The organism is Bacteroides sp. RTP21281st1_H5_RTP21281_210402, from assembly GCF_040918965.1.
Lineage (GTDB): Bacteria > Bacteroidota > Bacteroidia > Bacteroidales > Bacteroidaceae > Bacteroides > Bacteroides congonensis.
In genome coordinates this window covers 1-57,671 of record NZ_JBCOWR010000022.1, presented here as the reverse complement: position 1 = coordinate 57,671, position 57,671 = coordinate 1, and the positions used below count along the sequence as shown (strand labels likewise).

At 43.6% G+C, this 57,671-nt stretch carries 42 protein-coding genes and 2 pseudogenes (1 of these 44 running past the window's edge); 34 read left to right on the top strand and 10 right to left on the bottom strand.

What is annotated here, in order from left to right; all coding sequences use genetic code 11:
* The 10 genes from AB5443_RS22265 to AB5443_RS22220 all read left to right on the top strand — a co-directional run.
* Nucleotides 1-1,074, top strand: partial view of a FecR family protein gene (locus tag AB5443_RS22265; RefSeq protein WP_195405976.1) — the 3' portion only. Its footprint begins 84 nt before the window's first position; only the last 1,074 of its 1,158 coding nucleotides appear in the window; its start codon lies off the left edge, out of view; it ends in the stop codon at nt 1,072-1,074.
* A gap of 30 nt (nt 1,075-1,104) precedes the next feature.
* Nucleotides 1,105-4,683 carry a SusC/RagA family TonB-linked outer membrane protein gene (locus AB5443_RS22260; RefSeq protein ID WP_044655070.1) on the top strand — a complete coding sequence of 1,193 codons (3,579 nt, stop codon included), beginning with the start codon at nt 1,105-1,107 and terminating at the stop codon, nt 4,681-4,683.
* A gap of 21 nt (nt 4,684-4,704) precedes the next feature.
* On the top strand, nt 4,705-6,261 hold the full coding sequence (locus tag AB5443_RS22255) for a RagB/SusD family nutrient uptake outer membrane protein (RefSeq protein ID WP_368114496.1): 1,557 nt from the start codon (nt 4,705-4,707) through the stop codon (nt 6,259-6,261).
* A gap of 40 nt (nt 6,262-6,301) precedes the next feature.
* On the top strand, nt 6,302-7,333 hold the full coding sequence (locus AB5443_RS22250; RefSeq protein WP_368114495.1) for a hypothetical protein: 1,032 nt from the start codon (nt 6,302-6,304) through the stop codon (nt 7,331-7,333).
* Between the two features lie 19 nt (nt 7,334-7,352).
* Entirely contained in the window at nt 7,353-8,354 is a 1,002-nt protein-coding gene (locus tag AB5443_RS22245; RefSeq protein WP_368114494.1) for a peroxiredoxin family protein, read from the top strand.
* Nucleotides 8,355-8,384: 30 nt separating this feature from the next.
* Nucleotides 8,385-10,088, top strand: a complete 1,704-nt coding sequence (locus AB5443_RS22240; protein WP_368114493.1) for a S8 family serine peptidase — start codon at nt 8,385-8,387, stop codon at nt 10,086-10,088.
* A 12-nt stretch (nt 10,089-10,100) separates the two neighbouring features.
* On the top strand, nt 10,101-11,243 hold the full coding sequence (locus tag AB5443_RS22235) for a hypothetical protein (RefSeq protein WP_368114492.1): 1,143 nt from the start codon (nt 10,101-10,103) through the stop codon (nt 11,241-11,243).
* 1 nt (nt 11,244) lies between these two features.
* Nucleotides 11,245-12,411 carry a hypothetical protein gene (locus AB5443_RS22230; RefSeq protein ID WP_368114491.1) on the top strand — a complete coding sequence of 389 codons (1,167 nt, stop codon included), beginning with the start codon at nt 11,245-11,247 and terminating at the stop codon, nt 12,409-12,411.
* A gap of 54 nt (nt 12,412-12,465) precedes the next feature.
* Nucleotides 12,466-13,716, top strand: a complete 1,251-nt coding sequence (locus AB5443_RS22225; RefSeq protein WP_368114500.1) for a thioredoxin domain-containing protein — start codon at nt 12,466-12,468, stop codon at nt 13,714-13,716.
* 159 nt (nt 13,717-13,875) lie between these two features.
* A complete protein-coding gene (locus AB5443_RS22220) occupies nt 13,876-16,305 on the top strand; it encodes a beta-N-acetylhexosaminidase (RefSeq protein ID WP_368114490.1) in 2,430 nt (809 codons plus the stop codon).
* Between the two features lie 114 nt (nt 16,306-16,419).
* On the opposite strand, the gene AB5443_RS22215 is transcribed toward AB5443_RS22220, so the two are convergent.
* The 8 genes from AB5443_RS22215 to AB5443_RS22180 form a co-directional block, all read right to left on the bottom strand.
* A complete protein-coding gene (locus AB5443_RS22215) occupies nt 16,420-16,950 on the bottom strand; it encodes an RNA polymerase sigma-70 factor (protein ID WP_022139870.1) in 531 nt (176 codons plus the stop codon).
* 158 nt (nt 16,951-17,108) lie between these two features.
* Nucleotides 17,109-18,251: a DUF1735 and LamG domain-containing protein gene (locus tag AB5443_RS22210; protein ID WP_044654413.1), complete on the bottom strand. Its 1,143-nt coding sequence runs from the start codon at nt 18,249-18,251 to the stop codon at nt 17,109-17,111.
* 41 nt (nt 18,252-18,292) lie between these two features.
* On the bottom strand, nt 18,293-19,438 hold the full coding sequence (locus AB5443_RS22205; protein WP_022139872.1) for a glycoside hydrolase family 18: 1,146 nt from the start codon (nt 19,436-19,438) through the stop codon (nt 18,293-18,295).
* A gap of 21 nt (nt 19,439-19,459) precedes the next feature.
* A complete protein-coding gene (locus AB5443_RS22200; protein ID WP_368114489.1) occupies nt 19,460-21,031 on the bottom strand; it encodes a SusD/RagB family nutrient-binding outer membrane lipoprotein in 1,572 nt (523 codons plus the stop codon).
* 16 nt (nt 21,032-21,047) lie between these two features.
* Nucleotides 21,048-24,128, bottom strand: coding sequence for a SusC/RagA family TonB-linked outer membrane protein (locus tag AB5443_RS22195; protein ID WP_368114488.1), 3,081 nt, complete (start codon nt 24,126-24,128; stop codon nt 21,048-21,050).
* Between the two features lie 649 nt (nt 24,129-24,777).
* On the bottom strand, nt 24,778-25,728 hold the full coding sequence (gene trxB / locus AB5443_RS22190) for a thioredoxin-disulfide reductase (protein WP_368114487.1): 951 nt from the start codon (nt 25,726-25,728) through the stop codon (nt 24,778-24,780).
* Nucleotides 25,729-25,766: 38 nt separating this feature from the next.
* Entirely contained in the window at nt 25,767-26,414 is a 648-nt protein-coding gene (locus AB5443_RS22185; protein WP_044655195.1) for a LolA-like putative outer membrane lipoprotein chaperone, read from the bottom strand.
* A 19-nt stretch (nt 26,415-26,433) separates the two neighbouring features.
* Nucleotides 26,434-28,929 (bottom strand): DNA translocase FtsK, encoded by a 2,496-nt coding sequence (locus AB5443_RS22180; protein WP_368114486.1) that lies wholly within the window; start codon nt 28,927-28,929, stop codon nt 26,434-26,436.
* 123 nt (nt 28,930-29,052) lie between these two features.
* On the opposite strand from AB5443_RS22180, the gene AB5443_RS22175 reads away from it, so the two are divergent.
* The 22 genes from AB5443_RS22175 (at nt 29,053) to AB5443_RS22070 (ending at nt 53,563) form a co-directional block, all read left to right on the top strand.
* The gene (locus tag AB5443_RS22175) at nt 29,053-29,712 is read left to right on the top strand and encodes a DUF5063 domain-containing protein (RefSeq protein WP_044655196.1); all 660 of its coding nucleotides are present in this window, start codon (nt 29,053-29,055) and stop codon (nt 29,710-29,712) included.
* A gap of 6 nt (nt 29,713-29,718) precedes the next feature.
* On the top strand, nt 29,719-30,363 hold the full coding sequence (locus AB5443_RS22170) for a 3'-5' exonuclease (RefSeq protein ID WP_368114485.1): 645 nt from the start codon (nt 29,719-29,721) through the stop codon (nt 30,361-30,363).
* Between the two features lie 37 nt (nt 30,364-30,400).
* Nucleotides 30,401-31,579 carry a class I SAM-dependent rRNA methyltransferase gene (locus AB5443_RS22165; protein ID WP_368114484.1) on the top strand — a complete coding sequence of 393 codons (1,179 nt, stop codon included), beginning with the start codon at nt 30,401-30,403 and terminating at the stop codon, nt 31,577-31,579.
* Nucleotides 31,580-31,993: 414 nt separating this feature from the next.
* Nucleotides 31,994-33,244, top strand: a complete 1,251-nt coding sequence (locus AB5443_RS22160) for a nucleoside permease (RefSeq protein ID WP_368114483.1) — start codon at nt 31,994-31,996, stop codon at nt 33,242-33,244.
* 12 nt (nt 33,245-33,256) lie between these two features.
* Nucleotides 33,257-33,850: a bifunctional nuclease family protein gene (locus tag AB5443_RS22155; RefSeq protein ID WP_073347798.1), complete on the top strand. Its 594-nt coding sequence runs from the start codon at nt 33,257-33,259 to the stop codon at nt 33,848-33,850.
* An 8-nt stretch (nt 33,851-33,858) separates the two neighbouring features.
* Nucleotides 33,859-34,557 carry a 16S rRNA (uracil(1498)-N(3))-methyltransferase gene (locus AB5443_RS22150; RefSeq protein WP_022139883.1) on the top strand — a complete coding sequence of 233 codons (699 nt, stop codon included), beginning with the start codon at nt 33,859-33,861 and terminating at the stop codon, nt 34,555-34,557.
* Nucleotides 34,558-34,608: 51 nt separating this feature from the next.
* Entirely contained in the window at nt 34,609-36,156 is a 1,548-nt protein-coding gene (locus AB5443_RS22145) for a DUF4836 family protein (RefSeq protein ID WP_368114482.1), read from the top strand.
* Nucleotides 36,157-36,175: 19 nt separating this feature from the next.
* Entirely contained in the window at nt 36,176-36,820 is a 645-nt protein-coding gene (locus AB5443_RS22140; protein WP_368114481.1) for an ATP-binding cassette domain-containing protein, read from the top strand.
* 138 nt (nt 36,821-36,958) lie between these two features.
* Nucleotides 36,959-38,164 (top strand): ABC transporter permease, encoded by a 1,206-nt coding sequence (locus AB5443_RS22135; RefSeq protein ID WP_368114480.1) that lies wholly within the window; start codon nt 36,959-36,961, stop codon nt 38,162-38,164.
* 121 nt (nt 38,165-38,285) lie between these two features.
* The gene (locus tag AB5443_RS22130; RefSeq protein WP_368114479.1) at nt 38,286-40,940 is read left to right on the top strand and encodes a TonB-dependent receptor plug domain-containing protein; all 2,655 of its coding nucleotides are present in this window, start codon (nt 38,286-38,288) and stop codon (nt 40,938-40,940) included.
* A 121-nt stretch (nt 40,941-41,061) separates the two neighbouring features.
* Nucleotides 41,062-41,982, top strand: coding sequence for a tRNA (adenosine(37)-N6)-dimethylallyltransferase MiaA (gene miaA, locus AB5443_RS22125; RefSeq protein WP_368114478.1), 921 nt, complete (start codon nt 41,062-41,064; stop codon nt 41,980-41,982).
* Between the two features lie 57 nt (nt 41,983-42,039).
* The gene (locus AB5443_RS22120; protein WP_368114477.1) at nt 42,040-42,966 is read left to right on the top strand and encodes a diacylglycerol kinase family protein; all 927 of its coding nucleotides are present in this window, start codon (nt 42,040-42,042) and stop codon (nt 42,964-42,966) included.
* A 16-nt stretch (nt 42,967-42,982) separates the two neighbouring features.
* The gene (gene kdsA, locus AB5443_RS22115) at nt 42,983-43,783 is read left to right on the top strand and encodes a 3-deoxy-8-phosphooctulonate synthase (protein WP_368114476.1); all 801 of its coding nucleotides are present in this window, start codon (nt 42,983-42,985) and stop codon (nt 43,781-43,783) included.
* Between the two features lie 81 nt (nt 43,784-43,864).
* Nucleotides 43,865-46,702: a M16 family metallopeptidase gene (locus AB5443_RS22110; RefSeq protein ID WP_368114475.1), complete on the top strand. Its 2,838-nt coding sequence runs from the start codon at nt 43,865-43,867 to the stop codon at nt 46,700-46,702.
* A gap of 22 nt (nt 46,703-46,724) precedes the next feature.
* A complete protein-coding gene (locus AB5443_RS22105; RefSeq protein WP_277132543.1) occupies nt 46,725-48,218 on the top strand; it encodes a DUF5687 family protein in 1,494 nt (497 codons plus the stop codon).
* A 35-nt stretch (nt 48,219-48,253) separates the two neighbouring features.
* Nucleotides 48,254-48,958, top strand: coding sequence for an ABC transporter ATP-binding protein (locus tag AB5443_RS22100; RefSeq protein ID WP_022139893.1), 705 nt, complete (start codon nt 48,254-48,256; stop codon nt 48,956-48,958).
* 95 nt (nt 48,959-49,053) lie between these two features.
* On the top strand, nt 49,054-49,566 hold the full coding sequence (locus AB5443_RS22095) for a C40 family peptidase (protein WP_195406042.1): 513 nt from the start codon (nt 49,054-49,056) through the stop codon (nt 49,564-49,566).
* A 34-nt stretch (nt 49,567-49,600) separates the two neighbouring features.
* Nucleotides 49,601-50,485 (top strand): TraB/GumN family protein, encoded by an 885-nt coding sequence (locus AB5443_RS22090; protein ID WP_195405957.1) that lies wholly within the window; start codon nt 49,601-49,603, stop codon nt 50,483-50,485.
* Nucleotides 50,486-50,562: 77 nt separating this feature from the next.
* Complete coding sequence (locus AB5443_RS22085) at nt 50,563-51,198, top strand: HAD-IA family hydrolase (protein ID WP_368114474.1); 636 nt, start codon at nt 50,563-50,565, stop codon at nt 51,196-51,198.
* A 110-nt stretch (nt 51,199-51,308) separates the two neighbouring features.
* Nucleotides 51,309-51,890, top strand: coding sequence for a type IV toxin-antitoxin system AbiEi family antitoxin domain-containing protein (locus AB5443_RS22080; protein ID WP_277132551.1), 582 nt, complete (start codon nt 51,309-51,311; stop codon nt 51,888-51,890).
* On the top strand, nt 51,887-52,774 hold the full coding sequence (locus AB5443_RS22075) for a nucleotidyl transferase AbiEii/AbiGii toxin family protein (protein WP_277132553.1): 888 nt from the start codon (nt 51,887-51,889) through the stop codon (nt 52,772-52,774). The genes AB5443_RS22080 and AB5443_RS22075 overlap by 4 nt, the downstream gene beginning before the upstream one ends.
* A 6-nt stretch (nt 52,775-52,780) precedes the next feature.
* Nucleotides 52,781-53,563 (top strand): metallophosphoesterase, encoded by a 783-nt coding sequence (locus AB5443_RS22070; RefSeq protein WP_277132555.1) that lies wholly within the window; start codon nt 52,781-52,783, stop codon nt 53,561-53,563.
* A gap of 63 nt (nt 53,564-53,626) precedes the next feature.
* On the opposite strand, the gene AB5443_RS22065 is transcribed toward AB5443_RS22070, so the two are convergent.
* Together AB5443_RS22065 and AB5443_RS22060 are read right to left on the bottom strand one after the other, a co-directional pair.
* Nucleotides 53,627-54,991, bottom strand: coding sequence for an ATP-binding protein (locus tag AB5443_RS22065; RefSeq protein WP_277132557.1), 1,365 nt, complete (start codon nt 54,989-54,991; stop codon nt 53,627-53,629).
* A gap of 504 nt (nt 54,992-55,495) precedes the next feature.
* Complete coding sequence (locus AB5443_RS22060) at nt 55,496-55,966, bottom strand: hypothetical protein (RefSeq protein WP_073347787.1); 471 nt, start codon at nt 55,964-55,966, stop codon at nt 55,496-55,498.
* A 705-nt stretch (nt 55,967-56,671) separates the two neighbouring features.
* On the opposite strand from AB5443_RS22060, the pseudogene tnpB reads away from it, so the two are divergent.
* Nucleotides 56,672-56,965 (top strand): annotated as a pseudogene (gene tnpB, locus AB5443_RS22055) (IS66 family insertion sequence element accessory protein TnpB); the annotation flags it as partial.
* Nucleotides 56,966-57,034: 69 nt separating this feature from the next.
* Nucleotides 57,035-57,671 (top strand): annotated as a pseudogene (locus AB5443_RS22050) (IS66 family transposase); the annotation flags it as partial.

The following is a 57,671-nucleotide window of genomic DNA, read 5'->3' as shown; positions in this document are numbered from 1 at the left end:
TATCGTGAATGGATAGGCAAAAATCCGGAGGAAAACCAAAGAATAGCCGACCGGATATTGAACCGGGATAATTATGAAGAAAATATCCGCCTGCTGGAAAGCTTCTCTTCAAAAAAAGCATGGGAAAAACTCCATCCTTTATTGGAAGAGAACCCATCCGGTATCTCTTTCTGGAAAAAAAGTCTGAAATATGCAGCACTATTCCTGTTGTTGTCAGTACCTTCTTCCTACCTTATTTATAATTGGATGACAGAAGAACCTATCAGCGAAATCACCCCAGGAATAAGTGGCGGTGAAGTAACTTTAAGTAACGGAAGTACATTCAAGATACCTAGCGGTATCCTTCCCGAAAGTGCGAGTAGGTTTTTCAATATTGACTCCCAAGGAATCAATTACCACTCCCATACCAATAAACCTCAAGTGAAAGAAATTATGAATACCCTTCGCACCCTGCAGGGCATGGAATGTCACATCACCCTCTCAGATGGGACAAAAGTACACTTGAATGCGGAATCCGAATTAACCTATCCTGTTTGTTTCAGCGGACAGAAACGGCTCGTCCAAATAAAAGGAGAAGCTTACTTCGACGTAGCCCCCGATAAGGAACATCCCTTTATCGTACAAACACCGCACACTTCCATTCAAGTGACAGGCACTTCATTTAACGTAAGAGCGTATCCTGATGAAAAAACTGAAAGTACAACATTGGTAAGTGGTAGCGTAAAAATAAACAGCGGCGAAGAAGAGTATGAATTAACGCCGAAGCAACACCTTATGTATAACAAGGAGTCCGGACAAAAAACAATCGCTGAAGTAGATACGACACTATATACTTCCTGGCAATCCGGCTCTTTTATCTTTAAGAATATTCCACTGGAGGAAGTATTCTCATACTTATCCAAATGGTATGGATTCAATTATATATTCGAAGACGATGCGGCCAAAAGGGTAAGGATCGGAGCTAATCTTAACAGGTATGAGAACATGAATCCTATCCTCGACATGATAACAGGACTCAATCTGGTAAATATCAAGCAAAAAGAAAACATATTACACATATCTTATAAGCAATAAACCATTAATACATACTTATAGCTATACATTATGAGAAAACAGGCGCAGCCTTTATTAAAGGCGTTATCTTATCTGAGCAGGAATCTTATAAGAACCTGCCTTTTATACATGTTTGTCCTTTCTTCATTTGCAGTTCAGGCGCAGGAGGATCAGAGAATCTCCGTAGATCTAAGAGGAGAATCTCTGGAATCCGCTATCTGGCACTTACAAAACCAGACGAAATTCGTCTTTATGTATGCGACCGAGGACATTGAAAACATCAGCAACATCAATGTCAAAGCCAAAAACAAAACGATTGCCGAAATCATGGATGAATGTTTGAAAGGAACAAACCTTACTTACGAGATTTCCGGTAATGCCATTGTTATTAAAAAAAGACAAAACCAGCCAACAGCCACTATCACCGGATGGGTACGCGACACGAACGGTGAGCCTCTACCCGGAGCGTCAGTTGTAGCTTGGGGAGTGAGACGTGGAGCGATTGTAGATGCGGATGGAAAATACACATTGACCATTCCGGCACAAGAAGGTTTGACCCTGACTTATTCTTTTATCGGCATGGAAAAGAAAACGATAAAGTATACCGCCAACAAGAAAACAATCAATGTAACATTGAACAACTCCAATACAGAGATAGATGAAGTGGTAGTGACAGGATATCAGAATATACAACGCCGTGACCTGGTTGGTTCCATCACCACTATTAAGGCAAAGGATATCCTGATGCCTTCCTACAATACTATCGACCAAATGCTACAAGGACAAGTGGCCGGAATGATAGTCAACAATACCAGTAGCCGTGTAGGTACTACCCCGCAGATAAAAATCCGAGGTACCAGCACATTGCTAGGAAATAATGATCCGCTGTGGGTAGTAGACGGTATCATCCAAGAGGATTTTTCTGTGAATCTGGACAACGGTGACGTGATGACACAAGATCTGAAAAATATCATCGGTAACCAGATTTCATGGCTCAATCCCGCTGATATAGAAAACATATCTGTACTGAAAGATGCTTCCGCCACCGCTATCTACGGTTCAAAGGCATCCAACGGAGTTATTGAAATCACCACTAAAAAGAATACAACCGATCGCCTGACCGTGAATTACTCGTCCAGCTTCAATATCGGACAGCGTCCCAACTATGGCATGTTCAACTTCATGAATTCACAAGAACGGCTTCAGTTCTCTCAAGAAGCATTCGACTGGGGAGTGTCATATGAACGGCTTCCCTACAAAGAGCCATATACTTATGAAGGGTTATTACGCATGTATCTGGAACATGACATTTCGGAAGCGGAATACAGCGAGGCTTACCGGAACATGGAAACAAGAAATACAGACTGGTTCAAATTACTGACCCGTCGCTCGTTCAGCCATAACCATAATTTGAGCGCTATGGGAGGTACCAACAAGTTTAGTTATTCTGTCTCAGTGGGATATAACAACAGTGAAGGTCAGGAAATCGGCAATGACAACGAACGCATGACCGGACGTATCTCTTTGTTAATGCGCCCGACTCCGAAATTGTCTATCAGTACCACTTTGAATGGAAGTGTGTCAACCACTACAGGATTTGCCGGTGGAGTGAACCCGTTAAGTTACGCTACGACAACTAACCGTATCATCGACCCCGATGCTTATTATCAGCAGCGCACCAATTATGCATACAACAACACACATGAATCTCTTTCATACAATTTCATTAATGAAAGGGACAACAGTGGTTCGAAGTCACGTTCGACCCATATGTCCGCTTCTTTAGACTTGAAATGGAATATTCTTGACTGGCTGACCTACCAGTTCACAGGAGGCTATACGGAAAATAATAATAGCAATGAAAGTTGGATAACAGAACGCACATTCTATATAGCCGACAAATACCGCGGATACGATTACAACTCCGTAGCACCGACCAGTCCGGAATTCAAAGCTGCCCAACTTCCATTCGGCGGACAACTATTCACCAACAATACCAACCAACACTCCTACAACATTCAGAACAAGCTTCAGTTCAGCAAAACATTCAACGAAGATAATCGTCTGAATGCCTTGCTCGGTATGGAGCTCCGCTCTACTACCGGGAAGGGAGTAAGTAATACCGTGTGGGGATATGTGCCCGACAGAGGAGAACGTATCGTCCCTCCCACTTCGAAAGAAAATTTCCAACCCATAGGTAATCCCACTTTCAACAACTGGGGAATTTTAAGCCAACTTTACAGCGGACTATGGAAGAAAACCGACCTTACCAATAATTTCTTCTCCGTATTTGCCACATTCGCCTACTCGTTCAAAAACCGGTATGTAGTGAATGCCAATATCCGTAACGATGCCTCCAACCGCTTCGGTCAGGATATCAACCGACGCATCGACCCGACTTACTCTCTCGGTTTTTCATGGAGAGCTTCTGATGAAGCTTTTATGAAGAAACATATGAAATGGATCACAACTTTGAATTTCAGAGGAACATTTGGTATTCAGGGAAATGCGCTGACCAATTACGGCCCTGAGCTTATCCTGACCCAGAATAATGTGAAACAGGGATATAACCAATATTACTCTACAATCAATCAGATACCTAACCCCTACCTGACTTGGGAACGTACGAAATCATGGAATTTCGGCGTAGACTTGGAACTGTTTCATATGTTCTACATGAATCTGGAGTATTACACCCGTCGTTCGGATGCTCTTATCACCCTGGAACTGCCTTATGAATATGGTATTCCACAAATGAGACAGAATGGTGGTATCATCCATAACCGGGGAGTGGAATATACCTTATCATTCACCCCGCTCCAAAAACGTGACTACGCATTAAGTATCAGCCTGAATGCATCCAAGAACTGGAATAAGGGTGGTGAAACGAAAATAACAACAGACCATAATGGTTTCCTACAAGGATCGGGCTCTTTAATTATCAAAGAAGGATATCCGCTCAACTCTTTCTGGTCCTATTCTTTTGCCGGACTGGACGGAAACGGAAAACCGACATTCAACCTGCTGGACGTTCCTGAAGAACAAAAGAACAAGGATATCGACCCGACTACCTTCCTGGTATACTCCGGTCAGAGAGAACCGTTCTTCACGGGTGGATTGAGTCTGAGTTTCCGTTATAAGTCACTGACCCTGAACACAGGATTTTCATTGTTGCTTGGAAGCAAGAAACGCTTACCCTCTCCCTACAATGATTTCGGTGGTTCAAGGACAACTATGCCCGACCCAGTACTCAATGCGAACCGTGACCTGATAAACCGCTGGAAGAAACCGGGAGATGAAGCACATACCATCATACCAGCATTGCCTACCGGTACGGAAACATTGACTACATTGCCCAACGGAGAATATGCAGAAACTTCCATCCAAATGTGGGAAATGTCGGACGCGATGGTGGTTAACGGTTCTTTCCTCCGTTGCCGTAACCTTAGTCTCACTTGGAGAATGAATCCGGAATGGTGTAAAAAGATTCATGCCAAGAATTTGTCTCTGAACTTCCAGACAAACAATCTTTTTGTCATTGCAAGCAAGCGATTTAACGGATTCGACCCGGAACTGGAGAACAGCATCATGCCACGTAGTTATTCATTCGGTATAAACATCGGTTTTTAATTAATCAAAATAGAATCAGATATGAAACTAAGAAATATATTTTATGCAGCGTCTCTAGTCATCTTTTGTTCTTGCGGTGACTTTCTGGAGCCTAAATCACAAAGTGAATATGTGCCCAAAGACGCAAATGCCTTACAAGAAATGCTGATCGGAGAAGCATATCCTACACAAACTTCAACGGGAGTACTCTCCTTTTTGGAAATATTCAGTGATGACATACAAGAGCAGCAGTTGGAAGGATATACATTTTCTGACAACCACATCAATTCCATGGAAGGACTCGGCGCTATCTTCTGTTGGCAACCGGATATGTTCACTGTTGCCCGGCAAAGAGGTTATGGCTACAGCAATGTTTGGGCGGGACTCTACAAACTCCTGCTGGGTGCCAACGCTGCCATCGACTATATAGATGATGTGTCCGGCACTGAAGAGGAAAAAAACTATGTCGTTGCCCAAGCATTGGGACTGCGCGCTTTTTACTATTATCTGCTTGTCAATTACTTCGGAGCTCCCTACAATTATAATCCACAGGCCTTGGGTGTTCCCTTGAAACTGGACAGTGGGATGAGGGAAGCAGAGAATATTCTCATGACTCGCAATACAGTAGGGGAAATATATGATCAGATTGTAAAGGATCTCAATGAAGCCGAACGCCTGTTCCTCACATTACCGGAAAAGCAACAATACCAACCGGATTATATGGTGAGCCTGCCTATGATAGAATTGCTGAAATCACGCATATATCTATACATGAATAATTGGGCTGAAGCGAAGAAATATGCCGAAAAAGTTATCAAAGACTGGAATTTCACACTGATTGATCTCAATGGTATCTCCCTACCAGATCCCAAACAGACAAATGCCTACCGTGAGTTTACAAACTACCAGTCACCGGAAGTTATCTGGCTGTACGGAAACATCACCGACCTGGTGGCAGCACACACATCACCTTATTTGACAGGGACAGGCAGTAATAACCAAAGAAGAGCTTTCAAGGCTTCAGACAGATTACTTGAAAGTTTCCATGCTGACGACTTGCGTAAAGATCTATACATCGTCAGAGAACTGAAGCAGGATACCAAAAATCCCGATAATAATGAATATTATGATACTTATCTTGCTTTCGGAAAGTTTATGGTAACCAACTCTTCACCGTCAAGTGCGGGAGATTATTTCGCTCTCTCATTCCGAGTGTCCGAAGCTTACTTGAATTATGCCGAGGCATCTGCCATGAACAATGCTGAAGCTGATGCCATTAAAGCAATGAACAGTCTGCTGGAGAATCGCTATACCAATCCGGAATCTTATGCAGACCTCTCAACACTGACAGGAGATGCATTGATTGAACGGATTCGCGAAGAACGCAGAAAAGAACTTTGCTTCGAAGGACAGCGATGGTTTGACCTGCGCAGATACGGAATGCCTTCTTTCACTCGTAAATGGGGAGAGCTGACGTATAAACTGGAAGAAAAAGACCGTTCATACACCATGCCTATTCCAAACGAAGTTTTAGATAAAAACATGCGTCTTGAACAAAATCCGTTAGCCCCCAAGCGCTCCGGCAGTCTATCTAAGTAAACAAATAGCATATTGAACTATAAATAAACTATCAGAGATAATGAAGAAAATATATAATATATGGATGCTGATGTGTTTCCTGGCCTTGTCATCCTGCTACGAAGAAGAGACTATCATTCCGACACATTCAGGAAATACAGGACGTTTTGAATTTCCGCAAGGAAATAACAGTTGGGATAATGAAATCGTTGAAATTTATAAAAAGTTCGGTGTACGGCTTATCTATAAAGATATCATCGATAAAGACTTCACTAAGAGCTGGACGGGCGGTGATGGCAGATTGTATGCTACATTCTACGGCACCGGATGTATCAATGACGAAATGGTACAGTTTTATGTCCGGTTCATGCAAGAACATGTATTTCAATATATAAATCCGCAAATCACGGAAAAAGTGTTCCCAATGTACTGGTATCTTACTTATGACTTCTATTCCGTACTATCATTCATGCCTGTACCTACTGCACAGCTTAATCATTCAGCAGCCACTTTTCTGGATGCCTGGCTCACCTGTTTTTGGGGAACAGAACATACAGACCCAAAATACGGCGGCATATCCGACCCGGTTTCAGCATGGAAAAGTCCGGTCAGTGGGAATAAAGACAGTTATACCAAACGTCGATATGACATCCTTTCTTGCATATTGACAGGAGCTATTGACAGAGGAAATATCGTGATTCCGGAAGAGTTTGATACGGGATTCGATCATGGCACAAGGCTGGTTACCGGTGATACCGAGAAGGATAAAGCAAATCCGAACCACTATTTAAACAGAGGTTATCCCGGAGTCATAAATTCTACAAGTCTGGATTATGCCAAGCCAAGCTCACTCGCACCAAATGCAAAAACGACTTTTCTCAATTACATGGGGTTGTCATTACGCCTGACCTCTGCAGAACGAGAAGCACTGTTTCCTTCAGCAGACTATCCGTTTATCAAAGGAAAGTTCGATTATATACAACGATATATGAAGGAGCAATACAATATTGATTTGGAAAAGATTGCCAATGGACCGGAAAATTGGGAAATCACTCCTTATCCGGCATTCGCCTCTCCTACTCCTAATGAATAAAAACTGTCATATCAACAATATGAAAATAGTCAAAAACATACTATTTATCTTATTCCTCTTGTGCGTAACTAACGCATGGGGAGAAGACGGATTACAAATCAAAGGTAAAATAAGAGTTATCAAACCTGCCGCCTTACAAGTGAAAGATTTGAACGGAAACACTATATTAAGCTGTACAATCAATACTGACGGATTTTTTTCCACCGGAAAGAAAGACATAGTACCTGACGTGTATACGCTTTCTATCGGTGACATGACACAGAATATCTATCTGGAGAATAATCCGATTACCATCAACGGATATTTTGATGCTACAAAACCGGAAAATACTTCACTCTCTTTCACTGGCATCGATCCGTTTCTTACGCTTCAGAAATACATACCCGAAGATAACCAACGGCAGAAGAAAAAAATATCTCCTTCCGTTCAAGGTAAACTGACACCCGAAATGGCGGCAGCATTGGCGTATCTGGTCAACACGGAAGATTACTCCTCCAACAAAATGCTGTTGGACATGATACCGGAACAAGCAAGAAACTCTTTGTCCGCCCAATGGCTTGTAAAACGAATGAATACTCTTTCACGTTATATTCCGGGAGCACAATGCCCTGATTTTACTTTTGAAAACGCCAACGGGCAGAAAGTCAGCCTGAAAGATTTTCGCGGAAAAATCGTTGTGTTGGATTTCTGCGCTTCCTGGTGCGCTCCATGTCGCAAAGAAATGCGCAGCCTGCTAAAGATATACAATGAATTGAAAGGGGATGACCTCGAGTTTATCAGTATCTCTCTGGACAGCGAAGAAAAAAACTGGCGAAAAATGTTGGAAGAAGAAAAACTTCCCTGGATCATGCTTTGGGATAAGGAAGGATTTCCCAAGAATAACCAACCTAACCAAATTCAAGCAGCCTATGGTTTTTTCTCCATTCCTTTCCTTGTGGTCATCGACAAGGAAGGAAAACTTCTGGCACGGAAAATACGCGGAGAACAAGTACGCAAGGCTATCCTGGAAGCACGAAAATAAGTATGTATCATCAATTATAACTCATCAATAATGAAGAAATTTGTATATTTGGCCGCTTGCTGTTTAATCAGCATGACAGGCTCCGCCCAATTAGTAAAACAAAAAGCAGAAAAAATAAACAAACAATCAGAAATGGACTGGTTCAACTGCTCTTTCGACAAAGATAGTGTATACGGAGCAGAAGTAAACAAAGCCTATGAATATCTGACAGCCAACAAAAAGAAAGCTAAAAAAAGGCCGGTTGTTGCCATGATAGGCGGTGGAATGGATGTAGAGCATGAAGATTTGAAACATGCCATCTGGGTGAACCGCAAAGAAAAGCCCAATCAGAAAGATGATGACAAGAACGGACTGGTGGACGATATCAACGGTTGGAACTTTATCGGTGGAAAAGACAATCAGGTCATGGAATCTTTGATGCGTGAAGGTGACCGTGAATTTTTCCGATTGAAAGATAAATATACCGGTTATATTTTTGACGGAAAGAAATATTATAAGATCATAGACGGAAAGCGTCAAGAAGTTCCTGCTCCCGACGATCTGGAAATGTACAGATATTATCGCCATAAGATAACACCGGAATCCCCCATTGCAGAAGCTTATAACAGTTTGCAGTTTTCATATGTCATCCAAGAATACATGGATAAGTTTGAGCAACAAATGAAACAAAAATTCCCGAATCAGGAACTTACGATGAAAGAATTCCAGACTTGCTATGATCCTAAAGCCGAACGTGACAGTATCTCGGATGTGGTCTATGTATTTGCCGCTTACGCCTTCAGTATTTATAGGACAGACAAGTGGGAAATTGTCCGTGAGAAAATGAAAAAATCGGCAACGGATGCTGTCAACTCTTACAATTCCGCCATGAAAAGATATAGTGACGACCACCGTAAAGAAATCGTAGGAGATGATCCCATGGATATCAACGACACTCATTATGGCAACAATGTGCTGTTGACATCGGATGCCGCCTCCGAAATACTTAAGGCTGGGGTAATTGCCGCCAAACGCGACAACGGTATAGGCAGCAACGGAATTGCCGATAATGCCGAGATCATGACATTGCGTGTTCATCCGGGTAAAGGAGAACCTTACTTGAAAGATATAGCACTTGCCATCCGATATGCGGTAGCGCATGGAGCAGACATCATCACTCTTCCCGAACAAAATTCACTATATCCCGAGCCACAGAGACAATGGGTGGCAGACGCCCTGAAGGAAGCTGAAAAGAAAGGAGTATTGGTGATTGTTCCGGTATGGGATTTATCCAGAGACATGGACAAAGAGGAATTCTTCCCGAACCGTAAAATGACTAAAGACGGTGAACTGACTAATCTGATGGTAGTAGCTTCATCTGATGAAAAAGGAAATCCGGTAATGAATACCAATTATGGCGCAACTACCGTAGATCTCTATGCTCCGGGAACGAATATATTGTCTTCATACATGGGAGATACGTACCAAAAGGCAACAGGTGAAGGGCTTGCCACAGCCACAGTAGCAGGAGTGGCTGCTTTATTGAAAACCTATTTCCCGAAACTGACCGGTTCACAACTTCGTGACATTCTGCTGAAAAGCGTTACCTCACGCAAAGGTGTAGAGGTAGAGAAAGGAATCATTATCAAAAACAAGCCTTCACAAGACCTGTTCCTTTTCGATGACTTGTGTATCGCCGGTGGTATAGTGAATGCCTATCAGGCAATTCTTGAAGCTGAAAAAGTTGGTAAATAAGAAATTATAGAAATGAGACACATTTTCATAACAGGAATTATCATCGTTTTTGGGGCAATAGCTCCTTTATTCGCTCAACAATACAAAGCAGTCATTCCTTATCGGATAGTGGGTGGAAAGATGATTGTGGAAATGTCGGTAAATGGCAAGATGCGCTCGTTTGTCTTCGATACCGGGGGACGGACGGCGCTCACTGCCCCGGCATGCGAAGCCTTGCAACTGACGGTCACAGACTCAATAAAAGTGACTGACGTCAACAGTAAAGACAACTATTACCGGATGACACGCATCGAAAACCTGACAACGCCTGACAAGGGAATCAATTTCACCAATGTGCCTTCGCTCATTATCAATGAAGTAAAAGGCTGGAAATGTTTCGGCACAGAAGGAATCATAGGAAGTGATTTATTCGCACATATGATTATCACCATCGATTCAGAAAAGCAGAATATCACTGTTACATCAGCCGAGAAACCTTCCACAGTATCTCTGCGTAAAATGCAGGGATTTGTTAAAAATAGCAGCATGCCTATTGTTCAGATGCAGATCACGCCGGTCAGTAATCTGCCTGTTCTTTTCGATACCGGTAGCCCGAGCTTGTTATCATTGAAACAAAGTGATTTTGAACAGTTAAAACAGGAAGTATCTTTGGACGTACTTTCCGAAGGATATGGCGAAGGAAATGTCGGAGTAGGCGGGCAAGCGGCAAAAGCTTCTTCCTACCGCGTCAGAATCCCGTTAATTTCTCTGGGCCCCACTAAATTCCGTAATATAAAAACTACCACCAATACTCATCCTTATACTTTGCTGGGAGTCAAATTGCTGGAATATGGCAAAGTAACCATCGACTATCCACGCAAAAGATTCTACTTCGAATCCTTTCAACCGGAAAATGAGATAAATGACCAGTTCCATAACTTCAACCTGACAGTGAAGGAGGGCGATTTACTCGTATCCACTGTATGGAGTAGCGCTAAAGGGAAAGTAGAAGTAGGAGACAAAGTAATAAAGATTAATGGAAAACCAGTCAGAAAATATGACTTCTGTGAAAGCATCCTGACAGGGATACCGGAATTGAAAGTAAAAAAACAAAGTAAACTAACCCTTCGGACAGCTTCCGGAGAGGAAAAAGACATTGTGTATAAAAAAGAATGATATGAAAGACAAAGGGATATTAACCAACGTATACCTGATATTATTTTTATATTGCGTTGCTCCTGTAGCCAATGCACAAATCAGGAACAAGGTATGTGACACAATCCACTATGAGTTTATTAAAGATAAAATTATCATCCCCGTTACTGTCAACAATGTAAAAACCAAATACTTGGTCGATACTGGTGGAAGAACCGGAACTATGAGAAATGCCGCAGCAAAAATGAAAGCAGTCTCTGCGGGATATAAACAAATCGCAGATATAAACACTCAGTCAAACAGCTTCCAAGAAGCATATATTCAAGATATTACTATCGGAGAACAGTATAAGCTCAACCAATTGAAAACATTGGTATTTCCTCATAATCCTTTTCTTGAAGAACTAGGAGTAGCAGGTATTTTGGGAGGAGATGCTTTTGCACAATCAGTCATCACATTTGATTCGCGTTCACAAATTATGGTCATCAACTACCCTTATCGCCCCGAACGGTTGAAGGTGAACGATGGGACTCCATTAACCGATGATAATAATTATTCCAAATTCAAGATACGGATAGGAAGTGCTGAAAAAAACATTTTGTTTGATACAGGGGCACACGGCTTCCTGCTCTACTCTAATAATGACCTTGAAAAGTTACAGACCGTCTCCGGTTCAAAAACCGTTAATCATGGACATGGCATTATCGCTGCCGGTATTGCGGGATTGGGAACTCCTGTTGACATAAAGAAAGTGGTTGTACCTTCCATACACATATTAGGAAAGGATTTCACCAATGTAGGTAGTGTCACCACAGTGATGAGCGAAACAATTATTGGAGTGGACTTGTTGAAATATGGTAAAGTGATTATCGATTATATGCGAAAACTCATCTATTTTTTCCCTTACAATGAAGAAGCAACAGATATGAAAGGAGCAGTCCCACTGTGGAACGTAAATGTGCTGCCACGTAACAAACGATTTGAAGTCACTACTGTATGGGACAGCATAAAAGACAAAGTAAACATTGGAGACGAAGTTGTCAACATCAACGGAACTTCATTGGAAGGTTGTCCGATGACACAAGAAGCTGTAGAGAAAATCATGGATGCCATTCCCGGTGAAACCGGATACATTATAGTCAGAAAAGAGAATAAAGAAAAAAGAATTGAAATCAAAAAGGAGAAATAAATTCTAAAATCAAAGAATATGAAACAAATAATATACTCGTTTTGCCTGCTTTTCATGCTTGGTTTGACCGGAATTCTTCAGGCGCAGACACAAAATAGCATGACAGAAGTCATTCCATTCAAAACAATTGACGGCAAGATTATCGTCGAGGTCATTGTCAATGGTGAACCGGCCGATTTTGTACTGGATCTGGCAGGACATAACGCACTACTTCCCGAAGCTGTCAAGAGGTTACATATCAATACGGAAAAAAACGGTTCTTTCAAAAGTTATGATGATTTTGTATTCAAAAAAGTACCTGTAGAAAATGTATATGAGATTGAGACACTGGCTATCGGCAATAACACATTCAGCAATAATCTACCAGTGTTTATCCTAAAAGAAGAACCTTATTTGCGTAAACTTGGTGTAGAAGGAATTTTGAATTCTTCTCTCTTCCGTTCTTCTGTACTGACTATTGACCTGAAACGGAAAAAACTGACCATTACTCAGCCTTATCGTCCTTCATATATAAAACTGAATTATCGTTCGGACTTTGACATTGTCACGGGATTGGGAGCAGTATGTCCCATTTCAATTCAAGGTAAATCCGTCTCTTTCGTACTTGACACTTGGAACGAAAACATCATCAACCTAACTGAAAAAGATTTCAATGAATGGAGTACTTCACATACTAAAGGTACTCCTCAAAAAGTATCCGACGGTTATAAGGAAGCCAGCTATGAAGAAGAGAGTCTGCTCCTTCCGGAAACAATGTTTGTAAAAACTAAAATAGAGAATGCTCTCGCTGTTAGAAATCCTTTCTTAAAGCGTTCTGTATTAGGGAAGGGAATATTGGAACAGGGTATTATTTCCATTGACTATATTCACCAGAAAATATATTTCCAACCATTTGACTTCGCTCCTATCCCCGAATCGGAAGCAAAAGTAACGGAAGTCAAAATAGAAAACGGCAAGATGAACCCGATTACCCGCCAATTCTTTCTGGAACATATTTTTGATTACCGGACAGGCAATGATTTCGTTTATAATGGAGACAAGCCCGTGGTCATCGACTTTTGGGCAACTTGGTGCGGTCCTTGCATGAGACTGCTTCCGAAAATGGAAGAACTGGCTGAAAAGTATAAGGGCAAAGTCATGTTCTACAAAGTGAATGCGGATAAAGAGAAAGACTTGTGCAAACATTTCGGAATACAGGCATTGCCGACTCTTTTCTTTATTCCGGTGAGTGGCAAGCCTATCGTCGAGGTCGGAGCTACTCCGGAAAAGTATGTACAGATTATTGAAGAACAACTCTTGAAATAAAAAACTCTCTTAAATTACATAACTATGTTAATCTAAAACTTTAACTAAAAGCCGGAATCAATCCCGGCTTTTTTTATTTCCATATAATTGGAACTTATCATTTAAACAAGTACATTTGTCCTGTCAAATTTATTTATAACTTAACACACATTATTGACCATGAAGAAAAGTATTTCTCTTCTTCTTTTGTCTTTGCTGATGATTACCCCCAGTTGTCAAAAGCCAAAAGAGGCGGCGAACGAGTACAACATCGTTCCCAAACCCAATCAAATTATCCCGAGGGAAGGGCGTTTCGAGTTAAGCAACAAAGTCAGGCTGGTTGTTCCGCCCGATACTCCCGAAGTGAAAGACATTGCCGACAGTCTGGCCGGACGGTTGAAACTGACAGCAGGAATTACTTTAAAAGAAGCTGATAGCGCAGACGGCAAACAGGCTATCTGTTTCGTCATGGAGAAAGGTATGCCGAAAGAGGGGTATAAACTTTCCGTCACTTCCAACCTCATCACAGTGACTGCCTCTCAGCCGAATGGATTTTTCTATGGAGTGCAAACCCTTTTCCAACTTCTCCCTACTGCCATCTACGGAAAACAACTGGATAAAAAAGCGGACTGGTCAGTTCCTGCCGTAGAAATAGAAGATGCTCCCCGTTTTGTTTATCGCGGACTGATGCTGGACGTTTGCCGCCATTATGTACCGATAGACTATATTTATAAGTTCATCGACCAACTGGCCATGAATAAGATGAACACTTTCCACTGGCATCTGACAGACGATCAGGGTTGGAGAATCGAGATAAAGAAATATCCGAAACTAACGGAAATCGGTTCCAAGCGTGAAAAGACGTTGGTAGATTATTATTATGTAAACTATCCACAAGTATTTGACGGAGAAGAGCATGGCGGATATTACACGCAGGAACAAATCAAAGATGTAGTAGCTTATGCCGCAAGCAAGTATATCAATGTTATCCCCGAAATAGAAATGCCGGGACATGCGTTGGCTGCCCTCGCTTCCTATCCGGAGCTGTCTTGTGATTCTACGCAGGCGTATAAGGTATCTCCTACATGGGGCGTATTCGAACAAGTATTCTGCCCGAGCGAAACGACTTTCAAATTCTTTGAAGGGGTAATGGATGAGGTAGTGGAACTCTTCCCCAGCGAATACATTCATATCGGCGGTGACGAATGTCCCAAGACTGCCTGGAAGAACAGTGCTTTCTGTCAGCAGTTAATCCGTCAGCTAGGCTTGAAGGACGATGTGACTCCGAGCAAAGTGGATGGCGTGAAGCATAGCAAAGAAGATAAATTGCAGAGTTATTTCGTGACCCGTATGGAGAAATACCTGAACGGCAAAGGACGTAACATCATCGGTTGGGATGAAATTTTGGAAGGCGGACTGGCACCGAATGCCACCGTCATGTCATGGCGTGGTGTAGAAGGCGGGCTGAACGCTGCCAAAGCAGGGCATAATGCCATTATGACTCCGATGCCATATGCTTATCTGGATTTTTATCAGGAAGATCCGGCTATTGCTCCGACTACCATCGGCGGATATACGACTCTGAAAAAGACATATAGCTATAATCCTGTCCCGGACGATGCCGACGAGTTGGTAAAGAAACACGTGATTGGCATGCAGGGGAATCTCTGGAGAGAATATATGAAAACTTCCGACCGTACGGATTATCAGGCTTTCCCTCGTGCGATGGCTATCGCAGAAACAGGCTGGACACTGGATGCCAACAAGGACTGGAAAAATTTCTGCGAACGTATGGTCACGGTGTTCGAGCGTCTGGAAATAATGAATACGAAACCTTGCCGCAATTTTTTCAACGTAAACGTAAATACGCATGCTGATGAATACGGCCCTTTAATGGTACTTTTAGAATCTTTCTATCCGAATGCGGAAATCCGATATACAACGGACGGCAGTGAACCTACCTCAACTTCTACTCTGTATGAGCAGCCTTTCGTACTCGAAGGGAATATTGACCTGAAGGCTGCTGCCTTCAAGGACGGTAAGATGCTGGACAAGGTTACCCACAAGCCATTATATGGCAATTTACTGGCAGGAAAACCGTTTACTGTCAATTACAAAATGGGATGGACGGGCGACATTTTCGACGAGAACGATGTAATGGGAGCTGACAAGACTACCTTCGGATTAACGAATGGCAAACGGGGAAACAATGCTTCATATAATCCATGGAGCAGTTTTGCTATCACGGAAGGGAAAGATCTGGAATTTATTGTGAATTTGAATCAATCGACCCAGGTAAGCAAAGTTGTTTTCGGCTCTTTATTTAATCCTGCCATGAGGATGCTTCCTGCCGGCGGAGTTGCCGTAGAGGTCTCGGCTGACGGAAAACAATATACACAGGTAGCACAGAAAGAGCTGAAGCATGATTGTCCGCAAACCGGAAGAATCGCTTTCACTGATTCTATTGAATTTGAACCGGCTCAGGCTACTTTCCTGAAAGTGAAAATACAGAGTGGTGGCAAGTTGCGTAACGGCATTGATTTTGAAAAGAACAATGGGCCGGAGATTATTCCTGCCGAGTTGTGGATTGATGAAATTGAAGCTTATTAAGCATAGCTAATTGATAAATAAAAATGAGACTGTCTTACCGTAATTTAGACAGTCTCGTTTTTTGTTTGTATAGAAAAAATAAATACTCCATGATAGGATTCAGAGCCCTTGCCGCTAAATGAGCAAGAACACTTCCCTTAACTTTAGCTGCGTTAAATATATTTGCCGTTCTACCGTATGGACAGATATATTCAGTTTGTTGGCTATCTCTCTATGGCTTTTGCCTTTAAAACGGCTGAGTTTAAATATGCTTCTTCTACGTTCAGGAACAGTTTCCAACATTATAAATATGTTTTGCAGTATTTCCCGACGGTATATGTCCGCCCAGAAATTATCACTATTTGCCTGTTCATAGGATGGAAACTCCTGTATAAAACGCTCTCTATATTCCAGTTTTATCCGTTGATGCTTGAGAATGTTTAAAGCTATATTTTTAGTCATAACCAAAAGATAGGAGTCTAATTTCCGCTCATTGTTCAACCAGATTTCCTGTTGTTCCCAAAGTTTGATAAACACTTCCTGTGCCACATCTTCTGCATCACACTCTGATTTCAACAATCTGTACGCGTATTTTCTTATTTTCGAAAAGTTCGCATAATAAAACACTGAAAATATTTCTTCTACTTGGTTACTGTTATCTATCATGGTAATAAATATTTTGGTGACGTAGGTAAAACCCATCACTTTGAAGAACACAAAAATAGCCCCAGCATTACCTCGTATTCTCACAGATACTCGAATAAACCGGGGCTTCCCTTGTGTATTACCAATACCTATTTCACATTATTATGTAAAAAAGTCTTTTATTTTTTATCGAAGCGGACATTATGTTCCCAACGTCTGATAAGACCGTCACCCGCAGTCATATCACGATTTTGTCCGGTAGCGTCTCTGAATGTGTTGCCTTCACCCTCATCCAATGGCCATAGACCAATCAAATTCGGGTTCTTCGGATTTACTTCAAAGAACATGTTATTCTGAATTTCTGCTTCCGAACGGGCGTAGCTCCAGAAACGTACCTGGCTCATTCCACATTCAGCCGGGAAATATGTGGAACTACTGGAAATCATCTGCAAGCCATTGATTACCATTCCACCTTTCGGAGCGGGAACCTGCTTTCCTGCCACACGCACTCCGTCACGATAAATAATAAGTTCACTTCCGTTATAAACAATAGCCAAATGATACCATTGGTTGGTATTCCAGTCTCTTGCAGTCTCTGTTCCACCGTCACCATGAGCCTTAACTTGCAAATAGTTGTAAGGACGATTGGCATCACCAAATCGAACATAGACCTCATTATTGGCACGAACATTGAAGATAGCCTGATTATTTTTATTCAAGTTACTCATGCGCACCCATGTTTCCAACGTGTAAGTTTCTACAGAAACACCCCAGTCTGTTTCCGGATCTGTCTGCACATTTTCTGAACCACGAGGCTTCATCACCGGAACAGATACATTCAACGGCTTGGACAATACATAAATAAACCGACCTTGTGCAGCAGACTTTGTCACATTACCTTTCAAGACATTACCCAATGCCAAGGGAACGGCATAAGTAATACCATTCGTAGCAAAGTCGTCAATGTGCAACTGGAAATTGGCACTAATTTCACCGGCAGGAATAGTCACCGTAGCATCCTGTGGCAGTTGTTCCGCCGGCAATGCTTCATACTCTGTACCATTATTTTCATTATAACCTGCAATTATTTCCGGAGCAAATCCGATTTCCACTTCTACATCTTCCGCGAGCTTCTGCGCCAGACGCACTGTAACATTGATATCCGCACCACCATCCATAGTGATTGTTGCAGCTTTGGCTGTTCCGGCAGCGTCTGCAATATACAGACTATTTCCCTGCGCTTTGTAGTCTGCATTATCGCATCCCATAAACAGGAATGCCGACAGTGCAATTACAAGACTTGATAAATAGATATATTTCATAACTTTTATGCTTATAAGATTCATTTAACCGTTATTTATTCTTATTCATCGCCATTGGATGTGCCATTCAGACGATCATAATAGATACTGTAAAGAGTCGTAATACCTTGGCGCAAGAAATAATATTCCGGAGAACCGTCATAGTCTCCCTTGCCCTGATTATAGTCGAAACCACAACGATAAAGGCCACAACCGCCAATCTGCTGGTCAATATTAACCGTTTCTCCTTTCACGTTATATGTTCCTTTATAAATATAGTTGGCCATTGTGGACAAAAATCCTCCACCGGTGCTGGCATAAGACTCAAAATTTTCGGTTGTAATAGTTCTGCGGACAATTTCTTCAGGCGTTATGATTCCCTGCTGAATCCAGTCATCCATATCACGGAACACTCCTTCTATTCTCCAATCAGACATTCCGCCATAAGCTTGCAGCACAAAATAGTCCACATAGTAAGAGAGCCATTCTTTATCCATACCAGTACGGACTCCAATCTCACCGTCAATCAGAAAAAGAAGACGCTTTTCCGGCATGGGGCGGTCACCGCGGTCACGTTCGGGATCCATTGCGCCATGTCCGAACCAATAAGAAAGTTCTTCCACGAAAATGGTCCTTTGTACTTTATTAGCCCAAAGCTGACCGGCTCCCATTCCACCACCGGGTTCATAGTCCCAGTCATAGCCATCATAGCCACATTCCAGGCAAGCTCTGTAAAGGTCTTCCGCATAAGCCTTGATGGCAGGACGTACCACTTCCGGATCCCGACTGGTTCCTGCTGTATGATAAATTTCCTTGTCCGGCAGGTCATCCCCGATGTTCTGCGAGAACAGTGTTACTACTACTTTCGTCCCTTTCACTTTCTGTACATATTCCATATCAGCTCTTCTTTCGGGAGTCAATTCGAATTTCGGATGACCTCCCCAGTTGGAAGCAATCGTTACCGAATCCGGCAAACCACGCAGACTAGTTTCACCCGTAGGCGTAATACCGGTCCAACTGTCAAACCATACGAACACCTGTGGCAATCCCGGTGTCTGTTTCCACTCACGCAAAGCGGCATAGTATTCATCCGTCTTGACGGTTCCGTTCAAGTCAACGTTATTGATAGATTCTACATCCGTACAGCTTGCCGCAAACAGCGCAACCGCAAACGAGAATCCTATAGTCTTGATATTTTTCATTTTCATATTCTTGAAATAATTTAAAGATTAGTTCTTTTTAGCCCACCACAAGTCTGTGTTACCTGTATCCGGACCGCCTAGCATAGAAATTGCAGCTTCCAAATTAGCAGAGTTGCTGTCCTTTTCCGTAGAAGGATAAGGAAGACGGCGCACCATGCGACCATCAGTAATATCTCCGATATATCCGGCTGAACTTAAGTTGTTTTTGGGAGGAACCATTTCTGGGTAGCCTGTACGGCGGAAGTCATTCCAAGCCTCAAAACCGATCGGATAATTAGCAATCCACTTTTGGGTAATAATCTTCTGAAGCTTGTTATCACCATCTTCCCAAGCTACAGAAGCTGCTGCAGTTGCAAACGTATAACTATCGCTAGCATTTATGGCATCCGTAAAACCTGCCGGTTTTGTTGTGCTTGACAAATAATTACCAGCACTCACTCCATATTGTTCCATAGAAGTTTGGATACCTTGTTCGTAATATCCTTTGGCAGCAGCCTCTCCACCGTCAATCCAGCCTTGAAGAGCAGCTTCCGCTTTCAGGAAATAAGTTTCGGCGGCATAAAATACAGGCATCGATGAGTTTCTTTCAAATGCCGGTTTCGAATAGTTTGCGCTTGATCCATAAACGCCCGGTTGTCCGTAATTATTCTTAAAATTATCACTGTTGTTACCCATGCGTGCTCCACAATAATTCTGTTTAGACTCCGTCATGTATTTACCAATACGAGGGTCATTATAACCATTCATATAGGCAGAAATCGTAGCATTAACAGCCAAGTCACCCCAGTCTTGTGAAGCCAGACGGAATGGATTATTAGAGGTCTTCAGGTAAGCATTATCACTATTGGACTCAATCACGCCACTCTGAATAGCTTCCGCCATCACTTGTTTGGCATATTCCGTATCCACAGCTGCAATACGCACAGCCATACGTAACTTCAACGAATTGGCATATTTCACCCATTTACTGAAATCACCCTGATACATCACATCATAGTCTGCATACGCAGTCGAAGTTCCACTAACACCTGACAGTACTTCAATGCTCTTCGTCAGATCAGTAATCATGTTGTGATACAGATCCTTAACATCATCATAAGCTACGGCAAATTCACCCTGCCCCATCTGAGAATAAGGAATAGGACCATACGTGTCAGCTACACGAAGCATTACGCCTACGCGGATAATGGAAGCCCAGGCATAAATCGTTCCGACACCTCCGGTCTGGTCTTTCACCTTCAGAAAGTTAGGATAGAAATCCGTAAACAGATCCTTGAAAGGAGTATCCACCCAGTTAAGTTGCGGATTGAACGAGCTAAAATTGGTACCGTTCCATTTGTTAGTACACGTAAAATAACCACCATACTGTGATCCCACCATTTGTTCAGTCATCTGGCTATTGTTTTCCTGTTGCGGATTGAGCAGATAGGTCATCACGGGAAATACCGAGCCGACCTTCTCAATCTCAGTCATCTGGTCATCATAAACATCCGTGGGATGTGTATTTAAATCTTCAAAGTTTCTTGTACATGAAGCGAGTAACAACGATGATGCAAAAGTTACTGCGCTTACAGTCTTAATCATATTGATTTTTCTCATAATTCGTTCCATTTTTTTAGAATTGTACTTTTACGCTGAAACCCATGTTTCTCAAGCTAGGCTGCATGAAATAATCCACACCTGTGTAGAACGTGCTGGTAGACGACGCCACCTGTTCGGGGTCGAACGGAGCCTTGCAGTAAATCATGGCAAGATTGTTTCCAATCAAGCCCAATGTTACATCGGCAATGTTGCGCAGTTTCTTTCTGGAAATAGTATATTCTAAACTTACTTCCTGCAAACGAATGTTGGTAGCGTCGTACACATAGAAGTCACTTTCACCGGAACCGGCTGCCACAATGCCCAGATAATCCTTGGCAGTAATCGTTCGTCCGTTAATCACTACACCACCGGCATCACGCAACTTCGCACTATATTCTGATACACCGAAACGATCCATGAACGCCTGTGTGCCGGAAACCACGTTACCGCCGAAACGTCCGCTCAATAATACATTCAGGCGGAAGCCCTTGTAAGTAAACGAGTTTCTCCAACCCATATTGACTTTAGGCAACACGGAACCAATCTTTCTGTGTTCTGTTTCAATCATAGTAGGTAGCCCGGTCTTGGGATCCTGACTGATATAACCGTTATTGTCACGCTTGAAGTCACGGTTAGTATAGATATCACCCATAGAGCCACCTTCCACCAAGCGCAGTGTCGGAGCATTTCCGCTACCCAAACGAGCCTTTTCAACAAAGTCCATTTGAATCAACTCACCCGTATAAGGATTCTGTACGCCATTTGCCAGTGACTTGATTTTATTCTTGTTATAAGTAAATGTCAGGTTGGAGCTCCAACCGAAATCTCTCCACTCATTGTTATAACCCAATGCCATCTCAATACCTTGGTTCTGTACACTACCTGCCTGAATCGCTACATCTTTGAAACCTGAACTTGCAGGAAGCGGTGCGTAGAATGTCTGGTTCTTGGTGTCAGAGGTATAATAAGTGATATCAAGATTCAATGAGTTGTCGAAGAAACGCATATTCAAACCTGCTTCGAAAGAGTTGGTCTTTTCCGGTTTCAAGTCAGAGTTCGGATAGTGAGACATGACTTTGTAAGCATGGTTCTGCGGATCGTATTCATAACGCACTTTGGTCATATACGGATCATAAGAGTTACCTACGGAAGTATAGGATACACGGGCTTTCAGGAATGTGAACCAGTCAGGCAATTTGATGACTTCACTCAAGATACCGGAAAGACCTATAGAAGGATAGAAGAAAGCCTTTGTTCCTCTGTCGGAGAACGCAAACGCAGAATCCCAGTCCGAACGTCCCGTGAGACTTAGGTAAAGGAAACTTCTCCAACCGATTTCCGCATTAGCAAAAACAGACTGTGTCTGGCGTTTCAAACCGTCAGCTTCTACCTTATAGTTATTGGTACGGGACAGATTCTCAATCGTGAAATGATTAGTCACCAATTCCAAGTTTCCGGTTATCACGCTGGATTTCATACGAGTATCCTTGATAGAGGCACCGACGTTGGCAACTATATTGAAATCGCCGAATGTCTTATTGAAGTTTGCCATTACATCGGCATAAGTTTGACGGTCGAGGCGGACGTCTTCCTTATAGTGTCCCTTCGGGCCGGAAAACGTAGCCAATGTTCCGGCATAGAATTTTTCCGTAAAGATGTTTTCAGTGTTGTCAATGCTGACACGTCCCTGCACGTTCAGTCCTTCCATAATGTTATATTGCAGACTGGCAGCCAGTTTATAACGTCTTCTTTCCGTCTCACGGTTCATGCGATTCATCGTCCAGTAAGGATTCTGCTGGTCGAGCCCCATTTGACCGTAAGGCCAGAACTGTGTTGTGGCACCTGTCAACGGATCGAAATGCTCGTAAGTGGCAACATCTTCGAAACTTTCGCCACGCGGAAACAGATAGAGAGCCGGGAATGGAGACATATAAGAACCTTGGGAAATCATATTCTTGTCATTTTGAATGATATAGTTGGCACTGGTATCCAGGGTAAACTTGTCATTCAAGAAGTTAACCGTATTGCGGAACGTAAAGTTGTAACGGTCGTAATCGTTATTAGGCAAAATACCTGTAGCGTTGGTGGCAGCTACAGAGAAATAACTCTGGCTCTTGTCAGTACCGGTAGAAAGAGCAACAGAATTAGTGATGTTCGTTCCTGTGTTGAAAAAGCCGGAAGGATCGTAACGATAATCCGTAGGATTGCCCCAACTATCCGACTCACCCGTCATGTTGCCATATCTGTTCTGAAATTCGGGCATCATCAGAGGGTTACTGAATGTAGCGCTCAAGCTGTAGCTCAGGCTAGTCTTACCACTACGTCCTTTTTTGGTTGTGATAAGCACCACTCCGTTAGCACCTTCGTAGCCATAAAGGGCGGCTGCGGAAGGGCCGGTCAGCAATGACATACTTTCAATATCATCCGGATTAATGTCGGCAATGGACTCCGTACTACCACGTGAGTTCATTGAATCACCACTACTTGATGTATTGACGTTGTACATCGGAATACCATCGATCACATACAACGCATTGTTATTCTGACTGATAGACTTAGCACCACGCATCACAACTTTTACGCCACTACCGGGACCGGATGAACTGTTGTTAATCTGCACACCGGCAGCCTTACCGGCCAATGAACTCATGAAGTTGGAGCTCTTTACGGCAGTCAGTTCATCGCCTTTCACCTGCTGAACGTTATACGTCAACGCCTTTTCAGCACGCTTGATACCCAAAGCTGTCACCACAACTTCTTCCAGCACTTCGGTATCTTCATCCAACACAATGTTTAAAGGATTAGCATTAGCTACCGTCACAGACTGACTGGCATAGCCAATATACGAGAATTCAAGAACATCACCCATGGAAACTTTCAAAGAGAATTTTCCATCCAGGTCAGTTACCGTACCATTAGTAGTACCTTTCACCAGTACACTTACACCAATCAGAGCTTCTCCCTTGGTATCTTTTACAGTACCGGAAACACTGATTACATTGTCTTGTACTTGACTGACAGTATGAGAGTCGGATGCATATACACTCCCACCACTTGCAAGTAACAAAAAGCTAAAAAGCAGGCAGAAACCTTTGCGATTCAGATTTGTTTTCATTCAGTAATAAATTTAAAATTAAAAGTTATAAACAAATAACATTCTATTATATTTACATATAAGAACTCATTATCGCACAAAAACCAAAACACTGTAAACAATAACAGCATCAACAACAAATTCGAAATTTGATTAAAATTTTCGTTTTACACCCATTATTCAAGACTTAACGCCACAAATATACACACTATAAGCAAATATGCAATAAATTATATGTTAAAATTGAAAGAAGACATCAAGATAATATCAGATAATTTATAAATACAAATTATAATATTAATATGAGACATATATAATAAACGAACCATAAATAAGTCAAAACAAACTAATAAATAGCAGATTAGACACGCCAATCTTTTCATTAAAGTTCTATCTACTTGTAAAAATGATGTAGGATAAGAATAATATTCATGAATGCTAACCCCATATTTCCCAATATATAACCTGCGGTCAACAAAAAAACACATATAAGACGATAACAGTATAGCGAAGACATAACAATAAAATCGCCTAAATCCTCCCCAGGTTTATGAGCCTTAGCACATTCCTTAGGGTAAGATTTAAGCGATTCTATAAGGAGAAGACACTCAGAATTAATTCTCCTCCTATTTGATAATAACCGGAAAAACTATCCGATGATGATTTCTTTTTAAATAATTCCTTTCGCGGAAAGGTAACGTTCAGCTTCAATAGCAGCCTTACAACCACTTCCCGCAGCAGTAATAGCTTGACGATAATGCGGATCAGCAACATCACCTGCCGCAAAGACTCCGGGAACTTTTGTACGCGGGCTATCGCCATCCGTAATAATATAACCCACTTCGTCCGTATCAATATAATCTTTGAATATATCGGCATTCGGTTTATGACCGATAGCGAGGAAGAAACCGTCGATAGGCAAGTTATAACGTTCTTCGTCAGGTTCACCCCAACGTTTCACCAGATTTACACCTTCCACTCCATTATCACCATACAAACCGACAGCGTTGTGTTCGAAAAGAACTTCAATCTTCTCATGCTTCATCACACGCTCCTGCATAATCTTCGATGCACGCAGGAAAGGCTTACGAACAATCAGATACACTTTTGAAGCCAGGCCGGCAAGATAAATCGCTTCCTCACAAGCTGTATCACCACCACCGACAACAGCTACAACTTTCTTACGATAAAAGAAACCGTCACAAGTAGCGCAAGCGCTTACACCCATACCGGCATATTTCTTTTCGTCTTCCAGACCCAAGTATTTGGCGGTAGCTCCGGTAGCAATAATCAGCGCTTCCGTTTCAATTTCTTTTTCGCCGTCAATCGTAATTTTATAAGGAGCTTTGCTCAAATCCGCTGCCGTCGCAATCCCGAAACGGACGTCCGTCCCGAAGCGGCTGGCCTGGGCACGCAAATCTTCCATCAACTGCGGGCCGCTGATACCTTCCGGATAACCGGGAAAATTCTCCACATCCGTAGTCGTTGTCAACTGACCACCGGGCTGTAACCCTTCATAAAGCACCGGACATAAGTTGGCACGTCCTGCATAAATCGCTGCCGTGTATCCGGCAGGCCCTGATCCTATAATCAGGCACTTAACTTTTTCTATTTCTGCCATTTTATTATACCTTTATTGTTTTGTTATTCAATAACATCTTATCTCAAGTCTATAATCTCCGCACCCGGATACTGCTTCCTGTCAAAGGCGAAAACACTATCCGCATAATTCTGCCGGGTCTGATAACTCGTAACGGTGATTTCATTACGTGTCTGCTGACCGCGTTGTTGAAGCAGAATATACAGAGGTTCATAAGTATCCTTCGTCACAAAAAGAGTGATGCGTTCCAATTCCTGTTTCTTATCCTTAGCCGTCAGAATCACTTCCCAAACTGCTTTTCCACGAAATGTTTTCGTCGTTCCCAGCTTGTAAGAGAATCCTTTCTGATACATATAAAGAAATGTATAGGGATTAATCTGCTGCAATTCTTCCTGAGTCGGGCTACTGACATTCACCTCATCATTCTTTGCTACATAGCTCCACTGCGTTTTCCCGTCAAACCATGTGACCACATCGGAAGTTTTCAACACGAACTTCTCCCCTTTCAGTTGGATAGTTCCGTTCTCTGCTCCTTCCGCAAGACCGTTCGTCACCGCCTTTACAACAAAATCCGCTTTCACACCGCCTGCTTTCCGAAAGGCATCCGCTGTCCTATCAAGAACAGCTTTAGCCTGCGACTGCTGTTGTTGAGCAATCACAGGCAATGACAGTAAAGCTATTAAAACACTAAAAATGTACTTTCTCATTTGATTAATAAACGTACGGTTACTGCAAATTGTTCAAACGCATTTCAAGGTCATTATCGTCGATACACAAAACGTCACGCGCCTTGCTACCCTGCGTAGGGCCTACGATACCGGCCTTTTCCAATTGATCCATAATACGGCCGGCACGATTGTAGCCGATAGCAAATTTACGTTGAATCAATGAAGTGGAACCTTGCTGATGAATAACCACCAAACGCGCAGCATCTTCAAACAGCGGATCAAGGCGTCCCATATCAATATCCCCTACCTCACTGCTACTATCTTCGCTCACATATTCGGGCAAGAAGAACGGAGTAGGATAACCCTGTTGACGGGCAATAAATTTCGTAATCTCTTCCACTTCCGGCGTGTCGATAAAGGCACACTGCACACGCACCGGATCAGCTCCCTGCAAGAAAAGCATATCCCCCTTACCAATCAACCGGTTCGCACCCGGACGGTCGAGGATAGTACGGGAGTCCATCATGGCAGATACACGGAAGGCGATACGCGCCGGGAAGTTAGCTTTAATCGTACCCGTGATGATATTCGTAGTCGGACGCTGCGTAGCGATAATCATATGAATACCGACCGCACGCGCCAACTGGGCGATACGGGCAATCGGAAGTTCCACTTCTTTACCTGCCGTCATAATCAAATCACCGAACTCATCGATAACGACTACGATATACGGCATAAACTTATGTCCCTTTTCGGGATTCAGGCGGCGGTTGACAAACTTCTCGTTATACTCCTTGACATTACGCACATGTGCCATCTTCAAGAGGTCATAACGGGTATCCATCTCCACACAAACCGAATTCAGGGTTTGCACCACTTTGGTTACATCCGTGATAATCGGTTCGCCACCATCGGGCAGCTTGGCGAGAAAATGATTCTCGATTACCGAGTAGATACTGAATTCAACTTTTTTCGGATCGACCAGCACGAACTTCAGTTCAGCCGGATGCTTCTTATATAATAAGGAGGTAATAATCGCGTTCAACCCGACAGACTTACCCTGACCGGTCGCACCTGCCACCAATACGTGCGGCATCTTGCAAAGGTCGAACATAAAGACTTCGTTTGTAATCGTCTTACCTAACACGATAGGCAAGTCATATTTCGATTCCTGGAATTTCTTACTTCCAATAACACTCTGGCCGGAAACAATTTTCGGATTTTTGTTCGGTACTTCAATACCGATAGTTCCCTTACCCGGTATTGGAGCGATGATACGGATACCATCGGCAGAAAGGCTTAATGCGATATCGTCTTCCAATCCGCGAATCTTGGAGATACGCACCCCCTGTTCCGGCGTAATCTCATACAGAGTTACCGTAGGGCCGACGGTCGCTTTAATCGTACTGATTTCAATTCCGAAGCTACGCAATGTATTGATGATACGGTCTTTATTCGCATTCTGCTCATCCATATCAATCGTCGGGTCGTCATTCTCGAAATGTTTCATCAGGTCGATGGTAGGAAAACGGTAGTTTTCCAAGTCCTTGGTCGGATTGTAAGGTTCCATTTCCGGCCCTTGATATTCTTCTTCCGTAGCTGCCGGTTCCACTTGAAAACCGGGCTCTTCTTCCCCGGCAACTTCTTTCGGCATTGACGGAACTGAATTGGAAACAGTCGGTTCAAACACCATGGTTACTCCTTCGCTTTCATCAGATGAGGAAGAAGGTTCTTCCATTTCCGGTTGGCTCACCGGATAATCTTCTTCTTCGGGTTCTTCAGCTTGTATATCCATCACAGGTACCGGTGGCGTCTGTTTATAAGTCCGTTTCAGATTAAATTCGACTTCCTGCGGTTGAGAAGTTGTAAATTCCGGATTATCATCTCCGGCCGGAGCGGTTTCCGTTTCCTCTTTCTTCTTACGTTTCAGGAAACTTAACGCGAAGAGTTTGCGCAACCAGATAACCGTGCGCGCACTGATATATATAAAGAAGCAGACAGCCGTTATCAGCAGAATCATCCATACTCCGGGCACACCTACCTGCGAAATCAACCAACGGCTGACATTATATCCGTGCATACCACCCAAATAGATGAAAGAATCCTGATAATGATCCATAAAAGCAAATCCGAAGAATACGGAGAACCAAACCAGCAACAAGGTACATCCGATAAACCATTTCCACAGGCGGACGATACGCACACGCATCAACTTCAATCCCGCCACCGCCAAAAAGACGAGGATAAAGAAAGATGAGATACCGAAACAGTCGTTAATCAGATAACTTGCCAACTGCGCCCCGCGTGAACCTGCATAGTTTTTCACATGATTATCGACGACTGACAGGTCAGCCGGGTTTCCACTGTCGATAATACTTTGATCGGCTGCCCCCGTGAAAAAGAACGAGGAAAAGGCCAGCAATAAATAAACGGAAAAGATGACCAACATCAGTCCGATGACAAAATGAACGGTTTCGTTCTTGAATATTGTAACAAATTTACTTGGGGAAGAGGGAGTGCGTTCTGTCTCCTTATCTAATTTCTTCTTTACCATGAGTCTTTTATTCATTTATAAAATTGGAATCACAATCTAAGCTGCAAAAATAATAAAAAAATAACGAGCGCTACGCTCATTCAATCCTTTTTCTTACCTTTGCGTTTCAAATCAATGCTGATTATGGAAAAAGAAAGCCAAACGATATTTGATAAGAATGTAATTGAGTTCGTAACGGTAGCCGCCGAATTTTGCGCATTCCTCGAACGTGCCGAACGCATGAAGCGTAACGACTTCGTTGATACATCCCTGAAAATACTTCCCCTACTCTATCTCAAAGCATCCATGCTCCCGAAATGCGAGACCATCGGTGACGAAGTACTCGAAACGTATGTAACAGAGGAAATCTACGAGATTCTGCGTATTAACCTTGCGGAACTGATGGGCGACAAGGATGATTATCTGGACGTATTCGTGCAGGACATGGTTTATAGCGACCAGCCTATCAAGAAGTCCATTTCGGAAGATTTGGCGGATATCTATCAGGATATCAAGGATTTTATCTTCGTTTTCCAACTGGGATTGAACGAAACGATGAACGATTCATTGGCCCTTTGCCAGGAGAACTTCGGAATGTTATGGGGGCAGAAGCTGGTAAATACGCTACGCGCACTCCACGATGTGAAGTATAACCAGCAGCAGGAAGAAGAGGAAGAGGACAATGAAGAAGGATTTTACGAACCAGGCAATGCCGACAATTGTTGTGAAGAAGACGGTTGTCATTGCCACGATGACGATTGCCACTGTCACGAAGACGGCTGCCATTGTCACCACGATGAATAAACAAAAATGATTGTAAGAAGAACCATAGATAAAGATGAATTAAAGGAACTCCCGAAAACTGTTTTTCCGGGACGAATCCATGTTATCCAATCGGAGACGGAAACGGAAAAGGCGGTAGCTTATCTGCAATCCAGACCTGTGATAGGTATCGATAGCGAGACACGCCCTTCCTTCACCAAAGGCCAATCGCATAAAGTAGCGCTCCTTCAGGTTTCGTCCGAGGAATGTTGTTTTTTGTTCCGCCTCAATATGACCGGATTAACGCAGCCGCTAGTCGACTTGTTGGAAAATCCGGGTGTAATTAAAGTCGGGCTTTCACTAAAAGACGACTTTATGATGTTGCACAAGCGTGCGCCTTTCAACCAGCAGAGTTGCATCGAACTGCAAGATTATGTACGCCAGTTCGGCATTCAGGACAAAAGCCTGCAAAAGATTTACGCAATCCTGTTCAAGGAAAAGATTTCCAAATCACAGCGCCTGTCCAACTGGGAAGCCGATGTGTTAAGCGACGGACAAAAGCAATATGCAGCTACCGACGCCTGGGCTTGTCTCAACATCTACAACCTGTTGCAGGAATTGAAACAAACGGGTAATTATGAAATAGCTCCCGAAGAAAAAAAGGAATGTCCTGAGCAGGTTTACACCAAATGATTAATCACTTATCACTAAAAAACCAATTACTACCAACATGCATAAAGTATACCTCAAACCCGGCAAAGAAGAGTCTCTCAAAAGATTTCACCCCTGGATTTTCTCCGGTGCAATCTCCCGTTTCGACGGAGAACCCGAAGAAGGTGAAGTAATAGAAGTATACACCTCGAAAAAAGAATTTATCGCCGAAGGGCATTTCCAAATCGGAAGTATTGCCATACGTGTGCTTTCTTTCCGTCAGGAACCTATCGGCCACGATTTCTGGAAACGTAAACTGGAAATAGCGTATGACATGCGCCGAAGCATCGGTATTGCCACGAACCCGACCAACAATACGTATCGCCTTGTACATGGTGAAGGGGATAATCTCCCGGGACTGGTAATTGACGTTTATGCCAAGACCGCTGTCATGCAGGCACATTCGGCAGGAATGCACGTAGACCGGATGGCAATCGCCGAAGCCTTGTCCGAAGTGATGGGTGACAAGATTGAAAATATCTATTATAAATCAGAAACAACGCTTCCCTTTAAAGCCGACCTTTTCCCCGAAAACGGTTTTCTGAAAGGCGGAAGTAATGACAATATCGCACAAGAGTATGGCCTGAAGTTTCATGTGGACTGGCTGAAAGGACAGAAAACGGGATTCTTTGTAGACCAGCGAGAAAACCGTTCTTTACTGGAGCGTTATGCAAAAGACCGTTCGGTATTGAATATGTTCTGCTACACCGGCGGATTCTCATTCTATGCCATGCGCGGTGGCGCAAAACTCGTTCACTCTGTTGACAGTTCCGCCAAAGCTATTGATTTAACGAACAAGAATGTGGAACTGAACTTCCCCGGCGATCCTCGCCACGAGGCTTTTGCCGAAGATGCTTTCAAATACCTTGACCGCATGGGAGACCAGTATGACTTAATCATCCTTGACCCGCCTGCGTTCGCGAAACATAAAGATGCGTTGCGAAATGCACTGCAAGGTTACCGGAAACTGAATGCCAAGGCATTCGAGAAAATCAAGCCGGGCGGCATCCTGTTCACTTTCTCTTGTTCGCAGGTAGTGACCAAGGATAATTTCCGCACTGCTGTATTTACCGCAGCCGCCATGTCAGGGCGCAGTGTACGTATCCTGCACCAGTTAACTCAACCCGCCGACCATCCGGTGAATATCTACCACCCTGAAGGAGAATACCTGAAAGGTTTGGTACTCTACGTAGAATAACCAACGACCAGCGAGGCGCTGGAGCCGGGTTTCCATTCGGATGGATCAATAAAAACACTTTGTTGCGGTCAGATGGAGCGTATTAGCAGAAATTTAGAAGCATCAAAGTTAATTAGAGTTAACAAGTAAAAGATTTACAGTAAAACATTATGTTGTATAACATAAAACCTCTTATCTTTGCACTGTGTTTTTCATGGTATTAGATTTAAGGTTAACAAAGATTGGCTGTCTGGGATAGATAGCCTTCTTTTTTTTATACCCCTTCCTTTAGCTTTTTCTCTTGCAAGTCTTCCGGATTCTTCGCATTTATCCCTTTTTTATCGCCTTTTTATCAAATAACTAGTCCACCTATCCAATGAAAATATTATATTTGCATCTATTATCAATAAAAGAGAAACACAAATTAAAAAAGTCATGAGTATAAAAGTTCGTTTGATTATTATGAACTTCCTGCAATTCTTCGTATGGGGGTCATGGTTAATATCTCTAGGTGGTTATATGGGCAGAGAACTCCACTTCGAAGGTGGGCAGATCGGAGCCATTTTTGCCACTATGGGTATCGCTTCATTGGTGATGCCCGGTATTATCGGTATCATTGCCGATAAATGGTTTAATGCGGAACGTCTATACGGACTTTGCCATATTGCGGGAGCAGCCTGTCTCTTTTATGCTTCTACGGCAACCACTTACGATCAGATGTATTGGGCTATGCTACTCAACCTGCTGGTATATATGCCAACCTTATCACTGGCCAACACTGTATCATACAACTCCCTTGAACAATATAAGTGCGACCTTATCAAAGATTTCCCGCCTATCCGTGTATGGGGAACAATCGGTTTCATCTGTGCCATGTGGGCGGTAGACCTTACCGGATTCAAGAATTCGAGCGCGCAGCTTTATGTAGGTGCCGTATCTGCATTACTACTCGGGATTTATTCTTTCACCCTTCCGGCTTGCCGGCCTGCCAAGTCGGAAAACAAATCCTTGCTTTCCGCTTTCGGGTTGGATGCATTGGTGCTGTTCAAGAGAAAGAAAATGGCTATTTTCTTCCTTTTCTCCATGCTTTTGGGGGCAGCGTTACAGATTACCAATACGTACGGCGATCTCTTTTTGGGTAGCTTTGCCAGCATTCCGGAATTTGCGGAATCTTTTGGGGTGAAACATTCGGTGATACTCTTGTCCATTTCACAAATGTCCGAAACACTGTTTATCCTCGCTATACCATTCTTCCTGAGACATTTCGGTATCAAGCAAGTCATGTTAATCAGTATGTTCGCATGGGTATTCCGCTTCGCCCTGTTCGGTTTCGGAGATCCGGGTTCCGGACTGTGGATGCTTATCCTTTCCATGATCATTTACGGCATGGCCTTTGATTTCTTCAACATTTCCGGTTCGCTGTTTGTTGAACAGGAAACCAATTCTTCCATTCGTGCCAGTGCGCAGGGATTATTCTTTATGATGACCAACGGATTGGGGGCAATCATCGGCGGATATGCTAGTGGTGCTGTAGTGGATGCATTCTCCATATATGCCGACGGCAAACTGGTAAGTCGTGAATGGACAGAAATATGGCTGATATTTGCAGCATATGCACTCGTCATCGGTGTTCTGTTTGCCTTGGTATTCAAGTACAAGCACCAGCGGGAGAGTCAAACAAATTAAGTAAGAAAAACAATGGACAAAAAGGTAGAATTACAAGTTATAAATATCACAAACAGCCAGGCGCAGATAGGCGCATTTGCCATGCTATTAGGCGAAGTGGACGGTGAACGGCAATTGCCGATTATCATCGGGCCGGCGGAAGCCCAGGCTACCGCTTTGTATCTGAAAGGAGTCAAGACACCCCGCCCGTTGACACACGACCTGTTCACCACAAGCCTCACAGTATTGGGAGCGAGCTTGATACGTGTGCTAATCTACAAAGCTAAAGATGGTATTTTCTATTCCTATATTTACCTTAAAAAAGATGAGGAAATCATACGTATCGACGCACGCACCTCAGATGCAGTGGCACTGGCAGTACGTGCCGACTGCCCGATTCTGATCTATGAATCCCTCCTTGAACAGGAATGCCTGCGGATGTCTGCCGAAAAAAGAAACCGCTCCGAAGAAACAGAGGATGACGAAGAATCCGAAGAAGAGCATAGTTCTTCCGCCCCTACTTCCCTCTCTCTCGAAGAGGCATTGCAACAGGCTATCAAAGATGAGAATTACGAATTGGCCGCACAGATACGGGATCAAATCAATTCAAGAAATAAAAATCAGTAACTAGTATTATGCACGTATTTTATACTCCCGATATACAAAAGAGCAAGGAACTTCCCGAAGAGGAAGCGCAGCATTGCATCCGTGTCCTGCGGTCAAGTATCGGAGATGAAATCACCCTCACCGACGGTAAGGGCAATTTCTATAAAGCAGAAATTACGGCTGCAACCAACAAACGTTGCCAGGTGGCCATCAAGGAAACGATATTTCAGGAACCGCTTTGGCCCTGCCATCTCCATATCGCCATGGCACCGACCAAGAACATGGATCGTAACGAATGGTTTGCAGAGAAAGCCACCGAAATAGGGTTTGACGAATTGACTTTCCTCAACTGCCGTTTTTCGGAACGCAAAGTCATCAAGACCGAACGGATAGAGAAAATTCTCATTTCAGCAATCAAGCAATCACTCAAAGCCCGATTGCCCAAGCTGAATGAGATGACAGATTTCGATAAGTTTATCACCCGGAATTTTAAGGGACAGAAGTTCATCGCCCATTGTTATGAAGGCGAGAAACCGATGTTGAAGAATATCCTGAAACCCGGAGAAGACGCACTCGTACTGATAGGCCCCGAAGGGGACTTCAGTGAAGAGGAAGTGAAGAAAGCCATCGGGCAGGGATTCGTTCCCATTAGCCTGGGCAAGTCACGGCTTCGCACAGAAACAGCGGCACTGGTAGCCTGTCATACGCTGAATCTGCAAAACCAATAACCGTAGAAACCGACTGAATCAATGATTATACAACTTTTAAATAACATAAGTATGGCAAAGAAAATGATTTCACGACTTTCGGTACTGGCAGTACTGATTGTTTTCCTGGCAGCATGTTCCAAGACATCAGAGTACACTAACGTGATACCGGCTGATGCCTCGGTAGTCGCTTCTATCAACCTCAAATCCCTTGCCGGCAAAGCAGGGCTGAACGATAAAGAGAATGAAGCTGCCAAACAAAAGGTATTGGAAGCGCTGAAAAGCGGAATGAATGCCGCCACTTTCCAACAATTGGAGAAGGTCATGAATAACCCCGGCGAATCGGGTATTGATGTAGAATCCCCGTTCTATGCTTTCTCTTCATCTTCTTTCCCATATCCTGCCGTCGTAGGTAAAGTGAGCAACGAGGATAACCTGCATGCTTCACTGGATGTGATGGCTAAAGAACAAATCTGCCAGCCGGTCAGCGAAGTTGACGGTTACAGCTTCACAACCATGAACGGCAGCCTGCTTGCTTTCAACAACTCTACTGTGATAATTGTCACCGTAAACGGTACTTCACAAACGGATAAAGCTAAAGAAGGCATCACTGCCCTGATGAAACAGACTGCCGACAACAGTATCGTGAAATCCGGCGCTTTCCAGAAAATGGAAAAACAGAAAAGTGATGTTAACTTCTTCGCTTCAATGGATGCTATTCCATCAACCTACCGCAACCAGGTAAGTATGGGCTTACCTGCCGAAGTGAAGCCGGAAGATATCACTTTCGTAGGTGGACTGAATTTTGAAAAAGGAAAGATTGTCCTCAAATCAGAAAACTACACAGAAAACGAAGCTGTTAAGGCGTTACTGAAAAAACAGATGGAATCGTTTGGCAAAACCAACAGTACTTTTGTCAAATACTTCCCGGCTTCTACACTGATGTTTCTTAACGTAGGCGTAAAAGGAGAAGGACTTTATAACCTGCTAAGTGAAAACAAGGAATTCCGAAACACAATATCCATCGCCAAGGCTGATGAAGTAAAAGAATTGTTCAGTTCGTTCAACGGTGATATTTCTGCGGGATTGATTAACGTTACCATGAACAGCGCTCCGACATTCATGCTATACGCAGACGTAAAGAACGGAAACGCACTCGAAGCTCTTTACAAGAACAAACAATCACTAGACTTGAAAAGAGGGGAAGATATTCTGGAACTTGGAAAAGACGAATATGTCTACAAAACCAGAGGTATGAATATATTCTATGGCATCAAAGATAAACAGATGTATGCTACCAACGACGAGTTACTTTATAAAAACATAGGTAAAGCAGCAGACAAGTCTATCAAGGAAGCTCCTTATGCATCGGAGATGAAGGGTAAAACGGTATTCTATGCTATCAACGCAGAAGCAATTCTCGAACTTCCTGTTGTCAAAATGCTGGCAGGTTTCGGCGGTCAGGAAGTAAAGACCTATCTTGAACTGGCCAATAAAGTATCCTACCTGTCTATGAGTACCGAAGGAGAAGTCAGTGAATTCGACCTCTGCCTGAAAGACAAAGACGTGAATGCCCTCAAACAAATAGTAGACTTTGCCAAGCAATTTGCCGGCATGTAATAATCTGTAAACAAACGGTATGAATAGTATTCACCTACAGCAAACACTTCCCCAAGTGTTTGCTGACCGTAATTCGGTGACTTCAGATGTATGGCATCAAGACCTTTTCTTCCGGAAAGGAGAAATGTATCTGATTGAAGCCGCTTCCGGCACCGGAAAATCGTCTTTGTGCAGCTATATCTATGGCTACCGCAACGACTATCAGGGGATTATCAATTTCGATGAAACCAATATCAAAGCATACTCCGTGAAGCAGTGGGTCGACCTGAGAAAACATTCATTGAGTATGCTTTTTCAGGATTTACGCATCTTCACCGAGCTTACCGCTCTCGAGAATGTGCAACTGAAGAATAACCTTACCGGCTGCAAGAAGAAAAAGGAGATTCTGACATTCTTCGAACAACTGGGTATCGCGGATAAGATAAACGTCAAAGCCGGTAAACTCTCTTTCGGACAGCAACAGCGTGTTGCCTTTATCCGCGCACTCTGCCAACCGTTCGATTTCCTTTTCTTGGATGAGCCTGTCAGCCATCTGGACGATGATAACAGCCGCATCATGGGAGAACTCGTCATTGCCGAAGCCGAAAAGCAGGGAGCCGGAGTTATCGCGACTTCCATCGGCAAGCATATAGACCTGCCTTATCATTATATTTTCAAATTATAACAGAAATGACTATGTATTATCATAAAGAGACTAGGCACGGATTACACGGATTACGCTGTTTTCCTATAAATCTTAAACCGTGAAATCCGTGTAATCCGTGCCAAAATCTTCCATATCAAAATAATCAAGTATAAAACAATGAATACCCTTGTCTGGAAACTTCTCCGTCAACATATCAGTATCGGTCAACTGACCGGTTTCTTTTTGGCCAATCTATTCGGCATGATGATTGTACTGCTTAGTGTGCAGTTTTATAAAGATGTCATTCCGGTATTCACCGAAGGGGACAGCTTTATGAAAAAGGATTTCATCATAGCTACGAAGAAAATTAGCACACTCGGTTCTTTTGCAGGAAAGAACAACACGTTTACCGCCGAAGACATCGCCGATCTGAAAAAGCAACCATTCACCAAAACCATCGGAGCTTTTACCCCTTCCCAATTCAAAGTATCAGCAGGGCTGGGAATGAGAGAGGCAGGCATTCATCTTTCCACCGATATGTTTTTCGAGTCCGTTCCCGACGAATTCGTTGACATCAAACTCGACAAATGGCACTTTGACAAAGAAACCCATACCATTCCCATTATCATCCCGCGCAACTATCTGAATCTTTATAATTTCGGTTTTGCCCAAAGCCGCAGCCTGCCCAAACTATCGGAAGGATTGATGGGACTTATCCAAATGGACATCATGATGCGCGGTAACGGACGGGTGGAACAATACAAAGGGAACATTGTCGGTTTCTCCAATCGTCTGAATACGATTCTCGTTCCTCAATCTTTTATGAAATGGGCCAATGAAAACTTTGCTCCGAACGCAGCAGCACAGCCTGCCCGATTGATTATCGAAGTCAGTAATCCGGCAGATTCTTCCATCGCCAGTTACTTCCAAAAGAAAGGATACGAAACGGAAGACGGAAAACTGGATGCCGGAAAAACGACTTATTTTCTCCGCCTCATCGTGGGCATCGTATTGGGAGTCGGTCTATTTATCAGTATCCTTTCATTCTATATCCTGATGCTCAGCATTTTCCTGCTACTGCAAAAAAATACGACCAAGTTGGAAAGCCTGCTACTAATAGGATACAGCCCCAACAGAGTGGCATTGCCTTATCAGATACTCACAGTTGGACTAAATGTTATCGTACTCGTCCTGTCCATCGGCTTAGTCTGCTGGCTACGCGGTTATTACATAGACAGTATCCGATTACTTTTCCCGCAACTGGAAACAGGAACGTTATGGGCTGCTATCAGCATGGGAATCCTGCTATTCATCGTTGTATCGGTTATCAACATATTGGCAGTCAAGAGAAAGGTTCTCTCCATCTGGATGCACAAGGCATAGATGTAATAATATTGCAAAAGTTTGTAATATCATACACATTCAGTATTGTTTCGATAAATCCTTTTTGCATTCTCGAAATAAGTGGTACTTTTACGCAGTTTTCACAAAGGCAATATATGATATGAAAAGTAAAACTACGTTCCTTATAGATAAAGGTTTGAGGGTTTTCTGTGCCGGAATACTTTCAAGCCTGTTTTCGTTATCTGCATCCGCGCAAAATATGCAAGATACGATCATCGCGTATTTCAATCTCCTGAAAAATGTACCTCAGGAAAAGTTGTACCTGCACCTGGACAAGCCATACTATGGAGCCGGAGAAAAACTATGGTTCAAAGGATATTTGGTAAATGCGGTCACGCACCAGGATAACACACAGAGTAATTTCATCATTACAGAACTCATCAACCGTTCCGACTCTATCGTAGAACGGAAAAAGATTCGCAGAGATTCCTTAGGCTTTCACAATGCCTTTACTCTCCCGCCCACCCTTCCTGCCGGTGATTATTATCTGCGGGCATACAGCAACTGGATGCTCAACCAGGAACCGGAATTCTTTTATTCACATAACCTGAAAATCGGTAATTCCATTGATAATACCATCATTTCAAACATTGAATACCAACAGGAAGACGAAACGCATTATACCTCAAAAGTAAAATTCACAAGCAATACACAAGAAGCCTTCAAAAATACGACCGTCCGCTACCGTTACATCGAGAATGGCAAAGTAAAAGACAAAGGCAAAAGAAAGACAGACGAAAACGGACTGATTTCCATCTCCTTACCGGATTTAAAGCCCACAGCAACGCGCCATATCGAGGTCGAATTCGACGATCCGCAGTATATATATAAGAAAACCTTTTATCTGCCTTCATTCAACAAAGACTTCAACGTCCAATTCTTCCCGGAAGGTGGCGCCTTATTGGCTGTCGCTCATCAAAACATAGCTTTCAAAGCTCAGGGGACAGACGGATTCTCGAAAGAAATAGAAGGATTCCTGTTTGACGCCAAAGGAGACACGTTGACCGCTTTCCGTTCAGAACACGACGGTATGGGAGTTTTCACCTTAAATCCAATCAGCGGAAATTCCTACTATGTGATGGCCAAAACCAATGACGGCATCAGCAAGCGGTTTGACCTGCCTGCTGTAGAACAAAGAGGAATCGGGCTTTCCATGTCACATTACAAGAAGGAAATACGCTATGAAATTCAGAAAACGGAGACTACCGAATGGCCGCAAAAATTATTTTTGCTCGCACATACCCGTGGGAAACTGGCAATTCTCCAACCAATCAATACCGGCAGGACTTTCGGAAAAATGAATGACAGCCTGTTCACCGCAGGCATTACCCATTTTATGCTCATCGACCAACAAGGAAACGCACTCAGCGAACGCTTGGTCTTTGTGCCCGACCGGAATCCCCATCAATGGCAAATCCAACCCGATAAACCGACATACGGGAAAAGAGAAAAAGTATCCCTGCAAATTTCAGCAAAAGATACTAACGGTAACCCCATAGAAGGCAATTTCTCCATCAGCATCACCGACAGGAGAAGCATCCAGCCGGATTCTCTCGCAGATAATATCGTATCAAATCTGCTGCTGACTTCCGATTTGAAAGGATATATAGAAGACCCCGGATATTATTTTCTTCATCAAGACCCCAGAACCCTGCGAACACTTGACTTCCTGATGATGACTCACGGATGGCGCAGACATCACATCAATAACGTACTGGCCGCCCCTTCACTGAATCTCACCAATTATATGGAAAAGGGACAAACCATCAGCGGACGAATCAAAGGTTTCTTCGGAAGTAATGTAAAGAAAGGGCCTATCTGCGTGTTAGCTCCCAAGCAGAATATCATTGCCACCACTACTACGGACGAGAAAGGAGAATTCATCGTGAACACATCTTTCAGAGACAGTACAACTTTCCTTGTTCAGGCACGTACGAAAAGAGGATTTGCCGGAGTAGATATAGAAATCGACACTCCCCAATATCCTGTGACCTCGCATAAATCCCCTTTCCGTGACGGAACGGCAACCTTTATGGAAGACTATTTACTCAACACCCGCGACCAGTATTATATGGAAGGCGGAATGAGAGTGTATAATCTGAAAGAAGTGCTTATCACAGGAAATCGCGCCAAGCCCCGTTCGGAAAGTATTTATACCGGTGGAATCAACACCTACACTATCGAGGGAGACAAACTCGAAAACTACGGGGCACAGACAGCTTTCGATGCAGTCAGCAGACTGCCGGGAGTCAGCGTGACCAACGGAAACGAGATTCACATCCGCAATAACCCCGAACAACCTGTCATTGTCATTGACGATGTTGTCTATGAAGACGACAACGATATATTGACTATGATACAAACCAGCGATATGTCAAGTTTGAGCCTTCTTCGCGGGGCAGATGCGGCAATATTAGGTTCGCGCGGTTCGGCCGGTGCCATCGTCATTACATTAAAAGATGGAAAAGACCTTCCCGCAAAACCCGCACAAGGTATCATTACGTGCACGCCACTGGGATACAGTGATTCGGTTGAATTCTATGCACCTGCTTACGATACTCCCGAAAAGAAGGACGCACAGCGCACGGACTTACGAAGCACTATCTATTGGAATCCGTCACTACAACTAAACGCAGAAGGAAAAGCAACCATCGAATATTATACTCCGGACAGCACTGCACCGGAAGATATAACCATAGAGGGGGTAGATAAGAACGGCAAGGCATGCCGGATAATACAGACGATAAACAAATAGCTGTTTAAAATATAACATAGTTCTGCAAATTTCCAGCCCTCTAATCTTGATAAAAAAGCATCTGAATGTCAAGCGGGTAAAAAAATATTTCGTAATTTTGCAGATATAAAAGAATGAAGCTATGCCGGACTATGATTTAATCACCATACTCGGGCCCACAGCCTCGGGTAAAACTCCCTTTGCCGCTGCTTTGGCCTATGAACTCAACACGGAAATTATCAGTGCCGATTCCCGTCAGATATACAGGGGAATGGACCTTGGCACAGGAAAAGACCTCGCCGACTATACGGTAAACGGACGTGCTATCCCCTATCACCTGATTGATATTGCCGAGCCCGGATATAAATACAATGTATTTGAATATCAACGCGATTTCCTGATTTCTTACGAATCAATCAAACAAAAAGGCTGTCTCCCCGTTTTATGTGGTGGTACAGGCATGTATCTCGAATCCGTTCTGAAAGGATACAAGCTCATGCCTGTACCGGAGAATCCGGAATTACGGGCTCGTTTGGCGAATCATTCGCTTGAAGAATTGACGGAAATATTAAGTCAATATAAAGCCTTACACAACTCTACTGACGTAGATACTGTGAAACGGGCTATCCGTGCCATAGAGATTGAGGAATATTATGCCGCCCATCCTGTGCCCGAACGGGAATTTCCGGAGTTGAACAGCCTTATTATCGGTGTAGATATCGACCGGGAACTGCGTCGTGAAAAGATAACCCGACGGCTGAAGCAACGCCTGGATGAAGGTATGGTGGATGAAGTACGGCGGTTGATTGAACAAGGTATCGCGCCGGATGATTTGATATACTATGGGCTGGAATACAAATACCTGACACTCTATGTCATAGGGAAATTGACTTATGAAGAGATGTTCAGCGGTTTGGAAATAGCCATCCATCAGTTTGCCAAACGGCAGATGACGTGGTTTCGCGGTATGGAAAGAAGAGGATTTACCATCCATTGGGTGAGTGCCGGACTGCCGATGGAAGAAAAGATAGCCTTTGTAAAAGAAAAACTGGAAGGGAATTAGTATCTTTGGCAGTTGTTTATAATGAGATTTTTAATACAGTAGGATAGAAATACGGATATGAGTGTAGAACCGAAGAAATGGGGTGTGATTTATAACCCGAAAGCCGGTACCCGAAAGGTAAAGAAGCGCTGGAAAGAAATCAAGGAGTACATGGACAGCAAAGGTGTTGACTATGACTATGTGCAATCCGAGGGTTTCGGTTCAGTAGAACGTCTTGCCAAGATTTTAGCAAATAATGGCTATCGAACGATTGTCGTTGTGGGCGGTGACGGAGCTTTGAATGATGCCATCAACGGTATTATGCTATCCGATGCCGAAGACAAAAATGATATCGCTCTCGGTTTTATCCCGAACGGTATCGGAAACGACTTCGCCAGGTATTGGGGACTCAGTACTGAATATAAACCTGCGGTAGACTGCATTATCAATCACCGGTTGAAGAAAATAGACGTAGGATACTGCAATTTCTATGATGGAAAAGAGCATCAGCGCCGTTACTTCCTCAATGCCGTCAATATCGGACTGGGGGCACGTATCGTGAAAATCACCGACCAGACGAAACGTTTCTGGGGGGTGAAATTCCTGACGTATGTCGCCGCCCTGTTCTCACTGATATTTGAACGGAAACTATACAGGATGCACCTGCGTATCAATGACGAACATATACGCGGACGTATCATGACGGTATGTGTGGGCAGTGCATGGGGCTGGGGACAGACTCCGAGTGCCGTTCCTTATAACGGGTGGCTGGATGTTTCCGTAATCTACCGTCCTGAATTTCTTCAAATCATCTCCGGTCTGTGGATGCTGATTCAGGGAAGAATCCTGAACCATAAAGTAGTGAAAAGCTACCGGACGAAGAAAGTGAAAGTACTCCGGGCACAAAATGCTTCTGTGGATTTGGACGGACGCATATTGCCGAAGCATTTCCCCTTGGAAGTGGGCATACTTCCTGAAAAGACAACACTTATTATTCCAAACTGATAATAATAGTAAGAAAATGATAGAACTTAAAAACAATCCTGCCGGCAACTTCTTTCTGTTGGCCGGCCCATGTGTAATAGAAGGCGAAGAGATGGCAATGCGTATTGCCGAACGAGTGGTAAAAATCACCGAAACATTGCAGATTCCTTATGTATTCAAAGGGTCTTACCGCAAAGCAAACCGTTCGCGTCTGGATTCGTTTACAGGTATCGGTGACGAGAAAGCGCTGAAAGTACTGCAAAAGGTACGCGATACCTTCGGAGTCCCTACCGTGACAGACATTCACAGCGCGGAAGAAGCTGAAATGGCAGCCGAATATGTGGATATCCTTCAGATTCCGGCTTTCCTTTGCCGCCAGACAGATTTGCTGGTTGCAGCCGCCAAGACCGGAAAGACGATTAACATCAAGAAAGGACAATTCCTCTCCCCGTTGGCTATGCAGTTTGCCGCCGATAAAGTGGTGGAAGCCGGAAATAAGAACGTCATGCTGACCGAACGCGGAACAACTTTCGGTTATCAGGATTTAGTAGTCGACTATCGCGGCATCCCCGAAATGCAGACATTCGGTTATCCCGTCATTCTGGATGTCACCCATTCATTGCAACAGCCCAACCAAACCAGCGGAGTGACCGGCGGAATGCCTCAACTAATAGAAACCGTCGCCAAAGCAGGTGTAGCCGTAGGCGTTGACGGAATCTTCATCGAGACACATGAGAATCCTGCCGTAGCCAAGAGCGATGGTGCCAATATGCTCAAATTAGACTTGTTGGAAGGCCTGCTTACCAAGTTGGTACGCATACGTGAAGCTATAAAATAACGTTTTTTCCTGTCAATTTGTGATTTGCAGACAAATACAACGACAAATTACTCAGAAACATTTATTTAAATTAAATAGAACATGAAACATTTATTACGTGGATTATTCATTGCAGTCCTTATTATATGCTGCAATTTTCAGCCCGTACTTGCACAACCCATGCAACAACTGCCCGTGGACAAGAATGTCCGTATCGGCAAGTTGGACAACGGACTTACTTATTACATCCGGCACAACGCACTTCCGGAAAAGCGTGTAGAATTCTACATCGCCCAGAAAGTAGGTTCTATTCTCGAAGAACCGCAACAACGCGGTCTGGCTCACTTCCTGGAGCACATGGCTTTCAACGGAACCAAACACTTCCCGGGTGACGAAACCGGACTGGGTATCGTGCCCTGGTGCGAAACCAAAGGTATCAAGTTCGGAACAAACCTGAACGCATACACCGGTGTCGAGCAGACTGTATATAACATCAGCAACGTGCCGACAGAGAATGTCAATGTCATTGACTCCTGCCTGCTTATCCTGCACGACTGGTCTAATGCCATCAACCTTGCCGACAAGGAAATCGACAAAGAACGTGGTGTCATCCGTGAAGAATGGAGAAGCCGCAACAGCGGTATGCTCCGCATCATGACAGACGCGCAACCCACCCTGTACCCCGATTCCAAATACGCTGACTGTATGCCTATCGGAAGCATCGACGTTATCAACAACTTCCCTTATCAGGATATCCGCGACTACTACGCGAAATGGTACCGCACAGACTTACAGGGAATTATCATCGTCGGCGACATCAACGTAGACGAGATAGAAGCGAAACTGAAGAAGGTTTTCGCCGATGTGAAAGCTCCTGTAAATCCTGCCGAACGTATCTACTATCCGGTAGCGGACAATCAGGAACCGCTTATCTACATCGGAACTGACAAGGAAGTGAAGAATCCTTCTGTAAATATCTTCTTCAAACAGGACGCTACTCCTGATTCCATGAAGAATACCATCGCCTATTACGCTACCCAATATATGCTTAGCATGGCGATGAATATGCTGAACAACCGCCTGAATGAACTTGCCCAGACAGCCAACCCACCTTTCACCAGCGCAGGAGCAGGATACGGCGAATTCTTCCTTGCCAAAACGAAAGAAGCATTCAGCCTGAGCGCAAGCAGCAAAATAGACGGTATCGACCTGGCAATGAAGACTGTACTGGAAGAAGCCGAGCGCGCACGCCGCTTCGGATTCACGGCTACAGAATATGAACGTGCACGCGCCAACTATATGCAAGCCGTAGAATCCGCTTACAACGAACGTGAAAAGACAAAGAGCGGTGCATACGTTGACGAATACGTGAGCAACTTCCTCGATAAAGAACCGATTCCGGGCATCGAATTTGAATATATGCTTGTCAATCAGATGGCTCCGAACATTCCGGTAGATGCAATCAACAAACTTATGCAACAGCTTATCACGGACAACAATCAAGTGGTTCTGCTTGCCGGCCCCGAAAAAGAAGGCGTGAAATATCCTGCCAAGGAAGAAATCGCAGCCCTGCTGAAAGAGATGAAGTCTTTCGACTTGAAGCCCTACGAAGACAAGGTTTCCAACGAACCGCTAATCTCCGAAGATATCAAAGGCGGAAAAATCGTATCTGAAAAAGCCGGAGATATATACGGCAGTACGAAACTCGTACTTTCCAACGGTGTGACGGTATATGTGAAACCGACTGATTTCAAAGCAGACCAGATAATGATGAAAGGTGTAAGTTTCGGTGGTACAAGCGTATTCCCGAACGAAGAAATCATCAATATTTCACAGTTGAACGGCGTAGCCCTGGTAGGTGGAATCGGTAACTTCAGCAAAGTAGACCTTGGCAAGGCTCTTGCCGGCAAACGTGCGTCTGTAGGTTCAGGTATCGGCAATACGACCGAGACTATTTCCGGTAGCTGCTCTCCGAAGGATTTCGAGACAATGATGCAGCTCACTTACCTCACATTCACTTCTCCGCGCAAGGACAACGAAGCATTCGAATCTTACAAGAACCGCCTGAAAGCGCAACTCCAGAATGCGGACGCCAACCCGATGACAGCATTCAGCGATACAGTGACACGTGCTTTATACGGTAACCACCCGCGTGCCATCAAGATGAGAGAAAGCATGGTAGACCAAATCAACTATGACCGTATCATTGAAATGTACAAAGACCGTTTCAAGGATGCAAGCGACTTCACTTTCTACCTGGTAGGAAATGTAGATTTGGAATCCATGAAACCGGCAATCGCCAAGTACTTGGGAAGCCTGCCTTCCATCAACCGTAAAGAGACTTTCAAGGATAACAAGATGGATATCCGCAAGGGACAATATAAGAATGAATTTGCCAAGAAACAGGAAACCCCGATGGCTACCATCATGTTCCTTTACAGCGGCACTTGCAAATATGACTTGCGCAACAACATCCTACTCAGTTTCCTCGACCAGGCTTTGGATATGGTTTACACTGCGGAAATCCGTGAAAAAGAAGGCGGCACATACGGCGTGAACTGTAGCGGAAGCCTCAGCAAATATCCGAAAGAGGAACTAGTTCTTCAGATTGTATTCCAGACTGACCCTGCCAAGACAGAAAAACTGTCTGCCGTTGTTGTAGAACAGTTGAACAAGATGGCTAAAGAAGGCCCGTCTGCCGAACACATGCAGAAGATTAAGGAATATATGTTGAAGAAGTACAAGGATGCTCAGAAAGAAAACGGCTACTGGCTCAATAATCTGGACGAATTCTTCTACACCGGCATCGACAATACGAAAGACTATGAAAAGTTGGTCAACAGCATCACAGCAAAAGAAGTTCAGGATTTCCTTGCCAAGCTGCTGAAACAGAACAACGAAATCCAAGTCGTTATGACTATGCCGGAAGAAAGCAAATAATATTCTCTAGCATATCAACAGAATGATGATACTCAACGAACTACGCAAACATGGAAGGCTCGCCGCCAAACGGCATCCGATGTATGAAAAGAACAAAGTAGCTAAAATACTCGGTTATGTCATGGGCGCGTTCTGGGCCGGTTACCTGATATTCTTCGGTACGACATTCGCGTTCGGATTTTCAGATATGGTTCCCAACCGGGAACCATATCATGTAATGAACGCTGTCGTCCTGATATTCATCCTGGCACTCGACTTCCTGATGCGTGTTCCGTTTCAAAAAACACCGACGCAAGAGGTAAAACCTTACCTCTTGCTGCCGGTTAAACGAAACCGTGTCATCGACTTCCTTCTTATCCGCTCCGGGCTTAGCCTGTTCAACCTGTTCTGGTTGTTTCTCTTTGTCCCTTTTTCCTTCATTACCATTACCAAGTACTTTGGTGTCTTCGGTGTCATCACCTATCTTATCGGTATCTTGCTGCTGATTCTTGCTAACAATTACTGGTACTTATTGTGCCGCACACTTATCAACGAACGTATTTGGTGGCTTCTATTGCCCATCGCTTTCTACGGTGGAATAGGCTGCCTTCTTTTTATTCCCAAAGATAGCCCGCTCTTCTATTTCTTTATGGACTTGGGCGACGGATATATCCAGGGAAATATCCTTTATTTCCTCGGCACTATACTTGTCATCGTCATTTTATGGCTGATTAACCGCAAGATTATGTCCGGGCTTATCTATGCAGAGTTAGCAAAAGTAGATGACAGTCAAATCAAACATGTATCCGAATACAAATTCTTCGAACGCTACGGAGAAGTTGGCGAATACATGAGACTGGAACTGAAAATGCTTTTACGTAACCGCCGATGCAAAGGTTCGCTACGCAGCGTCGGTATTGTAGTCGTAGCCTTCTCCGTCGCACTTAGTTTCTCCAGCGTCTACGACGGAAACTTCATGACTTCTTTTATCTGTGTCTATAACTTCGCCGTGTTCGGCATGATTATCCTTTCGCAGATTATGTCGTTCGAAGGGAACTACATTGACGGCTTGATGTCCCGCAAAGAATCTATAATGAGCCTGCTGAAAGCTAAATATTACACATATAGTATCGGCGAAATCATTCCTTTTATATTAATGATTCCCGCTATTGTCATGAATAAACTAACGCTACTAGGCGCTTTCGCCTGGTTTTTCTATACCATCGGCTTCATCTATTTCTGTTTCTTCCAACTGGCGGTTTACAATAAACAGACAGTAACGCTGAACGAGAAAGTGACCAGCCGCCAAACCAACAGCGCCATACAAATGTTGGTTAACTTTGGAGCTTTCGGCGTGCCGCTTATCTTGTACAGTATATTAAATGCACTTTTAGGTGAAACGGTTACTTATATTATCCTGTTGGCTATCGGTCTTGGATTTACCCTGACGTCTCCTTTATGGATAAAGAATGTATATCGCCGCTTTATGAAACGCCGGTATGAAAATATGGAAGGTTTCAGAGACAGCCGCCAATAGGCGCATGGGCATTAACTATATAAACATAGAAAATCATGATTACCATTGACAAACTTAAAAAGAATTTCGGTGAGAAGGTTGCCGTAGACATAGAACACTACGAAATCAATCAAGGCGATATGCTCGGATTGGTAGGAAACAACGGTGCAGGTAAAACGACTCTCTTCCGGTTGATGCTGGACTTACTGAAAGCGGACGATGGAAAAGTGGTTATAAACGACATCGACGTCAGCCAAAGTGAAGACTGGAAAGCCTTTACCGGTGCTTTTATCGACGATGGTTTTCTGATAGACTATCTCACTCCGGAAGAATATTTCTATTTCATCGGAAAGATGTACGGATTGAAGAAAGAAGAAGTGGACGAACGGCTCGTTCCTTTCGAACGTTTCATGAACGGGGAAGTAATAGGAAACAAGAAGTTAATCCGCAACTACTCTGCGGGCAACAAGCAAAAAATCGGCATCATCTCCGCCATGCTTCATTATCCGCAATTATTGATATTGGACGAACCTTTCAATTTCCTCGACCCAAGTTCGCAATCCATCATCAAGCATCTGCTCAAAAAGTATAATGAAGAACACCAGGCAACGGTTATCATTTCCAGCCATAACCTGAATCATACGGTAGATGTATGTCCGCGAATTGCTTTGTTGGAATACGGGATTATCATCCGTGACATTATCAATGAGGACAATTCAGCAGAGAAAGAGCTCGAAGCTTATTTCAATGTGGAAGAGTAAGGGGATTTACTATTTACAAGTTACGATTGACTATTTATGAGTTACTTTTGACTATTTATGAGTTACTTTTGCTGTTTATAAGTTAAGTACAGATGATGAAAGCAAAATTCAGACTAATATTCTTACTGGTAGGACTGACCGCCATTCTTAGTTCCTGCCGCACGTCCGCCCCTCGTTTGGATTACCAGGCATTGGCACGGGCTTCTATCCTGTTAGGCGTAGATATTAATCTTGAGGACAACCACAAACTCTACCTGGAAGCAGCCGACTGGATAGGCACTCCTTATCGCGGTGGCGGAGACTCGAAAAGAGGAACTGACTGTTCAGGCATGGTCTATCAAATATACCGGAAAGTGTACCGTATCCAAGTGCCGCGAAACTCGGAAGAACTAAAAGACAAAAGCAATAAAATAGCCAAGCGTAACCTCAAAGAAGGTGACTTGGTATTCTTCAGCAGCAACCGTTCCAAAAAGAAAGTAGCCCATGTAGGCATCTATCTGAAGAACGGGAAGTTCATCCATTCCAGTACGAGCCGGGGAGTAATCGTCAGCAGGTTGGGCGAAGATTATTATAGCAGGCATTGGATATGCGGTGGCAGAATACGTTAATCATCAAATCATCAACTCTAAATAATATATCATTATGAAGTCATTTATCGGAGCAGTCATATTTATCTGTGTGGCATTCAGCGCAAATGCGCAACTTTTGTGGAAAGTATCCGGCAACGGGATGGAACAACCGTCTTATATCATAGGTACACATCACCTCGCTCCGTTCAGCATCATGGACAGCATTGCCGGACTCAAAAAAGCACTGAATGAAACCCAACAGGTATATGGAGAGATAAAAATGTCCGAAATGCAATCGCCGGCTACCATGCAGAAGATGCAGCAGGCCATGATGATTGCCAATGACAGCACGCTATCTTCACTCCTGTCGCCCGAAGACTTCGCAACTGCCAACAAATTCTGTAAAGAGAACCTGATGATAGATTTAAGTGCAGCCCCAAAACTAAAACCTGCCTTCCTGTTGAATAATGTAGTAGTGGTAGCTTACGTGAAACATATCGGCAAATTCAATCCACAGGAACAACTCGACACCTTCTTCCAGTCTCAAGCCATGCAGAACGGTAAGAAAGTAGACGGTCTGGAGACTGCGGAGTTTCAATTCAACCTACTATTCAACGGCTATTCACTACAACGTCAGGCACAACTGTTGATGTGTACGCTTAACAACATCGACTCTGAAGTGGAAAACCTGAAGAAACTCACCAACGCCTACATGAAACAGGATTTGAATGAAATGCTTCGACTCAGCGAAGAACGCAAAGGCAACCAATGCGACCCGACTCCCGGTGAAGAAGATGCCCTAATTTATAACCGCAACAAGGCATGGGCGGAAAAGCTACCGGCTATCATGAAGACAGCTCCGACTTTTGTCGCTGTCGGCGCCCTGCACCTTCCCGGCGAGAAAGGATTGCTAAACCTACTAAAAAAGCAAGGATATACGGTAGAACCAGTGAAATAAAAGTAGCCCTGCGAAATAAGAGTAGAACCTGCGAAATAAGAAAAGTATTTAGTACTTTTGCGGAAAAGTTTTCCCCAATGAATTACAAAACCTATTTATTCGATTTCGACTATACACTAGCCGATTCGTCACGTGGTATCGTCAAGTGTTTCAGAATTGTGCTCACCCGCCACCAGTATTTAACCGTTACCGATGAAGCCATCAAACGCACTATTGGCAAAACACTGGAAGAATCTTTCAGTATCCTGACCGGAGTTACCGACCCGGCACAGCTTGAAACTTTCCGACTGGAATACAGAAAGGAAGCCGATGTTCATATGAATGTAAACACACGTCTCTTCCCCGACACGTTATCTACCCTGAAAGAGTTGAAGCAACGGGGTGCCCGCATCGGAATCATCTCTACCAAATATCGCTTTCGGATATTGAGCTTCCTCGAAGAATATCTACCAAAAGATTTCCTTGATATTATAGTAGGCGGAGAAGATGTAAAAGCCGCGAAACCTTCACCAGAAGGGGTACGGTTCGCTTTGGAACATTTGGGAAGTACGCCACAAGAGACATTGTATATCGGAGACAGCACTGTAGATGCAGAAACTGCCCGGAATGCAGGAGTGGATTTTGCAGCGGTGCTCAACGGGATGACTACCGAAGAAGAATTTCAAGCGTATCCGCATCGGATGATAATGAAAAATCTTGGAGAGTTGGTTTAGACCATTCATCATGGGTATAAATCTACGGATATTCCAAATATTATCCGTAGATTTATACCCAATATTAATAAAATGATTACCTTTACAGATGAATGGTAATAAACAAGTCTATGCAAAAGATATCAGAGATAGTAGCAGCCAAGGGCGGAGTGGTGACGATGGATGAGATTACCGACCGCGCCGAGTACAAGCGGATATTACGTGCCGTAGAACATGGAGAACTCATCAGACTGCGGCAAGGTGTCTATGCCGTGCCTATAGCCATACTCAATACAATGATTGACGTTGAGCGCATTGTACCACAAGGTGTACTGTGCCTCTATAGTGCATGGGCTTATTATCAATTGACAACGACTGTGCCGCCATCGTTTTGCATAGCAATCGAGGCTAAACGGAAAGTGAAGTTGCCAATAAGATTGCCAATAAACCTATATTATTGGAAAGCCGGCAATCTTGAATTTGGAATCGTTGATGTGGAAATCTCCAACTACCAGGTACGCATGACCGACCTCGAACGTAGTGTATGCGATGCCGTAAAATATCGCAATAAGATAGGTCTGGATTTGTGCGCTGAAATCATCAGAACCTACCTTCGAAAGAAAGAACGTAACCTCAGTCGTCTTATGGATTATGCAGAACGACTGCGGGTTACTAAAATATTGAATAATTATCTTGAAATTGCGATAGAATGACAAAATCGGCAAAGAATCATGCAAAGTCGGTGAAATCGAGGCTGCTCAATCTGATGAATGAAACCGGCTACCGATATATGTATCTGCTAGCACGATATTTCAACGAACGACTACTTTACCGGGTATCGGTAAGCCGTTATAAGGACAATTTTTTACTAAAGGGCGGGTCACTGCTCTATGCTATGGACGGCTTGGATACACGCCCGACCATTGATATTGATTTTATGGCAACGCAAATCAGTCGTGACCGTCAACATCTTGAGTCTGTGTTTCGTGAGATTCTTAGTACAGAGTGCGATGAGGACGGCGTAACATTTGATATCAAGAGCCTGACTTCCGAACCGATTACAATAGAAAAGCAATATCCCGGCACACGTTTTTTCGTGACAGCTCACATGGATACCATTGTGCATAATATGACGATGGATATCGGCTTCGGTGATGTAGTCACCCCATCTCCTGCATCCATAGATTTCCCGTTACTTCTACCTACACTGCCGCCAATCAACATTCAGGCATATTCCATCGAAACGGTTATTGCCGAGAAGTTTCACACGATGATTGACCGGGATGTGGCAAACAGCCGCATGAAGGATTTCTTTGATTGCTATCAGATTATAACGACACGCGAAATTGATGATCCGGTGTTGTACAATGCCATAAAAGCGACTTTTGACAACCGTAAGTTACAACCAAACCCGGATTTGAAACTCTTTAGCGAAGATTTTGTGACAGACAAGGGACGACTAAACCGTTGGGCGACATTTTTGAAGAAAATTCAATGGGAAGAACAGATACCATTCACCAAAGTAATGGACGCTATTAGAGAACGTCTGGAAGGAATGCTCATAAAATATTGGAGAGAAAAAGCATTAGAATCATAAGCTACTATGACAGCTGAATACACATTCCCTGAAGCTCAAAACATTGTGGTGTCAGGCGACATCCACGGTGATTTCAACACACTTGTTCACAAATGCTGTGTAAGATACGGCATGACCGGCACGCTCATTATTGTAGCCGGTGACTGCGGATTCGGTTTTAATCGCCCGGACTTTTACGAGAATGTGTACACAAAGAACAGAGAAAGACTCGCGAAATCCAACAACTGGATTGTTATGGTTCGTGGCAATCATGACAACCCTGCCTACTTCGTCTCCGGGCAGATAACGCACAACCGTTTCATGACCGTCCCGGACTACTCTATTATACGAGCTTGTGGTCACACGATATTGTGTGTAGGAGGAGCAGTATCTATAGACAGATCCTATCGGATTAGTAACCCGAACTACCACCATATAACACCAAATCCGTTCGCTCGTAATCTGTATTGGGCTGACGAAAAGCCAGTTTATGATAAAACTCTTCTTGATGAAATCACGAAGAGATACGTTGTAGACAGTGTTGTCACCCATACATCACCAACATTTTGCGAACCAATCAACAAAATCGGGTTGGAGAAATGGGCAGAGAATGACGAAACACTATTTGCCGACATCGCGGAAGAACGTGCGACAATGGATAAACTTTACGCTTATCTACTTGTCAACGGACACGATGTGACGAATTGGTTTTACGGACACTTTCATCGCAGTTGGCATGACATCATTGGGAACTGCCGGTTTAGAATGCTTGATATAATGGAATTGACAGAGTTGAAACTAATGTTATAATAATTGATAGTTGACAAGGCCTCAGATGCAAGTTGAGCCACTTGCGAAACTTCAATTTATTATTTAGCCGATGGCATCAATAATTTGCTGGGGTGTCATCACCAAAGCGTCACTTTCACGAAGCGGCTTTTGTTTCAAGAATAATACCGGAACTATTTCCTGTTCTTTCAGGAAAGGGAGTTTCCGGGCTTTGGCTGTCAGTTCATAGATCAGCCTGTCCGCATCTTCCCCTTCCGTCCATTTACATTCCCCTACCAAGAGTCTTTTGCCATCCATACTTTGCGCCACTACGTCCAGTTCGATAGCTTCATCCCTCGATACATTCCCCCACCAACGCCCGGCAATATTGTACATCTCTCCACCGATCATTCCGCCACTGACAGCCTGGCGGCATAGCTTTTCCCACCAGGCAGATACATAACGGGAGAATTGCGAACGGATAACATCCGTCACAAAACCGGAACGTCCGAGTTCTATCAGCGAACGGTTGGGAACCACAAAGTGAAAATAGAAATCCATAAACGGATCACTTACTTTATACAAGCTCTTCTTACTATTCTTGGGGTTCTCACCGAAAGGAATCTCCCGTTCGATGAAATCCAGTTGGCGCAGTTTCTCTAATGGGCCAGACAAATGAGTAGCCGGCTTTTCCAGGCGTGCGGCAATTTCCGATAATCTGTTGGCACCGTTCCCAATCACAGAGAGAAGGGTCGACGCCTGAATTACATCCCGCATATCATCCATAAACAGACGGATTGGTTCTTCGTACAGTGTACCCAACGGATTGAGTATATTGTAAGCTATCGACTCCTGCAAGCCGTCATCCTGCAACCGCAGTTCCCAATAACGGGGTACACCTCCCCACACAGCATATTCTTCCACCGTACTCACAGCATCCGAATGCAATACTTCCTGTAAATACTTAATATGTATAGGAGATAGTTTTAGCATCTGGTCTGCACGTCCGTACAGCGGGGCACTACCATCAAGTATTAACCCTTGCATTAATTGTTGGGAAGAACCGCAAATAATTAAGTTATATTTCAGGCTACGAGAATCTATCAATCTTTGCAACAGGGCAGGAAGTTCGGGAGAACTCTTAACCAAATATGGAAACTCATCCAAACAGAGTGAAAAGCGCTCCTGCGTCCGATGGTTAAGAGCAGTCAGCAATGCTTCCCAATCGGGATATACCACCTTATCAAAATCCGGCATTACCATGCCGATTTCTTTGGCAAGCAGGCTGATTTGATGCGCACGTTCCGTTTGGTCGGCCATATAGTACACATCATTTGGAGTCAGCACCTTTTTTATCAAGGTAGACTTTCCTAACCTGCGTCTGCCATATACAACGACAAATGCAGCTTTCTCACCGTTCAACGCCTTTTGAAGGCGTTTTTGTTCTTCAATCCGATCTACAAATTCCATAGCTAAAACATTATAGAATACAAAAATAATGTTTCTACTCCATAATAACAAACATCTTACTTGTTTTCTCGTTTGAGTTCTCTTCTTCATTATCTTCTATACCCAACATCTATAAATCTCGCACTAACTTTCCGTAACTGGCTTATGGACTGTTATAGACTACAATTCGACTCTCCTGCACCTACGAAAAAAAGTTTATAGCAATTTTGCCCTCATACTCTCATATTTTACCTGAATCCCTTTATTCATCGACATTTCAGCTATGAGAGCAACTATGAGGGTAACTATGAGGGTAAAAGTTACTCTCATACATCACCGACTCTTCCCGACTGCAACTCCAAACAATAATGCTTGATTCACAGGATGTTAACAGTTATCATCTCAGCTATTAATACTTGACATCCCAACTAGTAATAGCTGAGAAGTCAAGTATTAATAGCTGATAAATGACCTATTTACATCCAATAAATGATATAGCAATACCCAAAAAGTAGATTAGATGGATTACTTTTTATTTTCATCCATCCACTTCTTCAACATTCCGGACTCTTCATGACAAAAAGTAGTTAATTGGCTTATCAACCGACCGGATTGTGATAGAAGAACCACGGCAGACATCAGTTCTGAAGTAAGTTTCAGTGCTTTCAGGCGGGTATTCGGTTCGTTCATATGGATGAAATAGAGCGAAAAAGCCTGATAAAGTATCGGAATATAACGTTCCCACGGAAGCTCCAAACTGGAAAATAATGCTTTTGATTTTTCCAGTTTACGGAAAAGATAGTGAGGTAAATCATCTCCCGGGTTAAGTTTACATCGGGAAGAGGAAAGCACTTCTTGAGCAAAACGTTCAAAATAGGCCTTTAGAGCGGTCATTTCTTCTGCTGAAATAGAATCCGTCAAAAGAGATTCTGCAGATTGGTCGACGACAGTATCTGCCGGAGTGACTTCGGGACACATAGTGTGTTCTGTATCCATAATAATAAGGTATTAAATAGGCAGAAAAAAAGAGCGGTTCCGCCTGACCCGTTACCTAACACTCTCGCAAGCTGGGGGCACATTAATGCTCCCCACGGGGGACGAAACCGCATATCATCAAACAGCAGCAGGCATAAAAATGCCCGCTACCGAATCTGAAGCAGGTTCACCGCTTGCGAGGTAGAATGTTAGGTATTGCAAATATACTATCTTTTTTAAAACAATCACATTGTATAAGAATAAAACTTTGCCTTTTTCTTGACTTAGCTATAGGACAATCAATCTCCCGTGTACTAAGAAAAGTCGTAAGGCTACAGTTGAGTTATAGTTTCCTACCCTGAAACTCCAGTTTCATCAGCTTGAAACTTTAGTTTCATACACTTGAAACTAAAAGTTTCATTACTTGGAAGTAAGCATTCGGCCTTGTGCGTGTTTGTTTCCCTTGTTTTCCTTCCTACCTTTGTGACTTCATAATCATCTTAATCCATTATGTGTTCAGTATTAGTATTTTCTAATGAAAGTGAAAAGCTGCGTAGTCTCTTGTCTGAGTCTAATCATTTTGATTCTGTTCTTTTCATATTTGATGGTGGTCGTCGTTATAAAGTATCGGCTTCCAGTCTTGGTATCCATTCCCCTCAGGACCTACTTCTCCCTTTAGGTCTTGGTCTTTTCCGTAGCAGTCCTTTCTAGTCTTATTACCTTTATCCCCAAGGTTGTAATTTCCATAAAGGAATTGACGGTCTTTGTGGTGAGGTCATCCGGCACACGGGTTCTTACGTGTCAGAGCAGAGTTGCCATATTTTTCTTGACCGTTCCCGTAGCAGGTTGCATATCCTTTATCGGTGCGACGACGAATACCGTCTGGAATGCCGTCGTCTGAACCACGGTTCTTTCCTCTTGAAAAAGAACGAACGGAAGAGGGATTTTCTTCAAATTTCCTGGAATCGCCTGAATGAACTGCTTACAGTTAAAAAGTATCGGAAAACAGTTGAAAAGTAATCTCCCCTCCTATAAGCCGTACAGCTTTATTTTGATAACTTTGCCACATAATAAAAAAGTGGATATACAGTGAAAGAACCAGTCATTACCCTTACTTTGGAAGAGTACGAAGAGTTGCGCAAGGAACGTGAACGTCTTGAAAAGGAGCATGCGGAACTTCAGAGAAAATACGAAGCCTCTTTGCGGGAGTATTCCCGCCAGGCCGGGGAAATCTCAGCCTGTACAGCCGTCATAGCTGACTTGAGATGGAAATTGGCTGACTTGACACGCCGTTTATGGGGTAAATCCAGTGAAAAACGTCATCTTCCCGAAGATGCCAGCCAATTGAGCATCTGTTTCGAATCCCCGTCCGATGTCAATGACCCGGTAGCGGAAGAACAGAAAATAGCTGAGAAATCTGTCAAATCGGAGAATGGTTACAACCGTTTCCGTAAGAGCTTCACCAAAAAGATTACTCCCCACGCCCGTAAGCCCATCGACCCGTCCCTTCCCCGTGAGGAAATCATCATTCCCATGCCGGAAGGTCTTTCCCTGGAGGGAGCGACAAAGCTGGGGGAGGAAGTGAGCGAACAATATGCCGTCAGCCCTGCGCGATTCTATGTGAGACGCATCATCCGCCCTAAATACCGGCTTGCCGACGGTCGTATCATGACTGCTCCCATGCCCGTAATGGCACACCCTCACAGCAATGCGTCGGAAAGTATAC

What these genes read in the sequence shown, in the direction of transcription:
- AB5443_RS22060 (WP_073347787.1), bottom strand. Translation starts at nt 55,966, where the DNA reads ATGGATACAGAACACACTATGTGTCCCGAAGTCACTCCGGCAGATACT.
- AB5443_RS22170 (WP_368114485.1), top strand. Translation starts at nt 29,719, where the DNA reads ATGATTGTAAGAAGAACCATAGATAAAGATGAATTAAAGGAACTCCCG.
- AB5443_RS22160 (WP_368114483.1), top strand. Translation starts at nt 31,994, where the DNA reads ATGAGTATAAAAGTTCGTTTGATTATTATGAACTTCCTGCAATTCTTC.
- kdsA (WP_368114476.1), top strand. Translation starts at nt 42,983, where the DNA reads ATGATAGAACTTAAAAACAATCCTGCCGGCAACTTCTTTCTGTTGGCC.
- AB5443_RS22150 (WP_022139883.1), top strand. Translation starts at nt 33,859, where the DNA reads ATGCACGTATTTTATACTCCCGATATACAAAAGAGCAAGGAACTTCCC.
- AB5443_RS22230 (WP_368114491.1), top strand. Translation starts at nt 11,245, where the DNA reads ATGAAAGACAAAGGGATATTAACCAACGTATACCTGATATTATTTTTA.
- AB5443_RS22080 (WP_277132551.1), top strand. Translation starts at nt 51,309, where the DNA reads ATGCAAAAGATATCAGAGATAGTAGCAGCCAAGGGCGGAGTGGTGACG.
- AB5443_RS22165 (WP_368114484.1), top strand. Translation starts at nt 30,401, where the DNA reads ATGCATAAAGTATACCTCAAACCCGGCAAAGAAGAGTCTCTCAAAAGA.
- AB5443_RS22195 (WP_368114488.1), bottom strand. Translation starts at nt 24,128, where the DNA reads ATGAAAACAAATCTGAATCGCAAAGGTTTCTGCCTGCTTTTTAGCTTT.
- AB5443_RS22225 (WP_368114500.1), top strand. Translation starts at nt 12,466, where the DNA reads ATGCTTGGTTTGACCGGAATTCTTCAGGCGCAGACACAAAATAGCATG.
- AB5443_RS22085 (WP_368114474.1), top strand. Translation starts at nt 50,563, where the DNA reads ATGAATTACAAAACCTATTTATTCGATTTCGACTATACACTAGCCGAT.
- AB5443_RS22120 (WP_368114477.1), top strand. Translation starts at nt 42,040, where the DNA reads ATGAGTGTAGAACCGAAGAAATGGGGTGTGATTTATAACCCGAAAGCC.
- AB5443_RS22235 (WP_368114492.1), top strand. Translation starts at nt 10,101, where the DNA reads ATGAGACACATTTTCATAACAGGAATTATCATCGTTTTTGGGGCAATA.
- trxB (WP_368114487.1), bottom strand. Translation starts at nt 25,728, where the DNA reads ATGGCAGAAATAGAAAAAGTTAAGTGCCTGATTATAGGATCAGGGCCT.
- AB5443_RS22255 (WP_368114496.1), top strand. Translation starts at nt 4,705, where the DNA reads ATGAAACTAAGAAATATATTTTATGCAGCGTCTCTAGTCATCTTTTGT.
- AB5443_RS22070 (WP_277132555.1), top strand. Translation starts at nt 52,781, where the DNA reads ATGACAGCTGAATACACATTCCCTGAAGCTCAAAACATTGTGGTGTCA.
- AB5443_RS22210 (WP_044654413.1), bottom strand. Translation starts at nt 18,251, where the DNA reads ATGAAATATATCTATTTATCAAGTCTTGTAATTGCACTGTCGGCATTC.
- AB5443_RS22145 (WP_368114482.1), top strand. Translation starts at nt 34,609, where the DNA reads ATGGCAAAGAAAATGATTTCACGACTTTCGGTACTGGCAGTACTGATT.
- AB5443_RS22175 (WP_044655196.1), top strand. Translation starts at nt 29,053, where the DNA reads ATGGAAAAAGAAAGCCAAACGATATTTGATAAGAATGTAATTGAGTTC.
- AB5443_RS22215 (WP_022139870.1), bottom strand. Translation starts at nt 16,950, where the DNA reads ATGATAGATAACAGTAACCAAGTAGAAGAAATATTTTCAGTGTTTTAT.
- AB5443_RS22110 (WP_368114475.1), top strand. Translation starts at nt 43,865, where the DNA reads ATGAAACATTTATTACGTGGATTATTCATTGCAGTCCTTATTATATGC.
- AB5443_RS22260 (WP_044655070.1), top strand. Translation starts at nt 1,105, where the DNA reads ATGAGAAAACAGGCGCAGCCTTTATTAAAGGCGTTATCTTATCTGAGC.
- AB5443_RS22180 (WP_368114486.1), bottom strand. Translation starts at nt 28,929, where the DNA reads ATGGTAAAGAAGAAATTAGATAAGGAGACAGAACGCACTCCCTCTTCC.
- AB5443_RS22220 (WP_368114490.1), top strand. Translation starts at nt 13,876, where the DNA reads ATGAAGAAAAGTATTTCTCTTCTTCTTTTGTCTTTGCTGATGATTACC.
- AB5443_RS22135 (WP_368114480.1), top strand. Translation starts at nt 36,959, where the DNA reads ATGAATACCCTTGTCTGGAAACTTCTCCGTCAACATATCAGTATCGGT.
- AB5443_RS22205 (WP_022139872.1), bottom strand. Translation starts at nt 19,438, where the DNA reads ATGAAAATGAAAAATATCAAGACTATAGGATTCTCGTTTGCGGTTGCG.
- AB5443_RS22095 (WP_195406042.1), top strand. Translation starts at nt 49,054, where the DNA reads ATGAAAGCAAAATTCAGACTAATATTCTTACTGGTAGGACTGACCGCC.
- AB5443_RS22090 (WP_195405957.1), top strand. Translation starts at nt 49,601, where the DNA reads ATGAAGTCATTTATCGGAGCAGTCATATTTATCTGTGTGGCATTCAGC.
- AB5443_RS22140 (WP_368114481.1), top strand. Translation starts at nt 36,176, where the DNA reads ATGAATAGTATTCACCTACAGCAAACACTTCCCCAAGTGTTTGCTGAC.
- AB5443_RS22065 (WP_277132557.1), bottom strand. Translation starts at nt 54,991, where the DNA reads ATGGAATTTGTAGATCGGATTGAAGAACAAAAACGCCTTCAAAAGGCG.
- AB5443_RS22100 (WP_022139893.1), top strand. Translation starts at nt 48,254, where the DNA reads ATGATTACCATTGACAAACTTAAAAAGAATTTCGGTGAGAAGGTTGCC.
- AB5443_RS22185 (WP_044655195.1), bottom strand. Translation starts at nt 26,414, where the DNA reads ATGAGAAAGTACATTTTTAGTGTTTTAATAGCTTTACTGTCATTGCCT.
- AB5443_RS22075 (WP_277132553.1), top strand. Translation starts at nt 51,887, where the DNA reads ATGACAAAATCGGCAAAGAATCATGCAAAGTCGGTGAAATCGAGGCTG.
- AB5443_RS22155 (WP_073347798.1), top strand. Translation starts at nt 33,257, where the DNA reads ATGGACAAAAAGGTAGAATTACAAGTTATAAATATCACAAACAGCCAG.
- AB5443_RS22105 (WP_277132543.1), top strand. Translation starts at nt 46,725, where the DNA reads ATGATGATACTCAACGAACTACGCAAACATGGAAGGCTCGCCGCCAAA.
- AB5443_RS22250 (WP_368114495.1), top strand. Translation starts at nt 6,302, where the DNA reads ATGAAGAAAATATATAATATATGGATGCTGATGTGTTTCCTGGCCTTG.
- AB5443_RS22200 (WP_368114489.1), bottom strand. Translation starts at nt 21,031, where the DNA reads ATGAGAAAAATCAATATGATTAAGACTGTAAGCGCAGTAACTTTTGCA.
- AB5443_RS22245 (WP_368114494.1), top strand. Translation starts at nt 7,353, where the DNA reads ATGAAAATAGTCAAAAACATACTATTTATCTTATTCCTCTTGTGCGTA.
- AB5443_RS22130 (WP_368114479.1), top strand. Translation starts at nt 38,286, where the DNA reads ATGAAAAGTAAAACTACGTTCCTTATAGATAAAGGTTTGAGGGTTTTC.
- AB5443_RS22240 (WP_368114493.1), top strand. Translation starts at nt 8,385, where the DNA reads ATGAAGAAATTTGTATATTTGGCCGCTTGCTGTTTAATCAGCATGACA.
- miaA (WP_368114478.1), top strand. Translation starts at nt 41,062, where the DNA reads ATGCCGGACTATGATTTAATCACCATACTCGGGCCCACAGCCTCGGGT.